The organism is Micromonospora sp. AMSO12t (assembly GCF_008806585.1).
Classification (GTDB): Bacteria; Actinomycetota; Actinomycetes; order Mycobacteriales; family Micromonosporaceae; genus Micromonospora; species Micromonospora reichwaldensis.
In genome coordinates this window covers 1-56,528 of record NZ_WAAS01000009.1, presented here as the reverse complement: position 1 = coordinate 56,528, position 56,528 = coordinate 1, and the positions used below count along the sequence as shown (strand labels likewise).

35 protein-coding genes and 1 riboswitch are annotated in these 56,528 nt (G+C 72.5%); of the genes, 10 read left to right on the top strand and 25 right to left on the bottom strand.

Annotation, left to right across the window (positions count from 1 at the left end):
- A partial coding sequence (locus tag F6X68_RS02675) for a chitinase (RefSeq protein ID WP_151452739.1) occupies positions 1-964 on the top strand: 964 nt, incomplete at its 5' end.
- 87 nt (positions 965-1,051) lie between these two features.
- Here F6X68_RS02675 and F6X68_RS02670 read toward each other — a convergent pair.
- The 11 genes from F6X68_RS02670 to F6X68_RS02620 form a co-directional block, all read right to left on the bottom strand.
- Complete coding sequence (locus F6X68_RS02670; RefSeq protein ID WP_151452738.1) at positions 1,052-1,735, bottom strand: response regulator; 684 nt, start codon at positions 1,733-1,735, stop codon at positions 1,052-1,054.
- Entirely contained in the window at positions 1,732-4,284 is a 2,553-nt protein-coding gene (locus F6X68_RS02665; RefSeq protein ID WP_151452737.1) for a DUF4118 domain-containing protein, read from the bottom strand. Before F6X68_RS02665 ends, F6X68_RS02670 begins: the two co-directional genes overlap by 4 nt.
- A gap of 91 nt (positions 4,285-4,375) precedes the next feature.
- Positions 4,376-5,257: a potassium-transporting ATPase subunit C gene (locus tag F6X68_RS02660; protein WP_151452736.1), complete on the bottom strand. Its 882-nt coding sequence runs from the start codon at positions 5,255-5,257 to the stop codon at positions 4,376-4,378.
- A complete protein-coding gene (gene kdpB / locus F6X68_RS02655; protein ID WP_151452735.1) occupies positions 5,257-7,443 on the bottom strand; it encodes a potassium-transporting ATPase subunit KdpB in 2,187 nt (728 codons plus the stop codon). The genes F6X68_RS02660 and kdpB overlap by 1 nt, the downstream gene beginning before the upstream one ends.
- Before the next feature lie 20 nt (positions 7,444-7,463).
- Entirely contained in the window at positions 7,464-9,119 is a 1,656-nt protein-coding gene (gene kdpA, locus F6X68_RS02650) for a potassium-transporting ATPase subunit KdpA (protein ID WP_151452734.1), read from the bottom strand.
- A complete protein-coding gene (kdpF, locus tag F6X68_RS02645; protein ID WP_151452733.1) occupies positions 9,119-9,208 on the bottom strand; it encodes a K(+)-transporting ATPase subunit F in 90 nt (29 codons plus the stop codon). Before kdpF ends, kdpA begins: the two co-directional genes overlap by 1 nt.
- 424 nt (positions 9,209-9,632) lie before the next feature.
- A complete protein-coding gene (locus tag F6X68_RS02640) occupies positions 9,633-10,769 on the bottom strand; it encodes a CaiB/BaiF CoA-transferase family protein (protein ID WP_151452732.1) in 1,137 nt (378 codons plus the stop codon).
- A 174-nt stretch (positions 10,770-10,943) separates the two neighbouring features.
- On the bottom strand, positions 10,944-12,542 hold the full coding sequence (locus F6X68_RS02635; protein WP_151452731.1) for a beta-1,3-glucanase family protein: 1,599 nt from the start codon (positions 12,540-12,542) through the stop codon (positions 10,944-10,946).
- 251 nt (positions 12,543-12,793) lie between these two features.
- A complete protein-coding gene (locus tag F6X68_RS02630; protein WP_192581253.1) occupies positions 12,794-13,783 on the bottom strand; it encodes a LacI family DNA-binding transcriptional regulator in 990 nt (329 codons plus the stop codon).
- Positions 13,784-14,043: 260 nt separating this feature from the next.
- Positions 14,044-14,820, bottom strand: coding sequence for an NAD-dependent deacylase (locus F6X68_RS02625; RefSeq protein WP_151452729.1), 777 nt, complete (start codon positions 14,818-14,820; stop codon positions 14,044-14,046).
- A 129-nt stretch (positions 14,821-14,949) separates the two neighbouring features.
- Positions 14,950-15,573, bottom strand: a complete 624-nt coding sequence (locus F6X68_RS02620; RefSeq protein WP_151452744.1) for an alpha/beta fold hydrolase — start codon at positions 15,571-15,573, stop codon at positions 14,950-14,952.
- Positions 15,574-16,007: 434 nt separating this feature from the next.
- Between F6X68_RS02620 and F6X68_RS02615 the strand changes: the two genes are divergently transcribed.
- Positions 16,008-16,736: a DUF899 domain-containing protein gene (locus F6X68_RS02615; protein ID WP_151452728.1), complete on the top strand. Its 729-nt coding sequence runs from the start codon at positions 16,008-16,010 to the stop codon at positions 16,734-16,736.
- 27 nt (positions 16,737-16,763) lie between these two features.
- Here the strand turns inward: F6X68_RS02615 and F6X68_RS02610 are convergent, their stop codons facing one another.
- Entirely contained in the window at positions 16,764-17,432 is a 669-nt protein-coding gene (locus tag F6X68_RS02610; protein WP_151452727.1) for a M23 family metallopeptidase, read from the bottom strand.
- 184 nt (positions 17,433-17,616) lie between these two features.
- On the opposite strand from F6X68_RS02610, the gene F6X68_RS02605 reads away from it, so the two are divergent.
- The gene (locus F6X68_RS02605; RefSeq protein WP_225851934.1) at positions 17,617-20,040 is read left to right on the top strand and encodes a low temperature requirement protein A; all 2,424 of its coding nucleotides are present in this window, start codon (positions 17,617-17,619) and stop codon (positions 20,038-20,040) included.
- Between the two features lie 80 nt (positions 20,041-20,120).
- Positions 20,121-23,471 (top strand): hypothetical protein, encoded by a 3,351-nt coding sequence (locus F6X68_RS02600; protein WP_151452725.1) that lies wholly within the window; start codon positions 20,121-20,123, stop codon positions 23,469-23,471.
- A gap of 46 nt (positions 23,472-23,517) precedes the next feature.
- On the opposite strand, the gene F6X68_RS02595 is transcribed toward F6X68_RS02600, so the two are convergent.
- The 10 genes from F6X68_RS02595 to F6X68_RS02550 all read right to left on the bottom strand — a co-directional run bounded on the left by F6X68_RS02595 (position 23,518) and on the right by F6X68_RS02550 (position 37,659).
- A complete protein-coding gene (locus F6X68_RS02595; protein WP_192581251.1) occupies positions 23,518-25,974 on the bottom strand; it encodes a right-handed parallel beta-helix repeat-containing protein in 2,457 nt (818 codons plus the stop codon).
- A 162-nt stretch (positions 25,975-26,136) separates the two neighbouring features.
- Positions 26,137-27,132, bottom strand: a complete 996-nt coding sequence (locus F6X68_RS02590) for a ribonucleotide-diphosphate reductase subunit beta (RefSeq protein WP_151452723.1) — start codon at positions 27,130-27,132, stop codon at positions 26,137-26,139.
- A gap of 35 nt (positions 27,133-27,167) precedes the next feature.
- Positions 27,168-29,513 carry a ribonucleoside-diphosphate reductase subunit alpha gene (locus F6X68_RS02585; RefSeq protein ID WP_151452743.1) on the bottom strand — a complete coding sequence of 782 codons (2,346 nt, stop codon included), beginning with the start codon at positions 29,511-29,513 and terminating at the stop codon, positions 27,168-27,170.
- Positions 29,514-29,717: 204 nt separating this feature from the next.
- Positions 29,718-29,934: riboswitch (cobalamin riboswitch) on the bottom strand.
- Positions 29,935-30,275: 341 nt separating this feature from the next.
- Positions 30,276-31,370, bottom strand: coding sequence for an N-acetylmuramoyl-L-alanine amidase (locus F6X68_RS02580; protein ID WP_225851933.1), 1,095 nt, complete (start codon positions 31,368-31,370; stop codon positions 30,276-30,278).
- 282 nt (positions 31,371-31,652) lie between these two features.
- A complete protein-coding gene (locus F6X68_RS02575) occupies positions 31,653-32,402 on the bottom strand; it encodes a sugar isomerase domain-containing protein (RefSeq protein ID WP_151452722.1) in 750 nt (249 codons plus the stop codon).
- The gene (locus F6X68_RS02570; RefSeq protein ID WP_151452721.1) at positions 32,395-33,588 is read right to left on the bottom strand and encodes a hypothetical protein; all 1,194 of its coding nucleotides are present in this window, start codon (positions 33,586-33,588) and stop codon (positions 32,395-32,397) included. The genes F6X68_RS02575 and F6X68_RS02570 overlap by 8 nt, the downstream gene beginning before the upstream one ends.
- Positions 33,589-33,635: 47 nt before the next feature.
- Positions 33,636-34,565 carry an N-acetylglucosamine kinase gene (locus F6X68_RS02565; protein WP_151452720.1) on the bottom strand — a complete coding sequence of 310 codons (930 nt, stop codon included), beginning with the start codon at positions 34,563-34,565 and terminating at the stop codon, positions 33,636-33,638.
- Entirely contained in the window at positions 34,562-35,458 is an 897-nt protein-coding gene (locus tag F6X68_RS02560; protein ID WP_151452719.1) for a carbohydrate ABC transporter permease, read from the bottom strand. The genes F6X68_RS02565 and F6X68_RS02560 overlap by 4 nt, the downstream gene beginning before the upstream one ends.
- A complete protein-coding gene (locus F6X68_RS02555) occupies positions 35,459-36,409 on the bottom strand; it encodes a carbohydrate ABC transporter permease (RefSeq protein WP_225851932.1) in 951 nt (316 codons plus the stop codon). It abuts the gene before it with no gap.
- Positions 36,388-37,659 (bottom strand): ABC transporter substrate-binding protein, encoded by a 1,272-nt coding sequence (locus F6X68_RS02550; protein ID WP_151452718.1) that lies wholly within the window; start codon positions 37,657-37,659, stop codon positions 36,388-36,390. Before F6X68_RS02550 ends, F6X68_RS02555 begins: the two co-directional genes overlap by 22 nt.
- 160 nt (positions 37,660-37,819) lie before the next feature.
- On the opposite strand from F6X68_RS02550, the gene F6X68_RS02545 reads away from it, so the two are divergent.
- The gene (locus F6X68_RS02545; protein ID WP_151452717.1) at positions 37,820-38,593 is read left to right on the top strand and encodes a GntR family transcriptional regulator; all 774 of its coding nucleotides are present in this window, start codon (positions 37,820-37,822) and stop codon (positions 38,591-38,593) included.
- A gap of 19 nt (positions 38,594-38,612) precedes the next feature.
- Here F6X68_RS02545 and F6X68_RS02540 read toward each other — a convergent pair whose 3' ends face one another.
- Entirely contained in the window at positions 38,613-41,936 is a 3,324-nt protein-coding gene (locus tag F6X68_RS02540) for a beta-N-acetylglucosaminidase domain-containing protein (protein ID WP_225851931.1), read from the bottom strand.
- A 425-nt stretch (positions 41,937-42,361) separates the two neighbouring features.
- Here F6X68_RS02540 and F6X68_RS02535 point away from each other — a divergent pair, with 425 nt between their 5' ends.
- Positions 42,362-43,987, top strand: coding sequence for a family 43 glycosylhydrolase (locus F6X68_RS02535; protein ID WP_151452715.1), 1,626 nt, complete (start codon positions 42,362-42,364; stop codon positions 43,985-43,987).
- An 859-nt stretch (positions 43,988-44,846) separates the two neighbouring features.
- Here the strand turns inward: F6X68_RS02535 and F6X68_RS02530 are convergent.
- On the bottom strand, positions 44,847-49,211 hold the full coding sequence (locus F6X68_RS02530) for a LamG domain-containing protein (RefSeq protein WP_151452714.1): 4,365 nt from the start codon (positions 49,209-49,211) through the stop codon (positions 44,847-44,849).
- Between the two features lie 397 nt (positions 49,212-49,608).
- On the opposite strand from F6X68_RS02530, the gene F6X68_RS02525 reads away from it, so the two are divergent.
- Positions 49,609-50,484 (top strand): IS5 family transposase, encoded by an 876-nt coding sequence (locus F6X68_RS02525; protein WP_151452713.1) that lies wholly within the window; start codon positions 49,609-49,611, stop codon positions 50,482-50,484.
- A gap of 135 nt (positions 50,485-50,619) precedes the next feature.
- A complete protein-coding gene (locus tag F6X68_RS02520; RefSeq protein WP_225851930.1) occupies positions 50,620-50,856 on the top strand; it encodes a hypothetical protein in 237 nt (78 codons plus the stop codon).
- A gap of 158 nt (positions 50,857-51,014) precedes the next feature.
- Here the strand turns inward: F6X68_RS02520 and metH are convergent, their stop codons facing one another.
- Positions 51,015-54,530 carry a methionine synthase gene (gene metH, locus F6X68_RS02515; protein WP_192581249.1) on the bottom strand — a complete coding sequence of 1,172 codons (3,516 nt, stop codon included), beginning with the start codon at positions 54,528-54,530 and terminating at the stop codon, positions 51,015-51,017.
- A 261-nt stretch (positions 54,531-54,791) separates the two neighbouring features.
- Between metH and F6X68_RS02510 the strand changes: the two genes are divergently transcribed.
- Both F6X68_RS02510 and F6X68_RS02505 read left to right on the top strand, forming a co-directional pair.
- Positions 54,792-55,661, top strand: coding sequence for a PAC2 family protein (locus F6X68_RS02510; RefSeq protein ID WP_101409578.1), 870 nt, complete (start codon positions 54,792-54,794; stop codon positions 55,659-55,661).
- Positions 55,662-55,788: 127 nt separating this feature from the next.
- A partial coding sequence (locus tag F6X68_RS02505) for a GntR family transcriptional regulator (protein WP_151452712.1) occupies positions 55,789-56,528 on the top strand: 740 nt, incomplete at its 3' end.

The following is a 56,528-nucleotide window of genomic DNA, read 5'->3' as shown; positions in this document are numbered from 1 at the left end:
CGGCCCGGGCACCTGCGCCGGCAAGCCGAAGCCGGCCGGCAAGGTGCTCCAGGGCTACTGGGAGAACTGGGACGGCGCGGCCAACGGCGTCCACCCGCCGCTGGGCTGGATCCCGATCACCGACGCCCGGATCCCCGCGCACGGGTACAACGTGATCAACGCGGCGTTCCCCGTCATCCGCGCCGACGGCACCGTGCTCTGGGAGGACGGCATGGACGCCACCGTCAAGGTGCCCACTCCCGCCGAGATGTGCCGCGCCAAGGCGGCCGGCCTGACCATCCTCCTGTCGATCGGTGGCGCGACCGCCGGAATCGACCTCAGCTCGGCCGCCGTCGCCGACCGGTTCGTCGCGACCGTCGTACCGATCCTCCAGCAGTACAACTTCGACGGCATCGACATCGACATCGAGACCGGGCTCACCGGCAGCGGGAACATCTCCCAGCTCTCCCCGTCGCAGGCGAACCTGATCCGCATCATCGACGGGGTGCTGGCGCGGATGCCCGCCGGCTTCGGCCTCACCATGGCGCCGGAGACCGCGTACGTCACCGGCGGCAGCGTCACCTACGGCTCCATCTGGGGCGCGTACCTGCCGATCATCAAGCGGTACGCCGACAACGGCCGGCTCTGGTGGCTGAACATGCAGTACTACAACGGCAGCATGTACGGCTGCTCCGGCGACTCCTACCCGGCCGGGACCGTGCAGGGCTTCACCGCCCAGACCGACTGCCTCAACGCCGGGCTGGTCGTGCAGGGCACCACCATCCGGGTCCCGTACGACAAGCAGGTCCCCGGACTGCCGGCGCAGCCCGGCGCCGGGGGCGGCCACATGGCCCCGGCGACGGTGGCCCAGGCGTGGAACACCTACCGGGGTGGCCTGAAGGGCCTGATGACCTGGTCGCTGAACTGGGACGGGTCGAAGGGCTGGACCTTCGGCGACAACGTGCGGACCCTCCAGGGCCGCTGAGCCGCCGCGCACCCCGCGCGTCAACCGCCGGCCGCACCCCCGCGGCCGGCGGTCGGCGCCCCGGAACGCGCGGCGCCTCCGTCGCGTTCAGGGCCGGAACCGGTAGCCCATGCCGGGCTCGGTGATGAGGTGGCGCGGGCGGGCCGGGTCGTCCTCCAGCTTGCGGCGCAGCTGGGCCATGTACTGGCGCAGGTAGTTGGTCTCGTTCTGGTACTCGGGACCCCAGACGTCGTGCAGGAGCTGGCGCTGGCTGACGAGCTTGCCCGGGTGACGCAGCAGCTGTTCGAGCACCCCCCACTGGGTTGGGGTGAGCCGGACGTCGGCGCCGTCGTCCCGGGTGACCGTACGGGCGGCGAGGTCGACGGTGTGCCGGCCGACGCGCAGCGTGGCGGTGGTCGCGTCGGCGCTGACGTGCAGTCGCCGGGTCACGGCGCGGATCCGGGCGAGGAGTTCGTCGATGCCGAAGGGCTTGGTGACGTAGTCGTCGGCGCCGGCGTCCAGGGCCGCGACCTTGTCCTGGCTGCCGGCGCGGCCGGAGAGCACGATGATCGGGACGTGCGTCCAGCCCCGCAGGCCCCGGATGACCTCCACCCCGTCGATGTCGGGCAGGCCGAGGTCGAGCACCACCAGGTCGGGCGGGTCGCTGGCGGCTGCCTTGAGCGCGGCCGTGCCGGTCGCGACGGCCTGCACCTCGTAGCCCCGGACCCGCAGGTTGATCCGCAGGGCACGGACGATCTGCGGCTCGTCGTCGACGACCAGGATACGGGTCATTCCTGCTGCCCCTCTGCGGCGCTCGAGGTGGCGGCGGGCAACCGCAGCACCATGGTGAGGCCGCCCCCGGGGGTGGTCTCGGGAGTGATGCTGCCACCCATCGCCTCGGCGAGGCCGCGGGAGAGGGCCAGGCCGAGGCCGACGCCGGTGGCGTTGTCCCGGTCGCCCAGGCGCTGGAACGGCAGGAAGACGTGCTCCCACTGGTCCTGCGGGATGCCGGGACCGACATCGATGACGCGCAGCTCCACCTGGCCGGCGTGGGCGCTGGCGGTGATGGCCGGGGGCCGCCCGGGCGGGCTGTGCCGCAGGGCGTTGGCGACGATGTTGACCAGCACCCGCTCCAGCAGCCCCGGGTCGGCGACGGCGGCGGGCAGGTCGGCGGGGATGTCGGTGCCGACGTCGGCGGCCTGCGGACCCAGCTCGTCCAGGGCCCTCGGCACCGCGTCCTCCAGCCCGATCGGCACGCGGGTCACGCCGAGGGCACCGGCCTGCAGGCGGCTCATGTCCAGCAGGTTCGCCACGAGCCGCCCGAGCCGGTCCAGGGACTCGTCGGCGGTGGCCAGCAGCTCGTCCCGGTCGTCCGCGTCGAACTCGATGTCGTGGCTGCGCAGGCTGCTCACCGCGGCCTTCGCCGAGGCCAGCGGCGTACGCAGGTCGTGGCTGACCGCGGCGAGCAGCGCCGTACGCATCCGGTCGGCCTCGGCGAGCGGCCGGGCGCTGGCCGCCTCCTCGGCGAGGCGTTCCTGCCGCAGCGCGACCGCTGCCTGCGCGGCGAACGCCTCCACGACGCGCCGGTCCGCCGCCTCCAGCCGCCGGCCGGAAAGCACCACGGTGAGCCCGTCGTCCACCGGCACGGCCGTCTCGCCCGCGCCCGGGTTGCCCGCCGGATCCTCGCCGACGCTGGCCACGATCCGCCACGCCCCGTCCTCGCTGGCGTGCCCGGGCCGTCCCCCGGCGTCGGCGACGAGTTCGAGGACGCTGACCGCGCGCAGCCCGAACGTCTCGCGCAGCCGGTCCAGCAGCGCCGGCAGCGGCCGCTCGCCGCGCAGGACGCCACCGGCCACCGTGGCCAGCGTCTGCGCGTCGGCGGAGGCGCGCGCCGCCTCCCTGGTGCGCCGCGCCGCGACGTCGACGACCCCGCTGACGGCTACGGCGACGGCGACGAAGACGCCCAGGGCGAGCAGGTTGTCGGCCTCGGCGATGGTCAGCGTGCGGAACGGGGGCGTGAAGAACCAGTTGAGCAGCAGGGAACCGCCCAGCGCGGCGACCAGCGCCGGCCACAGCCCGCCGACGAGCGCGACCCCGACGACGCCGGTGAGGAAGAGCAGGATGTCGTTGGTGAGGCTGAGGTCCGGCAGGGCCCGCAGCAGGACCGTCAGCAGCGGCATGCCGAGCCCGGCGAGGCCGAAGCCGAGCAGCCGGCGCCGCCGCGACAGCGCGGCCGGCACGCCCGCGCCGCGCCGCCCCCGGCCCATCTCCGGGTGGGTGACCAGGTGCACGTCGATCGGCCCGGACAGCGCCGTGGTGGTCACCCCCACGCCACGGGAGACGAGCTGCGCGAACCGGCCGCGCCGGCTCGCGCCGAGCACCAGCTGGGTGGCGTTCACGCCCCGGGCGAAGTCGAGCAGCGCCGCCGGGATGTCGGCGCCGAGCACCTGGTGGTACGTGCCGCCGAGGCTCTCCACCAGCACGCGCTGCCGGGCGAGCTGCGCCGGATCGGCGCCGGCCAGCCCGTCGCTGCGGGCGACGTGCACGGCCAGCAGGTCCGCGCCCTTGCTACGGGCCGCGACCCGCGCGGCGCGGCGGATGAGCGGCGCGCCCTCCGGCCCGCCCGTGAGCGCCACCACCACCCGCTCGCGGGCCTCCCAGGTCTCGGAGATGCCCTGCTGGGCGCGGTAGGCGCCGAGCTGCTCGTCGACCTTGTCGGCCAGCCACAGCAGGGCCAGCTCGCGCAGGGCCGTGAGGTTGCCGATGCGGAAGTAGTTGCCCAGGGCCGCGTCGATCCGGTCCGGCCGGTAGATGTTGCCGTGCGCCATCCGGCGGCGCAGCGCCTCCGGGGTCATGTCGACCAGCTCGACCTGTTCGGCGGCGCGGACCACCGCGTCGGGCACCGTCTCGCGCTGGGTGGTGCCGGTGATGCGCGCGACGACGTCGTTGACCGATTCGAGGTGCTGGACGTTGACGGTCGACAGGACGGTGATGCCGGCGTCGAGCAGCTCCCGCACGTCCTGCCAGCGCTTCTCGTGACGCGAGCCGGGCACGTTGGTGTGGGCCAGTTCGTCGACCACGGCGACCTCGGGCCGCCGGGCCAGCACCGCGTCGAGATCCATCTCGGTGAACGCGGCGCCGCGGTAGGTCACCACCCGACGCGGCAACACCTCCAGGTCGCCGACCATCGCGGCGGTCTGGGCGCGACCGTGGGTCTCGACCAGGCCGACCACCACGTCGGTGCCGCGCTCGGCGCGCCGCCGGGCCTCCTCCAGCATCGCGTACGTCTTGCCGACGCCGGGCGCGGCCCCGAGGTAGATGCGCAGTTCTCCCCTGGGCACGCAGCCATCCTCCCTGATCACCGGCACGGCCGGTCGTCGGACCACGGACCACGGGTGGGGCGGGGCACCCGGCCCCGCCCCACGCCGGCCATCACGCGACGGGCAGCGCCTCGTCGAGGGCGAGGTTGAGGGCGAGCACGTCGACGGCGGGGGCGCCCATGAACCCGAGCACCCGGCCCCGGGTGTGCGCGGCGACGAGGCGCCGGACCGCCGCCGGGTCCGCGCCCCGCTCACGGGCCACCCGCGCCACCTGGATGTCGGCGTACGCCGGACTGATGTGCGGGTCGAGGCCGCTGCCGCTGGCGGTGACCGCGTCGGCGGGCACGGCGGGGTTCTGTGGCGCGTCGCCCCGCACCGGCACGATCAGACCGCCGGCGGCCACGAGGTCCTCGCCGGGCCGGGCCAGCTCCACGGCCACCCCCTCGTGCGTGGCGAGGAACGGGGTGGCCGGCGCGCTCTGGTTGACGCTGACGACCCGGGTGACGGTGCCGGTCAGCCCGTCGGCGCGGAACACCGCCAGCACCGCCCCCACGCCGTCGGGGGTGCAGTAGGGACGCCGGCCGTCGACGCCGTCGAGTTCGCCGACGGCGCGACTGCGGGCGCAGACCTGGCTGAGCAGGCTCCGGCTCGACGCGCGCGGGTCCACGGCGAGCGTGTCGACCACGCTCTCCGGGCCGAGGTTGGACGCCGCGGTGGCCGTCGGGTCGTAGCCGTCGCCGGCGGCCGACGGCCGGGACTGGAAGTACCGGGGCACGGGCGCACCGTCGGCATCGGTGAACGCCTGGCCGATCAGGGCGCTGCCGACCGGCCGGCCGTCGGCGGCGAGCAGGGACCCGTTCGTCCTGTCGCGCAGGCCGGGCAGCCGACCGGCGCCGACCAGGGCGAGCGGGTAGGCCAGGCCGAGCAGCACCGTGAAGACCAGCAGCGCGCGCAGCGCGGCCACGTGTGCGGAGAGCCAGGTGGGCAGACGCATCAGGAGACCCCCGGGAGGAATTGCAGGAGCAGGTCGACGAGCTTGATGCCGACGAACGGCACGACGATGCCGCCGAGGCCGTAGACCAGCAGGTTGCGGCGCAGCAGCCGCGAGGCCGACGCCGGCCGGTAGCGCACACCGCGCAGGGCCAGCGGGATCAGGGCGACGATGACCACGGCGTTGAAGACGACGGCGGCGAGGATGGCCGACTCGGGACTGGCCAGCCGCATGACGTTCAACGCGTCGAGGCCCGGGTGGATGCCGGCGAACATGGCGGGGACGATCGCGAAGTACTTCGCCACGTCGTTGGCGATCGAGAAGGTGGTCAGCGCGCCCCGGGTGATCAGCAGTTGCTTGCCGATCTCCACGATCTCGATCAGCTTGGTCGGGTCGGAGTCCAGGTCGACCATGTTGCCGGCCTCCTTCGCGGCCGACGTGCCGGTGTTCATCGCGACGCCGACGTCGGCCTGGGCGAGGGCGGGGGCGTCGTTGGTGCCGTCGCCGGTCATCGCGACCAGCCGGCCGCCCTGCTGCTCCCGCCGGATCAGGGCGAGCTTGTCCTCGGGGGTGGCCTCGGCGAGGAAGTCGTCGACGCCCGCCTCGGCGGCGATCGCCGCGGCCGTACGCGGGTTGTCGCCGGTGACCATCACGGTGCGGATGCCCATCCGGCGCATCTCGTCGAAGCGCTCCCGCATGCCGGCCTTGACCACGTCCTTGAGGTGGATCACCCCCAGGGCCCGGGCCGGCTCGCCGTCGACGTGCTCGGCGACCACCAGCGGGGTGCCGCCCGCGCCGCTGATCTCGTCGACGATCCGCCCGAGCTGCCCGGCGGGTTCGCCGCCGTGCTCGCGGACCCACCCGGTGACGGCGGAGGCGGCGCCCTTGCGGATCCGCCGGGCCGGCCGGAGCGCGCTCCCGTCGGGGTCGAGGTCGACGCCGCTCATCCGGGTCTGCGCGGTGAACGGCACGAACGTGGTGTGCGGGAGCAGACCGGGCTCGCGCTCGCGCAGCCCGAACTCCTGCTTGGCCAGGACGACCACCGAGCGGCCCTCGGGGGTCTCGTCGGCGAGGCTGGCCAGCTGCGCCGCGTCGGCGACGAAACTCGCGTCGACGCCGTCGACGGGCAGGAACCCGGCGGCCTGCCGGTTGCCGAGGGTGATGGTGCCGGTCTTGTCCAGCAGGAGGGTGTCGACGTCGCCGGCCGCCTCCACGGCCCGGCCGCTCATGGCCAGGACGTTGCGCTGGACCAGGCGGTCCATGCCGGCGATGCCGATGGCCGACAGCAGCGCGCCGATGGTGGTGGGGATGAGGCAGACCAGCAGCGACACCAGCACCACGCCCGTCACGCCGGCGTCGGTGATCGCGCCGTTGTCGGGCGCCGCCGCCTGGTGGCCCTTGGCGAAGACGGCAAGCGGCTGGAGGGTCGCCACCACCAGCAGGAAGACGACGGTGAGCGCGGCGAGCAGGACGTTCAGCGCGATCTCGTTCGGCGTCTTCTGCCGGTTGGCGCCCTCGACCAGCGCGATCATCCGGTCGACGAAGCTCTCCCCCGGCCGCTGGGTGATCCGTACGACGATCCGGTCGGAGAGCACCCGGGTGCCGCCGGTGACCGCGCTGCGGTCGCCACCGGACTCCCTGATCACCGGGGCGGACTCGCCGGTGATGGCCGACTCGTCGACGCTGGCGATGCCCTCCACCACGTCGCCGTCGCCCGGGATCAGCTCCCCGGCCGCCACCAGGACGACGTCGCCCTGCCCGAGCTCCGGCGCGGGCACCGCCTCGTCGCGGTAGGTGCCGGCCGCGGCGCCCGGCGTCCAGCCGCGCAGGCGGGTGGCCACGGTGTCCTTCCTGGCGTGGCGCAGGCTGGCGGCCTGTGCCTTGCCGCGCCCCTCGGCCACGGCCTCGGCGAGGTTGGCGAAGAGCACGGTCAGCCACAGCCAGGCCGCGACGGCGAACGCGAACGCCGACGGGTCGGCCAGCGCGAGCACGGTGGTGCAGGCCGCGCCGATCTCGACGATCAGCATCACGGGGTTGCGCCACAGGGTGCGGGGGTCGAGCTTGCGCAGCGCGTCGGGCAGCGACCGCAGCAGCTGCCGCGCGTCCAGCAGGCCGCCGCCCCGGCCACCGCGTACGGCAGGGGTGCCCGCGTCGGCCCGGGCCTCGGGTGCCCGCGTGTCGACGGTCATGGTCTCTTTCCTCATCGGGGTCACAGCCCTTCGGCCAGCGGGCCGAGGGCGAGCGCGGGCAGGAAGGTCAGCGCCACGAGGATCACCGTGACGCCGGCGACCATCGCGACGAACAGGGGCCGGTGGGTCGGCAGGGTGCCCTCGGAGGCGGGTACGGGTCGCTGGCGGGCCAGCGACCCGGCCAGGGCGAGCACGAAGATGATCGGCAGGAACCGGCCGAGCAGCATGCACACGCCCAGCGCGGTGTTCCACCAGGGCGTGCTCACGGTGATGCCGGCGAAGGCCGAGCCGTTGTTGTTGCTGGCGGAGGTGAACGCGTACAGCACCTCGGTGAGGGCGTGCGGGCCGACGTTCAGCGCGGTCGCGTGGTTGCCGGTGGCGAAGGCGGTGGCCGTGCCGATCAGCACGAGGGCGGGGGTGACCAGGAAGTACAGCGAGGCGAAGCGGATCTCGCGGGAGCCGATCCGCTTGCCCACGTACTCGGGGCTGCGGCCGACCATCAGCCCGGCCACGAACACCGTGATCACGGCGAGCACCAGCATCCCGTAGAGGCCGGCGCCGACGCCGCCCGGCGCGACCTCGCCGAGCATCATGTTGCCCAGCGTCATCATGCCGCCCAGCGCGGTGTACGAGTCGTGGAACGAGTTCACCGCCCCGGTCGACGTCAGCGTCGTCGCGGCGGCGAAGGTGGCCGAGTTCGACACGTCGAAGCGCACCTCCTTGCCCTCCATGGCGGCGCCGACGGCCTGCGGGACGGTGCCGCCCGCCGCGAGCTCGAAGACGTTTGTCAGCGTGACGCTCGCGAGCGCGAGGACGGCCATGACCGCGACGATCGCGTGGCCCTGCCGGGTCTGGCCGACCATCCGGCCGAACACGCGCGGCAGGCTGAACGGGATCAGCAGGATCAGGAAGATCTCGATCCAGTTCGTCCAGGGGCTCGGGTTCTCGAAGGGGTGCGCGCTGTTGGCGTTGTAGAAGCCGCCGCCGTTGGTGCCGAGTTCCTTGATCACTTCCTGGCTGGCCACGGGCCCGCCGGTGACCGTCTGGGTCCCGCCGGTCAGGGTGGCGACCTCGGTGCCGCCGGAGAGGTTCTGCACCACCCCGCCGGCCATCAGCACCAGCGCGCCGAGGACCGCGACGGGCAGCAGGACCCGCAGCGTGATCCGGGTCAGGTCGACCCAGAAGTTGCCCAGCTCACCGGTGCGGCTGCGGGCGAAGCCGCGGACCAGGGCCACCGCCACGGCGATGCCGACGGCGGCGGAGACGAAGTTCTGCACCGCCAGGCCGGCCATCTGCACCAGGTGGCCCATCGTCGACTCGCCCGAGTACCACTGCCAGTTCGTGTTGGTCACGAACGACACCGCGGTGTTCCAGGCGCCGTGGGCGACGACCGGGTCGAGGCCGAGCGACAGCCACAGGTGGTCCTGCCAGCGCTGGAACGCGTACAGGAACAGGATCGACACGGCGGAGAAGGCGAGTACGGCGCGGGCGTACACGCCCCAGGTCTGGCCGGCGGCCGGGTCGACCCCGACCAGGCGGTAGATCCCCCGCTCGACGCGCGAGTGCCGGGTTCCGGCGACCACCCGGTGCAGGTGGTCGCCGAACGGGCGGTGGACGACGACCAGGGCCGCCACCAGGGACAGGACGAAGAGGGCGCCGGCTGTCGTGGCGGACATCAGAAGCGCTCGGGGAACAGCAGCGCGACCACCATGAACACACCCAGTCCCAGCGCCAGCACCAGGCCGACGGCATCGACGACGTTCACAGCTTCTCCACGCCCCTCACCACGAGGGCGAGTGCGGCGAACAGCCCCACCGTCACCAGGACGAACACCACGTCGGACACACTGACTCCTCTGCCGGAACCGCTCGTCACGACCGCCTTCCGGCCGTGCCGGGCAATCGAAACTCCGTGCCCGCGCGAGGGACAGGGGTCATCACGCGATCATGACGGCGGCGGCGCGTTTCTTGACGCGCTCTTCACGCGGCCGGGTTGCGGCGGTGACGCCGCTCACCGGCGCCCCCTCCGCCGGAGCACGCGGACGGGACGCGGCAGCCGGGCGAGGTCCGACAACCGGCCGGACGGGGACGGGCGTCAGCCAGGCGGGCGGACGTCAGCCAGGCGTGCAGGCGTGGGTCACTCGGGCGGGCGTCAGCCGGGCGTGCAGGCGTGGGTCACTCGGGCGGGCGTCAGCCGGCCAGCCAGTTCCGGATCTCGTCGCCGTGCTCGTCGAGGCCCGGCGGCGGCAGGTCGTAGCGCGCCGGGGTGGCGCTCAGGCCGATCGGGTGGCGGATGCCGGGCACGCCGCCGGTGGTGACGACCGGGTCCAGCCCGAGTTCCCGCGCCAGGTCGACGCCCCCGGCGACCGTGTTGATCGGGGCGCACGGCACGCCCGCCGCGCGCAGGTCCCGGAACCACTCGTCGCGGCTGCGCAGGACCAGTCGCGCGACCAGGAGGGGCCGCAGTGCCTCCCGGTTGACCGTGCGGTCCTGGTTGCGCCCGAAGCGGGGGTCGTCGGGCAGTTCGGGCAGGCCGAGGACCTGGCACAGCTTGCGGAACTGGCCGTCGTTGCCGGCGATGACGACGAGGTCGCCGTCGGCGGTGGGCAGCGGTTCGTACGGGAACAGGCTCGGGTGCCCGTTGCCCATCCGGAACGGCGTCGCGCCGCCGGCGACGTGGCCGCTGGTCTGGTTGACCAGGCCGGACAGCGCGGAGGAGAGCAGGTCCACCTCGACGTGCTGGCCGGTGCCGCAGCGGTCGCGTTGGTGCAGGGCGGCGAGGATGCCGACGGCAGCGTGCAGGCCCGCGATCACGTCGAACACGGCGACCCCGGCCTTGTAGGGCGGGCCGTCCGGCTCGCCGGTGAGGCTCATCAGGCCGGACGCGGCCTGGACCACGAGGTCGTAGCCGGGCAGGTTGGCGCCGGCACCGGCGCCGAACCCGCTGATCGAGGCGTAGACGATCCGCTCGTTGACGGCGGCGACGCTGTCGTAGTCGAGGCCGAAGCGCCGCAGTCCGCCGGGCCGGAAGTTCTGGATCATGACGTCGGCGCGGCGGGCCAGTTCCCGGGCGACGGCCAGGTCGTCGGGGTCGGCGAGGTCGAGGGCGATGGACCGCTTGTTGCGGTTGACACCGAGGTAGTAGGTGGAGGTGCCCTCCCGCACGGGCGGCAGCCAGGTCCGGGTGTCGTCCCCGCCGGGCCCCTCGACCTTGACCACCTCGGCGCCGAGGTCGGCGAGGAGCATGGTCGCGTACGGTCCGGCGAGGATCCGGGAGAAGTCGGCCACGAGGATGCCGCTGAGCGGCCCGGACCCTTGCTCCCCCATCGCCGCTCCCCCTCCCGTCGACGCCACGGCCGGCGCGGCGGCGTCGTGGCACCTGCCGGGGGCGCGTGGCGATGGCAGGACCACGATGGCACAGCGGGCAAGACGGACGTCGGTCGCCCCGACGGTCCGGGCCGGGGGCGGATGGCGACGGGTCGTCGCCATCCGCCGAGCGGGTCAGCCCTTGCGCCACTTCTGGTTGGCGGTGCCGGCGCAGTCCCAGAGCTGGAGCTTCGCGCCGTCGGCGCTGTTCCACTCCCGGATGTCGACGCACCTGCCGGCCTGGATGTTGACCAGGTCACCGGTCGCGGTCAGGGTGAACCGCTGTGCGCCCGTGCCGTTGCACGTGTAGAGCTGGACGACCGCGCCGTTGCCGGTGGCGCCGCCGTCGACGTCCATGCACTTGTTGTTCTGGCTGCGCAGGGTGTCGCCGGTGAACGTCCACTTCTGCGCGGCGGTGCCGTTGCAGTTCCACATCTGCAACTGCGCGCGGTCGACGAAGTTCGAGTTCGGCACGTCGATGCACTTGTTGTTCCAGTTGCTCAGCACGGGCACCGCGCTGCCGGGGTTCCCCGGTCCGCCGCTCCCGGCGCCGAACGGGCTCAGGACGAGTCCGGCCGCGCGGGGGTCGCCGTCGTGGACCAGCGACTCGAACGCGCCGACGTCGTCGAAGGCGAAGGCGTACGCCCTGCCGTCGGTCATGTTGGCGTGGATGACGCGGGCGTAGTGGTTCGTCGGGTTGTTGCGGTAGAACTGGGCGGCGTCGGTGCTGGGCTGGGTGTCGATGGTGCCGAGCGTGCCCCGGTTCAGCGCGGCGCAGAGCGTCCGGGAGATCGGGCCGACGACCGGGTCGTTGGGTGCGGGCAGGTCCCCGTCGCAGCCCCAGACGCTCGCCGAGGAGGGCCGGTTGAAGGAGGCGACCCGCTGGCCGGCGCTGTTGGTGAAGGTCATGACGTTGCCCGAGGTCCGCCCGAAGTAGCGGGTGTTCGGCTGGTCGGCGAACGGCACCACGGTCAGCGTCCTGGTCGTGTACGCGTTCCAGGCCGACGCGATGTAGGAGTCCAGGTAGGTGGCGCTGAACAGGCCGGCGCCGGCCGCCTTGCCGGGCGCGAGGACCCGCAACACGGTCCCGTCGGAGCGGGTGTGGACCGTGTTGGCCCAGCCCGACTGGGACCGGATGCCCTCGATGATCGCGTTGCGGCCCCCGGCGACGACGTCGCCGGTGCGCTTGGTGACGCCGTTGGCTCCGGTCACCGTGACCGCGTGCGGCACCGCGAACATGTCGACCTGTGAGCTGTTGAGCCACAGCCCGGCGTCGTTGTAGGTGAACTCGCTCCAGTCGAACAGGATGTCGCGGTTGGCGTCGCCGGCCGCCCACGGGGCGGGTTGCACGAGGCCGTCCGGGGTGAGGAAGAACTTGAGCTTCTCGCCGAAGGAGAAGTAGACGCGGCCGGAGAACCCGCGCGGGAACCGGATGGTCGTGCTGCCGCCGTTTCCGGGCCCGGGGATGGACGCGTCCGGCGCGGGCGACGGCGGGAGCTGCCCGCCCGACCACGGGACGAAGGTGCCGCCCTGGTTGACGTAGCCGAGGCGGCCGCTGGAGAGCTGCACGCCGATCACGTAGAGGTGGACGGCCTCGCCCCGGCCGGTGCTGTTGGTGACCGTGACGGGCAGCAGCGCGGGGCCGACGGCGTGGGCGGGGGCTGCGGCGAGGGTCACCGGGACGGCGGCGACCAGCGCGGACACGGCGGCGAGCAGCCTTCTTCGAAGCTTCACGAAAGGTCCTCCTCGGGGTGGTGGGCCGCGCGAGAGAGCGCTCTCTCAGCGTCGGGCCGAGGCGGCTCTCCTGTCAATAGACACAAACCAATGCGACCCCCGCACCGGGCTCGCGGACCGTCTACTCCGGGTGGAAGGTGGCGGAGGCGCGGTCGGCGTCGCCGCGGAAGAGCGTCGAGCCGTCGTCGCGCTCGACGCACAGGGCGACGTCGCGGTGGCGCAGGTGGTGATGAAGTGGATCTCCGGCGGGATCAGCGCCGTGGCGGGGCGGCGACGCTGCGACGGGAGACCAGGGAGGGCGCGACCGTCTGCCGCAGCGGGCCGGCGATGTCGGATTCCATCTGCGCCAGCAGCAGGTCCAGGCTCGCCCGGGCGACCGCGGCGAAGTCGGGCCGCACGGTGGTCAGCGGCGGGATGAAGTACGCCGCCTCGGGCACGTCGTCGAAGCCCACCAGGCTGATGTCGTCCGGCACCCGCCGGCCGTGCTCGTGCAACGCCCGCAGCACGCCGAGCGCCAGATGGTCGTTGGCGGTGAAGACCGCGGTGACCTCGGGCATCCGGGCCAGCATCTGTCCGCACCGGTACCCCGCTGCCGCCGACCAGTCCGCCGGCAGCAGCGGCGGCAACTCGGCGCCCGCCGCCTGCAACGTCTCCCGCCATCCGTCGATCCGGCCGGCGCTGTCGAACCAGTCCGCCGGCCCGGAGACATGCCAGACCGTCCGGTGCCCGGCGTCGAGGAGATGCTGCGTGGCGGCGCGGGCACCGGCGACCTGGTCGACCGTGACCAGGGGCACCGGACGGCGCGGGTCGCCGTCGACGGTGACCAGCGGAACGTCCTTGGGGAGCCGTTCGAGGGCCTCCCCCGCCGACTCGACCGGCGCGATCACCACGATGCCGGCGACCCGGTGCGCGAGGTGCCGCTCCACCGCCGCCGAGATGGACTGGTCGTCGAGGTCGCTCACGCTGCCGACGCTGACCGCGAACCCCGCCTCGGCGGCCGCCTGGTCCAGGGCCGCCAGCAGCGAGGCCGGGCCGTAGAGGGTGGTGTTCTGCGCGACCACCCCGATCACCTGGGACCGGCCGGTGACCAGCGCCCGCGCCGCGCGGTTGGGCCGGTAGCCGAGTTCCGCGATGGCCGCCTGGACCCGCAGCCGGGTCTGCTCGCGTACGTTCGGGTGCCCGTTGAGGACCCGGGACACCGTCTGGTGCGAGACGCCGGCGAGGCGAGCCACGTCCGTCATCGCAGGACCGCGCACGGCCACCTCACCTCTCCCGCCCGCCTCGTCCGGCGACTGCGCCACGTCCGACCTCGACGGAGCGCCTCAGTGACACGGAAACACCCTCGCCGCCGCCAGCCGGCGCGTGTCGGACGGCCGGGGCTGGACCGCCGACAGTCTACGTCAGCGGTACGCCGGCCCTGGTGGGGCTGAGCCGGCAACCGGGGCGCCTGCCCACGACATGGCCCGGCCGGCCGTCCCGCACCGGATGCTCCCGCGCGTCGTCACGCCGGATCGGCACCCCAGGCGGCGTGCACGAGGGCGGGAAGCACCTGGGCGGCCGGACCGCGCAGGTTCACGTCGGACACGGCGTCCAGGGGCGTCTCCTGCGGGTTGACCTGCAGCACGGTGGCGCCGAAGCGGGCAGCCACCTGGGGGATCTCGGCGGCGGGATACACCAGGCCCGAGGTGCCCACGGTCACCAGCAGGTCGCACGTGGACGCCGCCTCCACGGCGGCCTCCAACGCGGCGGTCGGCAACGCCTCACCGAACCACACCACCCCGGGCCGGACGGGGCCCGCGCAGTGCGCGCACCGGGGCGGAGGCACGCGCCGGCCGTCGTCCGGTTCCTCAACAGCCTCGTCCGGCATCGGCGCCGGAAGGGCGCAGGCCGAGCAGCGCGGCGCGAAGAGGCTGCCGTGCAGGTGGATCGGCGCGACCGAGCCGGCGCGCTCGTGCAGGTCGTCGACGTTCTGCGTGACGACGACCGCGCCGGGTACGCGTGCCTCGATCGCGGCCACGGCCACGTGACCGGCGTTCGGGCGGGCCCGCCGCACTGTGGCGCGTCGCCACTCGTACCAGCCCCAGACCAGCGCGGGATCCTCGCGGAACGCCTCCGGCGTGGCGAGCCGCTGCGCGTCGAAGCTGCGCCACAGGCCGGTGAGGGCGTCGCGGAAGGTCGGCACACCACTCTCCGCGGAGACGCCCGCGCCGGTGAAGATCACGACGCGCCGCGCCTGCGCCAACAGCGCTGCGGCCTCCCGCATCGACTGCTCCCCCATCTGACCTGCTCCCTTCGACCCGGTCCCGCTGGGCAAGACTAGTGCGGTCTCCGTGCCGGTCCAGCGGGGCAGCGCCGGACCGCTCGCCGGCTGCGGGCCCCGGCGGGCGGACGCCACGGGTCGGGCGGTTCAGTGCTGGGCGCGGGCGGCGAGGAAGCCGTCGACCGCGGCCAGGAACTCCGCCGGCCGGCTGGCGTGCACGTCGTGCCCGGCCGGGATCGTGACGAGGGTGGCGTCGGGCATCCGGTCGACCATCTCGGCGAGCAGCTGCTGCGGGATGGGGCTGTCCGGGCCGCCGCCGACCACCAGGGTCGGCACGTCGACGGCGTCGGTACGGTCCCACCAGGCCGGGTCGGGGTCGTTGAGCTGGGCGCGGATGGCGTTGACGGCGGCGAAGTCGAACGGCGTGGGCGCGTCCGGCGGGGGCAGGGGCGGCCGTTCGAGAGCGCCCGGTCGGGGTGCTGCCACGTCCTCCAGGATCAGGTGGGTGAGTCGGTGCGGGGCGGCCTCGGCGAGCAGGATCGCCACGGCCCCACCCATGGAGTGGCCGATCACCACGCACCGCTCGACCCCCACCGCGTCGAGGAACCCGACGAGGTCGTCGCGCATCGACTCGAGCGAGTACCGGCCGGGGTGGTCGCTGCGGCCGTGGCCGCGCAGGTCCAGCGCGTACACCCGGTGCCTGGCGGCGAGCGCGGCCAGGACGCCGTGCCAGTCGCGTTCGTCCTCGCCGAGGCCGTGCAGCAGCACCATGGGTGGGTCGGTCGAGTCGCCGGCGACGCGATAGGCCAGGGCCACTCCGTCGACCGTGACGGCCCGCAACGCCCCGATGTTCGACTCGTCCACGCGCCACACCGTATCGCCTGGGCCGGCGAGGCGTCGCCCCCGACCGCTGGAGGGCCGGGTGCGGGCGGCTCCCCGTCGTCGAGCGTGGGCGACGAACGCGACGCGCGGCCTTATTCGATAGTGCGCACTTCACCGGCTCACGCCGGTGCCGTTTTCCGGCACGCGGACCGGCCGGGCGTCGAGGGCGAACAAGCCGACCTGCGAATTTGCTCCACCGGCCGGCGCGAATCGCCGGAACGGTATCCGGAAATGGGAATCCCACGACACCGGGTGAGGCTGGTGTGATCGCGTACGGCCCGACAAGAATGGGCCAGGCGCTCCAGCGGAAAGGCGTGTCGTCCATGATTGCACCGAAGGTCGTGTCCCGGGACGAGTGGGTCGACGCCCGAAAGGAACTGCTCGACCGCGAAAAGGAGATCACCCGCCTGCGGGACAGGGTCACCGCACTCCGGCGCGAACTGCCGGCGGTCGCCGTCGAGAAGGACTACTCCTTCACCGGTCCCGCCGGCGCCGTCCGGCTGGCCGACATGTTCGAGGGACGACGACAGTTGATCGTCTACCACTTCATGTTCGATCCGGCATGGGCCGAGGGATGCACGAGCTGCTCCCTGCTGGTCGACAACTTCGGGCACCTCACGCACCTGCACGCCAGTGACACGACACTCGCCGTGGTCTCCCGCGCGCCGTTCACGACCCTCGCGGCCTTCAGGAGCCGGATGGGCTGGCGCTTTCCCTGGTATTCCTCGCACGGCAGCGACTTCAACTACGACTTCCACGTCACCATGGACCCGGCCGTCGCCCCGGTGGAATACAACTACAAGGACGCCGAGACCCTGGCGGCCCAGGGCCTCACCCACCACCTGCAGGGCGAAGCCCACGGCCTGAGCGTCTTCGTCCGCGACGGCGAACGGATCCTGCACACCTACTCCGTGTACGGCCGCGGCCTCGACCCGCTGCTGAACACGTACAACTATCTCGACCTCACGCCGCTGGGCCGGCAGCGTTACGTCAACGAGTTCCCCCACCACGACACCTACGACACGGACGCGGCCGGCAGCCACAGCCACTGACCACCCGCCGCCGACCGGCGGCGTCGGTCATTCGGGCACGCAGTTGTTGCTCTTGCGCCTGACCGTGTACTCGGTGTCGTCGTGGGTGATGCCCGACGGCGCCCCGTCGAAGTAGGCCTCGACCTTCTCCCAGCCCCGGCGCTGCTCGTAGTGCAGGTGCGGCGCCCCGGAGTTGCCGGTGCTGCCGACCCGCCCGATCTGCTCACCCTGGGCGACCCGCTGACCGACCCGGACCAGCGGCGGTTCGAGCAGGTGCAGGTACTGCGTCTCCCACTTGCCGCCGTGGTCGATCTTCACCCAGTAGCCGCCGCCGCGGCCACGCGGCCCGTCCGGGTCGTCGGGCGTACGGCCACCGAGCGATCCGTTGATCCCCGCCACGGTGACCTCCCCCGCGTAGGACGCGAGCACCGGCCGCCCCCACGCCCTGCCCTCGGTCGGGAACAGGTCCACGTCGTAGTCGTCGTGACCGGGATAGGTGCCCAGTTGCCACGTCTCCCCGCACGCGACGGGAAGCTGGAACAGCGGGCGCGGGCCCGCCGGCCGCACCAGCGGCACCACCACCGCGACGACGAGGACGGCGACGGCGAGGACCACCGCGACCGCGCCGGAGACGAGCACGATCCGGATGCGGCGGCTGCGGACGCGGCGGTGGGTGCGGGGGGTGGTGGGGCGACCGGTCGTCACCGGCCCGAGCATGGCAGACGCCGGCAAGGCGCCCCTCCCCGGGCGGCCGGCGTCACCCGCAGGCCCTTCGACGGTACGGCGGACCAACGCGGCGGTCGACGACCTGCACGCCCGACGGCTCCCCGGACGCACCAGGCGCGGCTTCGGCGATCCCGCGTGGCGCCCGCCCGCCGGTTGGCAGAGTGGGCGGGTGGCGATGAGCGCGTCGGCGGCCGGGCGGATCCGCGCCGCGGTGTCCGGGCGGATCCAGCCCGGCCCGGGCGGGGTGACACGCCTGGAACTGTTCCTCGACCTGGTCTTCGTCTACGCGTTCATCAACGTCACCGCGCTGATGTCGGCGAACTTCCACCCCGTCGGGCTGTTCGAGGGGTTCCTGGTGGTCGCGCTGCTGTGGCGGTGCTGGGCGTCGTACGCCTGGTTCGGCAACACCGTGCGTTTCGACCGGGGCGTCATGCCGCTGGTCGTCTTCGGGGCGGCGGCCGGCATCTTCGTGGTCGCTGTCACCCTGCCGGTGGCCTTCGCGGACCGGCCGGGTGGCCGGTGGGATCCCCTCGTCTTCGCCGTCGCGTTCGTCCTGGTGCGCCTCGTGCCGTTGGTGGTCACCACCCTCGCCGGGTTGAACGCCGGCGACCGGCCCCTGTTCACCCGACGCGCGTGGTTGCCGCTGTGCGTCACCTCGCCGCTGCTGCTGGTCGCCGCGTCCCTGCCGGCGCTGCTGCCGGACCGGCCGCCGGTGCGCCTCGCGCAGGTGGTGCTGTTCACCGTGGCCACCGCCGTCGACTACGCCGGCCTGGCGGGGCTCGGCTCGCGCGACTGGCGGCTCGGGTCCGTCGGGCACTGGGCGGAACGGCACAGCCTGATCGTGCTCGTCGCCCTCGGCGAGACGATCATCTCGATCGGCACCAGCCGGGGACTGGTCGGCGACCCGCCGATCACCTGGTCGGTGCTCGGCGGCTCGGCCCTCGGCGTCGTCGTGGTGATCATGCTGTGGTGGACCTACTTCGACCTCGCCCGGTTCGCCGCCGAACAGTCGCTGCGGCGTCTGCCCGGCGGCGCCACGTCGCTGGTGGGCCGCGACGCCTACGCGCTGCTGCACCTGCCGATGGTCGGCGGCCTGATCCTGCTCGCGCTCGGCCTCAAACACGCCCTGAGCGCGACGGAGGTGAGCACCGCCGGCCGCTGGGGCACGGGCAGCGTGCTCGCCCTGTACGGCGGGGCGCTGCTCTACCTGCTCGGGCTGCTGGCCTTCGAGAAGCGCGGGTTCGACCTGGTGGGGCGCAGCGTCGCGCTCGGCATCGGGCTGCTGCTGGCCGCCACACCGGTGGCCCTGAACACGCCGGCGCTGGGATCGCTGGGGATCCTCGCCGCCTGCCTGGGCACCGCCGTGATCGCCGACCGTACCGTCTTCGCGAGGCGGCACCGCCGGCTGCACGAGGCGGTCGCCGGCACGGTGCGGCGGGTGACGGCGGTCCGCCCCCACCAGCTCTTCCTCGACCTGATCGTCGTGTACGCGTTCATCCAGATCACCGTCCTGGTGACCCGTCAGCCGTCCCCGGCGGGGCTGGCGCAGGGCCTCGGTGTCCTGGCCCTGCTCTGGTGGTCCTGGTGCATGTACGCCTGGCTGGAGAGCGTGGCGCCCCGCGTCAGCACCCTGGTGCGGGCGACGGTGCTGGCGGCGGGCGCGTTGACCTTCGTGCTCGGCGTCGCCATCCCGCAGGCGTTCAGCCGCGTTCCCGGTGGGCTTCCCGGCCCGCTGATCGTGGTGGCCTGCTACGTGGCGCTGCGGGCGCTGCACCTCGCCGCGCTCTTCCGGGTCGCGAGGGGCGATCCGGTGCTGCGTGCCCAGGCGGCCCGGGCCGCCGTACCCACCGCGGCGGCGCTGGCGCTGCTGGTGGGCGCGACGCTGACCTTTCCCCCGCTCGGTCGGCCGATCCCCCCGGTCACCGCCGTGTGCTGGACGGCCGCGGTGGTGGTGGACCTGGCGGGCGGCTACCTGACCAGTGCCCGCGACCAGGGGATCCGCTCCATCGGGCAGTGGCCGCACCGGTACAACCTCGTCGTGCTCGTCGCCCTCGGGGAGGGGTTCATCTCCACCGGCGTCGCACTGGCCGACACGTCGATCTCAGCGGCTTCCCTGGTCACCGTCGCGTTGATCGTCACCCTGCTCGCCGCCCTGTGGTGGACGTACGTCGGCACCGACCGTGTCCTCGACCGGCGGCTGTCGCAGGTGTCGACCGGCCCTCGCGGCGCGGCCCTGGCCCGGGACGTCTACACCTACCTGCACCTGCTGACCGTCGCCGGTCTGATCCTGGTCGCCCTCGGCCTGACGACGGCGCTGGCCCAGGCGGCCCAGCGGCCGGGCGCGCCGCTGGCGTCGCTGGGACACGCCGCCCTGCACGGCGGCGTGCTCGTCTTCCTCGCCGCCGACCAGCTGATCTGGCGACGCGCGACGGGCCGGTTCTGCCGGCGACGGATGCTCGGGCTGCTGGTGGTGGCGCTCGCGGCTCCGGCGACCGCCGCGCTGCCCAGCCTCGCGTCGCTGATGCTGCTCGCGGCGGTCGGCGTCGCGGTCGCCACCACCACCTCGCTGCCCGCCGTCGCGCCGCCCGGCGGCCCTTGACCGGTGGACCGGCAGGACGGTGGTCGTCGGCAGGCGCCGGGCGGATAACGGGTCGGCGGGGCGGCCCCCCGACCGCCACAATGGTCGGCGTGCGGAGATCGACACGACGGCTGCTCGGCGAACTGGACGCGCTGGCCCACCCGGAGCGGATGGCGACGCTCGCCCGTCGCGCCCGCGAGGCGGCCGCCACGGGGGAGCTGCCGGAGATCCTGGCGGACCTGCGCGCCGAGGCGTCGTCGTACCACCGGTTCCTGGCCGTCACCGCCGCCGAGATCGTCGGCGACCACGCGGCGGTGCGGGCGGCGCTGGGCGACCGGCACGGCACGATCCGCGCGGTCGCCGTGAAGGCGGGCCTGCGCGCCGGCTGGCTCGCCGGCGACGACCTGCGCGCACTCGTCCGGGACGCGCCGGCCGACCTGCGTCACCTGGTCTACCGGTCGCTGCGGCACCTGCACCGGCCGGCGGTCGCCGACGACCTGGTCGACGGCGTGCTGGGGCGCTTCGGGGCCGTCGAGGCGGTCGCCCTGCTGCCCGCCTGTGGGGCGGACACCGTCCGCCGGCTGCTGCCGGTCGTCGAACACGCGTTGCCGGGCTCGGTCTGCCTGGCCCGTCGCCACGGCGACGTGGTGCTCGACCACGCCGAGTCGACGCTGCCCCACCTCCAACCCGACGAACGGGACCGCTGGTGGACGGCGCACGGCAAGAGGGTCCTGGTCGCCGGCCGGCGCCGACCGGAACGCGCGCTGACGCTGCTCGAACGGTACGCGCCCACCGGACACCTCCCCGGCGACCTCGCGCATTACGGCCCGCTCGCCGCGTCCGCGCCACGACGGGTGCTGGCCCTGCTGACCGCGCCGTCCCGCGCGGACTGGGTGGCTTACCAGTGGCTGCCCCCGGCGCTGCTGCGCCGGATCGCCCGGCTGCCGCAGGCGGACCTGGTCGCGCTGGGCCGGCGGGTACGCGGCCACAACAACGCCCTGGACCGGCTGTTGGGGGCGCTACCCCCGGCGCGCCGGGGCGACCTGTACGACGCCGTGTCCGCCGACGTCGAGACGGCCACCCGGATCCCCGACGCGTCGCTGATGGAGGTGCTGCCGCACGACTGGCGGGAGCGGGAGGCACGTCGGGTGCTCGCCCTCGACGACGTCCGCCACGACGAGGCGCAGGTGCGGTCGTGGAGCGCCCTGCTGCCCTGGCCGGCGGCGTCGGCGGCGCTCACCCCCGCCCTGCGCGCCGCCGACGCGCACGACCGGGCCGTCGCGTACCAGCTGCTCCTGGCCGCCGCCCGGCGCAGCCGCCACCCCGCGGCGGCGGCCGAGGCCCTGACCAGGCTGGATCGGCTGCGCAACGAGCAGGACCCGGTCCGGGCCGCGGCGCTGACGGAGCTGGCGGACCTGGCCCCGTTGCTGCGCGCGGACGCCGTCGAGGCGCTGGCCCGGATCACCGTCGACGCCACGACCACCCGCGACGCGTCGACACGCACCCTCGCCGCGCTCGGCACCCTCGCCGCCCGGGTGCTGGGTCGGCACGTCGACGAGCCGGCCCTGCTGCGGTGGGCGCTGGACACCCTCGACCGGCTCTTCGGCGGGCACCGGCTGCCGCCGCTCGGGCGGTTCGACGAGACGCTGCGCCGCGGCCAGGAGGTGCTGGTCTTCGCCCGGCTCCGCGGATGGGTCGAGGCCGGTATGGCCCGGGGGCAGTTCACCGCGTTGTTCGCGGTGACCCGGGCCCTGGGGCGGCGGGCCTGGCAGCTGCCCGAACTCCAGGAGCTGCTGCGCCGCGCGACGACCCCCGGCACCGTGGCCGCCGTCGTGCGGGAGGCCGTCGAGCTGTGGCTGGCCGACCCGAGGACCCGGGCGCAGCGCGTGGCGTACGTGCTGGACTCCGACAGCTCCACCGTCACCCTCCCCACGGTGTGGCGGACCGTCAGCGCCCGACGTACCGACCTGCTCGACCGGGTGCTGCGTCACCCGCCGAAGGGGGCCTTCCTCACCGCCGGCACCCGCTGGATTCCGGGCCGGCCGGTGCGCGTCGAGCGGTGGCTGCCCCGCCAACAGGAGGCGTTCGTGCGGCTGCAGGCGCGCCTCGCCGCCGACGCCGGCACCCCGCTGCACCACCGGGCCGCCGCCGTACGGGCCGCCGCGCGGGTGCCCGACGCCGGGCGGGAGCTGGTGCTGCGTCACGTCGGCTCGCCGAACGTGACCCTGGCCGAGGCGGCCCTGGAGGCGCTGCCGTGGACCGACCGGCCCGCCGAGGCGCTGCCGCTGCTGCTGTCGCACGCCGACGACGATCGGGCCAGGGTCGCCCTGTACGCCGCCACCCGCGCCGTCCGCTTCACCCGCCCGGCCGACCTGGTGGCCCCGCTGTCCGGCGTCGCCCTGGGGCGGGGCAAGGTGACCAGCCGCAAGCAGGCGGTCCGGCTGCTCGGCCGCTTCGGTCCCCCGGAGGCGATGGCGGTACTGGTGTCGGCGTGGCGCCAGCCCGGCCAGCACCGCGACGTACGGGCCGCGATCGTCGACGCCGCCCGGCAGCGGCTGCACGCGCCGGAGAGCTGGCCGATCCTCGAGGAGGCGATCGTCGGGAGCCGGGAGGAGTCGCTGGCCGTGCTGGCGACCCCGCCCGGCGGAATCGCCGCACCGGATCGCCCCCGCTACGCCGCCCTCGTCGCCCGGGCCTGCGCGAGCCCCGACCGGGAGTTCAGCCGGCTGGCCTGGCCCCGGCTCGTGCACTGGCTGCCCTGGGCGCCCGACCTCACCGGCCTGCTCACGGCGGCGCTTACCGACCTGGGCGGGCAGTACGACTGGCAGTCGGTGCGCCCGATGCTGACCGCGGTGCTCCGTCACCCGGACCGCGCCGAACGGGAGGTGCCCGTCGCCGCGCTGGACGCCCTCGTCCGGATCGACGGCGCCGACGCGGACCTCGGTGGCCCCGCCGGGGACCGCCTCGCCCGTCGGCGGATCGACGACATCGTGGCCACGGCGTCCTGGACGCTCGGGCCACTGGCCGACCCGGCGCCGGTCCGGCGGGCGGCGGCGGAGTTGGGCCGGCACCGCGCATACGTGGCCCAGGCGGGCACCCTGCTGACCAGCGCGCTGCCGTTGAGGGACACGACGTCGGCGCGGCTCACCGCCGAGATCCTCACGATCGCGGAGCTGGTGGCGGGTCGGCCGGCGCTCGCCGCCCGGCTCGCCCAGCTCCTCGCCCAGCGCACCGCCTCCCCGACGGCCCTGGACGCCGAGCCGATACTCGACACGGCTCGTACGCTCGCCGCCCGGGGTGAGGCCGCCACCGGCCTGTTCGCGGTGGCACTGGCCGCCGGCGGCAGGGCGTTCGGTTGGTCCGCTCCCTGGCGCGACGTGCTCCACCTGCTGCGCGGGCACCCGGTCGCCGATGTCCGCGACGCCGCCTTCGACATCTCGATGCAGGCGTGATGCTCGCCGGACCGCACCGATGGCACGGGTCAGCGGCGGTTCGCGGTCAGTCGTCGGCGGCGGGGATGTCCTGCGGCAGCAGCGTCCGCAGCTGCTCGGCGGTCGGCGCCGGTACGTCCCCGAGCCGTCCCGCCTGCCGTTCGATCATCGCGTTGAACAGCTTCCGCGCGCCCCGGCCGTTGCCGAACACCGGGTCGCGGACGGCCTCGACGAGCCGGTCCAGCAGGGCGTCGGCGGTCGGCCCGGTCAGGTCGTAGCCGTGCTGCCCGGCCAGCGCGGAGATGATGGCGAGCAGCTCGTCGGGGGCGTAGTCGACGAACTCGATGGTCTTGGTGAACCGGGACGCGAGGCCGGGGTTGGTGGCCAGGAACTGCACCATCTCGTCGGAGTAGCCGGCGACAATGACGACCGTCTCGTCCCGGTGGTCCTCCATCAGCTTCACCAGCGTGTCGATGGCCTCCAGCCCGAAGTCCGAGTTGGTGCCGAACGTGCGGGCCAGCGCGTACGCCTCGTCGACGAAGAGCACCCCGCCGATGGCCCGCGCGAAGGCCGCGGCGGTCTTCAGCGAGGTGCTGCCCAGGTACTCGCCCACCAGGTCGACCCGCGCCACCTCGACGACCTGCCCCTTGGTGAGGACGCCGAGCTGCGCGAGCAGCCGCCCGTAGATCCGCGCGACGGTCGTCTTCCCGGTGCCCGGTGAGCCGGCGAAGACGAGGTGCCGGCTCACCGGCGGCACCGGCAGGTTGGCCCTGCGGCGCTGTTCGCCGACCCGGATGAGCTGGACCAGCGTCCGCACGTCCCGCTTGACCGCGGCCAGGCCGATCATGCCGTCCAACTCCGCCAGCACGGCGTCGACGTCGACGTTGGCCGACGTCGGACGGGCGGGCACGCCTGCCTCGTCGGCGGAGCCGGCCCGGTCCCCGGGAGCCGGTACGACCGGGGCGGCCGGCTGTTCCGGGGCGGTCACCGACACCCGCGCACGGTCGGCGCCCCGGACGGACTCGCCGGCCACGTCGACGAACTCGCACCGGTCGACCAGCACCGGGGCGTCGGTCTCCACCTGCACGCCGTCGCCGCCGCAGGCGCGCAGCGTGCTGGCCCGCAGGGTCAGCCGGGACTGCTCCCGCAGCAGCATCCCGGAACCGGTGGTCCCGGTTACCGTGCTGGCGGTGAGGTGCAGGGCGGCCTCGCCCGCCCCGGTCACACCGACGGTGCCGCCGGAGAACACCGCGTCGGTGAGGGTGATCGCGATCGCGTCGGTGCCGACCAGCCCCACCGGGGCGTTCTCCACCCGGACGTTCGTACCGGTGAGCCGGCCCGCTCCTCCGGCGGCGATCCCGCTGCTCGTCGCGCCCCGGATGGTGGCGCCGTCGAGGCGGACGTCGGCCTCGACGGCGCCGTCGAGCACCACTCCCGCCTCGCCACCGTCGACCGTCAGGTCCGTCAGGGTGGGGTCGCCGCCCTGCACGATCACCCCGTAGCGGCCCGGAGCCTCGATCCGCACGCCGGTGTACCGGCCGGCGGCGGCCCGGACCAGCAGGGCGTCCTCCCGCGCCCGGCGCAGGACGCCGCCGCGCACCAGCGGCGCCGCCCCGTCGACCACGGCGATCGCGGGCAGCCGGCTGGCCGTCACGTCGCAGTCGGTGAACGTGCCCCGCGCACCGCTGACGTAGATGCCGTTGCGGCCGACGCCCTCGATCCGGCAGCGGCGCACGTCGGGCTCAGCGCCGCCGGAGACCTCGACGCCGCAGCCCTCCAGGTCCGTCAGCTCGCACTCCTCGACCAGCCCGCCGGCGGACCCGCTGAACACCAGCCCGCTGCCGCGTCCGCCGGAGACCCGGCACCGCCGCACCGTCGGCCGGGAGCGCCCGCCTGCCGTGACGGCCCCGATGCGTACGCCCGTGAAGTGGCAGTCCTCGACGGTGCCGCCACCGCCCTCGAAGGCATCGAAGCCCCGGTCGGTGTCCCGGACATGGCAGTGCCGCACGGTGGGCTGACTGTCCCGTTTGGACAGCACGGCGTACTCGTCGAGGTCCCACAGCCGGCAGTTCTCGACGACCCCGCTGCCGTCGACGAACGCCACGCCCCGACGCATCCCGCTGACGTCGCACATCCGCACGTGCGCGGTGCTCCGCTCGCAGAGCACGGCGTTGAAGGCCTGCCCGGTGACGACGCAGGACTCGATCGTCAGGCTGGCGCGGAGCGCCGACACCGTCGCCGGCGCGTCCGCGCTCCACGTGCGCAGGGTCAGCCCCTGGAGGACGACCTGAGCGTCCTCGCAGTACACGGCGGGGGCGGCGGCGCCGCTCTCCACCAGCACCGGTGGCCCGCCCGGTACGGCCGCGCGGATCGTGACCGCCTTGGCCCGTACGACGACCTGCCCGTCGTAGCGGCCCGGCTCCACGACGACGACCGCGCCGTGCGGTGCCGCCGCCACCGCCGCCCCGATGTCCCGGTAGGCGTTCGCCCTGCTCAGCGAGACCAGCAGCGTCGGCACACCCACTTGACCCGTCCCCCCGCCCAGGCCGCGCCACCGACGGCGGCGAGGCACCAGGAGCATAGATCGGGCCTGCCCCCGTTCGCGGCCACGGGGGCCGCGAACGGGGGGCGCCCACGCCCGTCCGGTCCCGGCGCGACGGCCGCACGGCCTGCGCGGCCCCCGTGCTCAGAAGTCGTCGTCGAAGGCCACCGTGCCGCTCACCCCGACCTGGTACGCCGACACGCGTCGCTCGAAGAAGTTCGACAGCTCCTGGACGTCCTGCAACTCCATGAACGCGAACGGGTTGGTCGACCCGTAGTGGGCGGGGATGCCGAGCTGCGCGAGCCGCCGGTCGGCGACGTGTTGCAGGTACTCGCGCATGTCGACCAGGGACAGCCCGGGCACGCCCTGGCCGAGCAGGTCCTCGGCGAACTGGACCTCGCACTCGACGGCCTCGGCGAGCATCTGCCGCACCTGAGCGGCCAGCTCGTCGTCGAACAGGTCCGGCTCCTCCCCCCGTACCGTCTCCACCACGTCGAAGGCGAAGGCCATGTGCATGGACTCGTCGCGGAACACCCAGTTGGTGCCGGACGCCAGGCCGTGCAGCAGCCCCCGCGAGCGCAGGAAGTAGACGTAGGCGAAGGCGCCGTAGAAGAACAGCCCCTCGATGCAGGCGGCGAAGCAGATCAGGTTGAGCAGGAAGGCCCGCCGGTCCTCCCGGGTACGCAGCTGGCGCAGTTCGCCCAGCGAGTCGATCCAGCGGAAGCAGAACTCGGCCTTGCGCCGGATCGACGGGATGTTCTCGATGGCCGCGAACGCGGCGAAGCGTTCGGCCTCGTCGGGCACGTAGGTGTCGAGCAGGTTCAGGTAGAACTGGACGTGCACGGCCTCCTCGAACAGCTGCCGCGACAGGTAGAGCCGGCCCTCCGGCGAGTTGACGTGCTGGTACAGGTTGAGCACGAGGTTGTTGGCGACGATGGTGTCGCCGGTGGCGAAGAACGCGACGAGGCGGCTGACCAGGTGCCGCTCGGCCGGGGAGAGCCGGTCGAGGTCGGCGAGGTCGGCGTGCAGGTCGACCTCCTCCACCGTCCACGTGTTGCGGATGGCGTCGCGGAAGCGGTCGAAGAAGTGCGGGTAGCGCATCGGGCGCAGGGTGAGATCCATCCCCGGGTCGAGCAGCATGTGTGTGGTCCTCGGTTCGCTGGTGGTCGGGGTGGTCACTGGCAGGCCTCGCACGACTCGGGGTTCTCCAGGGAGCAGGCCAGCGCCTCGTCCACGGTCGTCACCGGCGCGACGACACCGGCGGCACGGGCCGGTCCGACCGGCGCGACGGTGGCCTGCTGGATCCGGGTGGCCGGCCGCGACCGCAGGTAGTACGTCGTCTTCAGCCCGGCCTTCCAGGCGTACAGGTACATCGAGGAGAGCTTGCCGATCGTCGGCGCGGCCAGGAACAGGTTCAGCGACTGCGACTGGTCGATGTACGGGGCGCGGGCCGCGGCCAGGTCGATCAACGCCCGCTGTGGCAGCTCCCACGCGGTACGGAACAGCTCCCGCACCTCGGCCGGCAGTTCCGCGACGTCCTGCACGGAGCCCTCGGCGCGCTTGATCGCCGAACGGATCCGCTCCGTCCACAGGCCACGCGCCTTCAACTCCCGCACGAGGGCGGTGTTGACCTGGAGGAACTCCCCCGACAGGGTCTCGCGCTTGAACAGGTTGGACACCTGCGGCTCGATGCACTCGTAACAGCCGGCGATCGAGGCGATGGTGGCGGTCGGCGCGATCGCCACCAGCAGCGAGTTGCGCAGCCCGTACGCGGCGACGCGCTCCCGCAGCGCGCTCCACCGCGCCGTCTGGGTGCCCGTGACGCCCCACAGGTCGGGTTGCAGCTGCCCGCGCGCCGCCCGGGTCTGCCCGTACGCCGGGTGGGCGCCCGAGCGTCGCGCCAGGTCGGCGGAGGTCTCCAGGGCCGTCAGGTACAGCTCCTCGCTGATCCGGGTGGACAGCTCCCGGGCGGCCGGCGAGTCGAACGGCAGCCGCAGCGCGAAGAACACGTCCTGAAGGCCCATCAGCCCGAGCCCGACAGGTCGCCAGCGGGGGTTGCTCGCCGCCGCCTGCGCCGTCGGGTAGTAGTTGATGTCGATGACCCGGTCGAGGTACGTCACGGCGGTCCGGACGGTGGCGCGCAGCCGCTCCCAGTCGATGCCGCCCGCGCCCAGGTGGGCGGCGAGGTTGACCGAACCGAGGTTGCACACGGCGGTCTCGGCGTCGCTGGAGACCTCGACGATCTCGGTGCACAGGTTGGACAGGTGCACCACGTTGCCCGCCTCGGCGGTCTGGTTGCACAGCCGGTTCGCGGCATCCTTGAACGTCATCCACCCGTTGCCGGTCTGGGCGAGGGTACGCATCATCCGCCCGTACAGCTCCCGCGCCGGGACCTGCCGCACGTAGCGGCCCTGCTCCTCGGCGGCCCGGTACGCCGCGTCGAACTCCTCGCCCCACAGGTCCGGCAGCTCCGGCACCACGTCGGGGTCGAACAGCGACCACACCCCGTCGGACTCCACCCGCCGCATGAACTCGTCCGGGATCCAGTTGGCCAGGTTCAGGTTGTGGGTGCGCCGGGCGTCCTCGCCGGTGTTGTCGCGCAGTTGGAGGAACTCCTCGACGTCCGGGTGCCACGGCTCCAGGTAGACGCAGGCCGCGCCCTTGCGCCGGCCGCCCTGGTTGACCGCCGCCACCGAGGCGTCGAGCGTCCGCAGCCACGGCACGATCCCGTTGGACTGCCCGTTGGTGCCCCTGATCAGCGCGCCCCGGGAGCGGACCCGGGAGAACGCGATGCCGATGCCACCGGCGAACTTCGACAGGTTCGCCACCTGCGCGTACCGCTGGTAGATCGAGTCCAGTTCGTCGCGCGGGGAGTCGACCAGGTAGCAGGAGGACATCTGGGTGTGCCGGGTGCCGGAGTTGAACAGCGTCGGCGAACTCGGCAGGTACGCCAGGCTCGACATCAACCGGTAGAACCCGATCGCCTCGTCCGGTGCCTGCGACAGGCCGCAGGACACGCGCAGCAGCCAGTACTGCGGGGTCTCCAGCACCAGCCGGCTCGTCGGGTGGCGCAGCAGGTACCGGTCGTAGACCGTACGCAGCCCGAAGTACTCGAAGCGCAGGTCGCCGCGCGGGTCGACGGCGGCGTCGAGGGCGCCGGCGTGGGCGGCGACGAAGGCCGCGGTGTCGTCGCCGATCAGGCCCTCGGCGTGGCCGTGCCGGATCGCCTCGCTGAAGGAGCCGATGCCCTGCCGGCGGACCTCCTTGTCGACGTACCCGGCCAGCAGGCGGGCGGCCAGCCGCGAGTACTGCGGCTCCTCACCGATCATCTCCGCGGCGGTCTGGATGGACAGCCGGTCCAGTTCGGCAGTCGTCGCCCCGTCGTACAGGCCGCTGATCGTCCGGGTCGCCACCCGCAGCGGGTCGACGTCGGCGAGGTCGTCGGCCCACCGCTCGACCGCGCGGACGATCCGGTTGACGTCGACCGCCTCGGTGCCGCCGTCGCGCTTGCGGACCCGCATCTGCGGCCGCCGCTGGCCCACCACGACCGCATCGTCGGCCGGAAAAACCTCGGTGACTGTCACCACTCACTCCTCGCGAGCCTTGATCCCAGACGGATTTCCTGGGCACGCGGGGAGCGGACACCGACGACGACGCGCCGCAGGGCAACGCGTCGGGATGGCGTCGGCCGTCCCACGCGGCCTCGGACCGCCACACACCCGGAAGCGGGCGTACGGCGCACTGGCAGGTCTTCGGACTCGCGGGCGCGACCGGACTCGCCGGTCTCCTACTGGCCGTCGCTTCCCAGGCCGCTGGCGGCCCAGTGCTGATGACGGCGGTCGTTCCCACTCACCGCTGCGGGGCAGTCCCGGATTCCCACCGGGTTCCCTCTTGCCTCGACCACTCCGGATGAGCGGCCGAACCAGCTGCGCCGACACCATATATAGGGTTGGCGCCGTTGTCACACCCCACATGTCGGTCCCGGGCGTGTCGTCGGCGGCGCGGGTCACGCCCGTCGATCGCCGGCCAGAAGCCCGCGTCGATGCACCGACCCGCGCACCGGCGCACCGCGACGCGGTGCCGCTCTCTGCCGCAGCTCTCTGCCGGCCGCGCCCCGCAAACGGTGATCAGGACGCCATGGACCCTAAAGCCGCCGGGTCACGTCCATGGCGTCCTGATCACGTTCGGGTGGGTCTGTCGGCGCGCTGGTGGCGGTGGAGGAGGGCCGCAAGGCGTGGCGCGGCGACGCCTGCCGAACGCCCGGCCTCAGCCCGGCAGCGTTCCTAGACCCGGGTGACCCGGACGGCGTCGGCCACCACGTAGCCGGTGCTGCTGGTCCAGCGGCTGACCGCGACCAGGTTACGGTCGCCGGCGGCCAGCCCGAAGGTGCCCAGCGAGCGCCAGACGCCGCCGCTGGAGCGCTGGTCCACGTTGACGGTGCGGTTGCCCGAGGCGGTGACGACGACGTGCGGGGCCGAGCTGTTGTAGCCGGGGTCGGCCGGGTGCCGCACCTCGACGCGGTAGTTGCCGGCCGCCGGGATGTTCACCTTGAACCAGGCGGAGTCGCTGGCCAGCGTGGGGTTGGCGAAGCGGTAGTCGGCGCCGTAGCGCTGGGCGGAGTACGAGGAGGTCCCCCAGTTGGTGCTCGCCGTGAACCGTCCCGCCGTGGTGTTGTCCACGATGGTGCTGAACGTGGGCGGGTTGGGGGCGCTCAGGCCGAGGTAGGCGGCGATGCCCTCGGCGTGGCCACGGGCGGTGGCGGTGATGAAGTCGGCGCGCCTGAGCAGGTTCGAGTCGGCGACGGAGTCGATGAAGAGGTTCTCGGTCAGCACCGCGGGCATGGCCGACTCGCGCAGCATGTGGAAGTTCGCGGTCTTCAGCCCCCGATCGGTGACCCCACCGATCGTCCGCATGCCGCCGATCACCCTCGGGTGCAGGGCGTTGTGCAGATTGACGGTGGCGGCGTCCGACGTCGGGTAACGGTAGCTCTCGAAGCCGGTGCCACCGCCGGAGTTGATGTGCACGCTCACCAGCAGGTTCGCGCCCCACGCGTTGGCGTCGTCGGTGCGGTACGCCAGGCTGCGGGTGATGTCGGTCGTGCGGGACATCCGGACGTCCACGGCCCAGTTGGCCAGCAGGATGTTGCGCAGTTGCAGGGAGATGTCGAGCGTCAGGGCCTTCTCCTGCAGCCCGTTGCCGACCGCGCCGGGGTCGGTGCCGCCGTGGCCCGGGTCGATGTAGACCTTCGGCAACGCCGCCCACGCGGGGCCGGCGATGATGGGGACGGCCGCGGCGCCAGCGACGGCCGCCAACAGGGTACGCCGCCGAAGCGTCGGGTTGTCGAACATGTGCACCTCGTCATCGGGAGAGATCGACACTGCTCGGCAATATAGCGGGACATCGATACAACATGAAAGATGTCTACGTCCCTTGATCTGAGATCTGAAGGTTTCCTCCTACGGCCCGCCGGACCGCCGAGCCCGACCGCTGGCCGGCTGAGCGTGGGTGCGATCGCACGGCCGTCGTGCCGCGACCGCATCCCACGCCCAGGCGAGCACCCACTCACACCGATCCGCCGGCCCACCGAGCCGGTCGACGGCCCGCTTGAAGGGCCAACTCGACCGGGAGGCTCACGCCCCCGGAGCCTTCGTCCCGGCCGATCAGGGTTCGATCGGGCGGACCTGATCGCGGTACCGCTCGTAGAGGACGCGGTTGTGCGCGTCGCCCTGCGCGAGATTCGCGGATACGTGCACGGGCGGGTCGATGTCGCGGCCCAGCAACCGGCGGCAGACCAGTTCGGTGAGTAGCTGCGCGATGAGGACTCCGGTGAACGACGAGACCGCCCCGATCCGAACTCCTGGGGTGATCTCCAGCGCCGCGTCCCCCGCCGGCGCCTGGTTGTCGATCACCACATCCGCCAGGTCGGCGAGATGCGGTCCCTGGGTCGCACGGGCACCGGCCGAGCGAGTGTGTGCCAGTGAGGTGACCGCCACGATCGGATGGGAGCGCTCGCGGGCCAGCACCGCCATCTCGGTGACGGCGGCGTTGATTCCGGAGTTCGAGACGATCAGGAAGGCATCGTGCGCGGAGGGTGCGGCGAGCTGGTAGATCCGCTCGGCGAGGCCGGGCTCGCGCTCGTACGTCGGATCGAGGATCGGCCCCGGCTCGGCGCCACCGAACATCACGAGATCCTTGACCGCCAGCATGCTGACGGCGGCGAGCCCGCCGGCACGCCCCGCGAGTTCGAGGTTGACGATCCGCGAGTGGCCGGTCCCGAACGCCTGCAGGACACCACCGGCGGCGATGGCGTCGGCGACGAGCCCGGCCGCTGCCTCGATGGCGTCGAGCTGCGTTGACAGGACCTGTTCGAGTGCGGTCCGGGCGATGTTGGCGTAGGCAGGCTCAGGCATTGATCCTCCTGGAGTGGTCCCGGTTGCCGACGGCCGCCGCGACGGCCGCCACTGCGGCCTCGACGACGATCTCGCTGCTGCCCGAGGTGACCGGACTGGCATAGGTTTCGTAGCAGGGCTGCGTGTCACGGGCGGGTAGGTAGCCGAGGTAGCCGTTCGCGTAGCCGAGGACCACGACGTCCCGTGCCTGGTCCGGCGCCGCGGCCCGGATCGTCTCGCCCAGTTCCAGGAACAGTTCGCCGGGAACGGCCACGACCGTGACGCCGTCGAGGTCCACCGCCTCCACGTCGATCACGTACGGTTCCGTGCGTTGCCGGGCGGCCTGTTCCGCCGCGATCCGCAGCCCCTGCTGCATGACCCGGTGGATGCGTTCGTTCCCGCCCCCCGGCGGCGGGGTCTGACGCACGGCGACGTCGAGTTCCGCCGGCTGCTTCGGCGCGAGCGTCACCGTCCGCACGACCGGCGGGCGTACCGGCGGCGCCGCACCCTCGCCGACGCGCGGCGACACCGGTTCGACCCGGTCGGCCAGCCAGGCGCCGAGCCGGTCCGCCTCGTCGAGCCCCCGCCCCTGACGGGTGTGCCGGGTGCTGATGTCGCCGGCCGCACCGGTGGCGACGACCACCCACCGGTCCGGCGTGGCCAGCGCCCGGCGGATGCCGCCGTTGAGGTCCGCGCTCACATGGTTGTTGTCGGCGGGAAGGATGGTCGGGTGGACCGGTGAGACCACGACCAGCCCCACCACTTCGGTGCCCGCGGTGACCACGATGGTGTCGACGGGAATGTCCAGGGGAGCCGGATCAGCGACGTTACGGTGACCGGCCAGTTGGGGAACCAGCGTGCGGGCGGAGCCGAGTCGGGCGGCACGCTCGGACGCCACGGCAGACCGCGCGGCCACGAGGGACGCGGCTTCGAGCCGGTCGGCGACGTGCCGTGGCGTGGCGTCGCCGCCAGGGCTGCAGCCCGCCTCGGGGCTCGCGTGGGTGTGGGTGGCGGCGACCCAGCAGGACTGCACGCCGACGTCTCGCATGGCGGCCCGGATCCGGTCGACGACGTCGACGTTGACGCAGATCAGGTCCGCGACCACCAGGGCGAAGCGGTGGCCCTCGTCGGCGAAGGTCACGACATGGACCTCCAGCGGGTCGAGCACGTTCCGCACGCCGTCCGAGCGGTCGGCGTACCCACCCATGGGTTCCCCCGGCACGACCTCGAGTCGCGCCACCCCGTGCCCGGCCCTCACGCGTCGCCGCCCTGGCGCGCCAGCAGGCGCGCGTAGGGGGCGGCACCGCTCAGGAGCGCCGGACCGCCGTCGAGCGGCTCCGCTCTGGGCGTCACCAGGGGCAGCCCTCTGGCCTCGAGTTCGGCCGACAGCGCCTGGTGAAGAGGGTTACCCGGCGTCAGCAGCCGTCCGCTGAAGGACACCCGGCGGGCTGGCCCGCCGAGACCGAGCCGTTCGGTTGCCGCCTGTGCCGCGTCGGCGAGGTCGGCCGCGGCCCCGGCGCAGATCCGGCCCGCCACCGGGTCGGCCCCGGCGGCCGCGTCGAGCACCTCGCGGGCGAAGGCCGCCGTACGCGAGATCATGGCCGGGTCCCGGTAGTACCGCTGCAGCGCGGCCAGGTCCACGCCGCCGAGCGCCGCGACGAGGCGGTCGGCCAGCCCGGTGGCCGGCCCCACCCGGTCGTACGACGCGGTCGCGGCGCGCATTCCGGCCAGCCCGATGGCGTGCGCGCTGCCCCGGTCACCGAGGTGGGGACCCCATCCGTCGAGCCGGGCGTGGTCGCCGTCAGCGTCCACGGCGAGCACGGTCGTTCCGGTCCCGACACACAGCAGTACGCCGGGGCCGCCGAGAGCGCCGGCGTGCGCGAGGATGCTGTCCTCCACGACCACGGCCGGACCGCCGAACTGCCGTTCGAGGGCGAGGGCGAGGCGCCGGCGTTCCGCCGACTCCCCCGGCACGCCGGTCAGGCCGGCCACCACGCCCGCCACCTGTTCGGGAAGGGAGATCGTCGCCGCGGCGCCACGAACCGCGGCCAGGATCCGGTCGACGCCGTCCTCGTGGGGCTGGTAGGAGAAGCCCGGGCCGACGCCGAGCTGGCGGCCCGCCGCCGCGCGTAGCAGCAGCCGGAGCTCCGACTTGCCGCCGTCGATGGTGATCGTCGTCGTCAACGTGACATCCCTGCGGTCAGGCCCGCGACGATCTGCTTGGTCGCGAGGGCGAACACCACCGCCAGCGGCACCAGGGCGATCACGAGTCCGGCGAAGAGGGTGCCGCGGTCGGCGGCGAACTCGCCGAAGAACCGGGTCAGCCCGACCGGGACGGTGTACTTGTCCCCGCTGCGCAGCAGCACCAACGGATAGAAGAAGTCGTTCCAGGTCGGCGCGAACTGGAAGACCGTGGCGACCGCGAGCGCCGGCCGCATCAGGGGCAGGACGACCGACACGAACAGCCGGCCCTCGTGTGCCCCGTCGATGCGCGCGGCCTCCTCCAGCTCACCGGGTAGTCCCCGCATGAAGCCCATGATCACGAAGATCGAGAACGGGATTCCGCTCGCCGCGTAGAGCAGCACCAACCCGATCCGGCTGTCGATCAGACCCATCGACTGGAACATGTAGAACACCGGCAGCAGGCCGAGCTTCGCGGGGATCATCAACCCGGACAGGAAGAACGCCGCCAGCAGGGCGCGGCCCCGGAACTTCCACCTGGACAGGGCGTAGGCGGCCATCGCCGACACGCTGACGCACAGCGCCACCGAGGCGCAGGTGACGGTCAGGGAGTTGACGAAGTACGTCGAGATCGACGCGGTCTGCCAGGCCCGGGTGTAGTTGCTCAGGTCGAACGAGCTGGGCAGCCCGACCGGTGCCTGGAGGATCTCCGCGTTGCTCCGCAGCGATCCGATCAGCACCAGCAGCAGCGGGCCGAAGGCGATCGCGGCGTAGGCCCACAGGACGAACTGGCCGCCGGCGGTGCGCAGCAGCGAACGCTGGCGGGTGCCACGCGGAGGTTCAATATCGCCCCTGGCTTTTTGTGCCGTGCGGGGGGCGGCGCGCAGGGTCGTCATCTAGTGGACCTCCCGGCGGCGCAGCACCCGCTCCAGGCCCAGGGAGACCCCGAAGATGAACACGAAGATGAGCATGGCCAACGCCGAGGACTCTCCGATCGCGTTGCTGCCGCCCTGGAAGGCGGTCCGGTAGTAGAGCAGGCCGAGTACGTCCATCGCGCCGCCGGGTCCGCCGTCGGAGCCGCCCAGCGCGTAGACGAGGTCGAAGATGTTGAAGCACCCGATGAACGTCAGCACGGTGATGACGCCGACCGCCGGCATCAGGAGCGGGAACCGGATGCTCCAGAACGCCCGGGTCGCGGACGCGCCGTCCATCGCGGCCGCCTCCTCCAGCTCCTGGGGGATGCCGCCCAGGGCGGCGCCGAAGATGAGCATCGGTCCGCCGATCCACTGCCAGGCGTTGACGAGGATCAGTACGGGCAGGGCGAGGTCCGGCTCACCGAGCCACGGACGCGCCCACGCGTCCAGGCCGACCGCGCGGAGCGCGAAGTTGATCGGGCCGAAGGTGGGGCTCAGCAGGAGCGACCAGATGTACCCGACGATCAGCGGGCTGATCAGGTAGGGAAGCGAGAAGAGCGTCTGGAACAGCCGCTTGCCCCAGGGATTGCGGTGCAGGAGCACCGCCAGGCCCAGTCCGACGGTGTTCTGGATCGCCATGGTGCCGACGAAGAAGAGGACGTTGTGCCCCAGCGCGGCGGGGATCTCGTCGCGTAACGGATAGCGGGCGAGAACCTCCTGGTAGTTACCGATCCCGACGAACTCCCCCTGCCGGGTGCCGTCCCAGTGGAACAGCCCGTAGTAGAAGGCGGTGACGAGCGGCACCACGACGAAGAGGCCGTAGAGCGCGAGGGCCGGCAGGCAGAAGGTCGTGATCCACCCTGCCGAGACCCGTCCCGCCCGGCGGCGTGACCGCCGGGCAGGACGGACCGTCAGTTCTTGGGCCGGAACCACTGATCGACCCCTCGTTGGACGTGGGCGGCCGTGTCAGCGGCGCTGCGTCGACCGAGGACGTAGTCGGAGAACGCCTCGGAGGCGAGGTCCCAGCCGGTGGGTGTGCCGCCGGAGAAGTACGCGTAGGTGACGTACGGACTCGGGTTCGCCTGGTATTCCCGGAGTGCCTGGGCCAGCAGTTCGTCCTGCGGCTGGACGCCCGGCACCGCGGAGATCTGGTGGAGCTCGGTGGCCAGGGCGCGGCCGAACTCCTCGGTCGCCATCCACCGCACGAGTTCCAGAGCCGCGTCCCGCCGGGGCGACTTCGCCGAGACGCCGAACGACCCGTCGACGTAGCCGGGGACCAGCGTCTTGTCGACCGCCGCGCCGGGCGCGGGCGGCACGTTGAAGATGCCCAGGTCCAGCTGCGGGTTGGCCTTCTTGAACCCGGCGATCTCCCACACGCCGCCGGGGAACGCGGCGGCCCGGCCGGAGGTGAAGAGTGCCTGCGCGTCCGCGTAGCTCACCCCGGACGCCTGCGCCGGCCAGTACTTCTGGGTGCTCTTCCACGCCTCGAGGGAGTTCACCCAGGGCGTGCCGGTGAACTTCGCCGAGCCGTCGAGCATCCTGGTCAGGTAGTCGGGGCCGCCGTACGTCGTGGCGCCGAAGATCTCCTGCTCGATCGGGAGCATCCACTTGTCGGTGACGGTGTTCGCCAGCGGGGTGACGCCGGCCTTCTTGAGCTTGTCGAAGCCCGCGATCATGTCCGCCCACGTGGTGGGGGCGGCGATGCCGTTGTCGGCGAAGATCTTCTTGTTGTAGATGACGTGCAGGGTCTGGAGCGCGAACGGAACGCCGTAGACGCGCCCGTCCTTCTCGCCCTTCGCGCCGTCGAGGACCGGCTTCGGGAAGCCGCCGAGCTTGTCGACCTGGTCGTCGAGGGGCACCAGGCTGCCGGCGGCGACCAGCGGCTGGAGCAGCCCGTAGGAGCGCAGCTGCGCGACGTCGGGGCCGCTGGAGTCGGTGAGGCCGGTCTTGAGGATCGTGTCGTACTCGGTGTTCTTGTAGGGCAGGTACTCCACCGTCACGCCCGGGTGGGCCTTCTCGTAGATCTGGAAGATCTTGTTGTATGCCGCGACATCCTCCTGCCGCCAGCCCCAGACCTTCAGGTTGACGGCGTCGTCGCCGCCGCCCCCGCTACCTGGCGCGCACGCAGTAAGGGTGATGGCGAGCAGCGCTGCCGCCCCCAGCACACCGCGTCTTCTGGGCATCGCATCTCCGATCGTCGTGGCCGCCACCCCGCTGGACGTGGCGGACCAGCCGAGGCTAATACTGGTATAGACCGGAGGTCAACGGTTACGCCGACCTCACCAGCCGTCCGGGCGTTTGCCCGTACGATGGCTTGAATTGCGTAGGAAGGAGAACTGGTTCGTGCCAAGGACGCGACATGAGCCGAGCGACGGGGCCCTTGAGTCCCTGCCGGCGGAGCGCAACGGCGGCAAGGGCGAGCACATCAGGGACGTCCTCACCGCCATGGTCCTGAACTCGCGGGACGGTGCGCTGCTCCCCTCGGAGCGGGTCCTCGCCGAACGGTTCGGAGTCGCCCGGATGACCGTCCGGGGCTCCATCGACGCGCTGGAGTCGAAGGGAATGGTCCGCCGCGTGCCCGGGCGTGGGACCTTCGTGCAGCACCCCACGCTGACCCACTCGGAGATCTTCCGCTCGTTCAGCGAGGACATGCGGATGCGCGGCATGACACCGGGTGCCAAGTCGTACCGCGCCCGCACCCGCCCGGCCGCCCGCCAGGTCGCCGCCAACCTCGACATCGCCCCGGGCGACCCGACCCACTACATCGAGCGGATCCGCACGGCGGACGGCATCCCGATGGCGTTGGAGCGGACGAACCTCGCCGCGGCACGGTTCCCCAGCCTGCTGAAGGTGATGGAGCGCGACGACTCGCTGTACGAGGTTCTGGGCCGTGTCTTCGGGGTGCGGCTCGAATCGGCCCGGCAGACCGTCACCATCGCCCGGCTGACCGGCACCGAGGCGAAACGGCTCGAAGTCGGCGAGGACACCCCGGCGTTCCTGATAGAGCGCATCTCGGTCGACAACATGGGCAAGGTCGTGGAGTACGGCCGCTCGCTCTACCGCGGCGACCGGTACGCCATCCAGATGCACGTCAGCCCCCCGTCCCAGGGCGGCTGACGCGCATCCGCAGGGCCGGTCAGCGCAGACCGGTGAGATGGTGCGCCTCGATTTCGGCTGCCGTCAGGGCGCGGTCGTAGATCGCCGCCTCGTCGAGGTCACCCTGCAACCGCTGGGACGTGTCGTCCCCACGGCCACCGAGCTTGACGCTCGCCGTACCGCTGCCGGGCGGCACCGACGTCGCGACGCTGTTGTCCGCGACGCCGTCGAGGTACACGGTCAGTCGCGATCCGTCGAAGACGGCGGCGACGTGGTGCCACTCGTCGACCGTCAGCCGGGTACGGCCGGTCACGAGGCCGTGCCCCTTCCCGGCGGCGCCGAGCGACCACGCCTGCAGGACGCCGTCGGTCACCCGCAGGGCGTAACCGTTGACCGCCGGCCCGGAGTAGCTCTCGATGACCGCCTGCCCCGGCGCCGGGGCGAGCCTGTCGAGCTTCACCCACGCCTCCAACGTGAAGGCGCCCTGAAGGTCGGTCCGCGGGCCTCGCGGCGCCTCGATGTAGCCGGCGGAGAGGTCCGCCGCCCGGTCACCGGTGATCGCGCCCTCGGCGACCGGCTGGGCGCCGGCGAGGTAGGTCCCGTTCCGTCCGCTGGCGGAGCTGTCCACGGCGGTGCTTGAGCCGGCCGGGTCGCCGAGGCGCCAGTAGCCGGCCGGGTCCGCCCCGGTCACGAGGTTCGGGTAGCTCTGCTGCCCGACCAGGATCGGCAGCGACACCTTCACCGGGGGCGCGCCGTCCTCGTTGAAGGCCACCGTGACCTGGTGGCGCCCCGGCTCCGCGCCGGCCGGTACGCTCACCTTCACCGGCACGCTCGCGACGATGGTCCGGCCATCCGGCCGGGCACGGAACACCTGCGTCGCCGGGTCGACGGTCCAGCCGTCCGGGCCGGTGGCGGTCACCCGTCCACTGAGCCGGTGATCCGCGAACACCTCGACGGCGACCTGGAACCGCTTCGTCTTCCCTGGCGCGATCAGCGACCCGGGCGGATCGACCGAGACGGCACCGCTGAACACGTCGGAGTAGTGCGGGACGATCTCGTAGACGCGCGGGGTCGCGCTGCCCGACGCCCAACGGATCCGCACCGCGCCGGCCGAGAGGTCCGCCGCCGGCACCTTGGTGAACCCGTCAGCGAGCGGTCCGAGATCCACCCAGGCGCCGTCGACCAGCGCCTGGATCACGCCGTCGGCGGGAGCCGTCGCGTCCTGCACCACGGTCACCGCCGACAGCCGGTGCGGCTTGGTGATCGCAACCGTGATCGCGTCGCCGTCCTGCGGCTTGCCGGCCGCGACGTAGGCCGTGTCGTCGCGCCGGTCGGTCAGGTTGCCCAGCGCGGACCCCTGGGCGGCAGCCGGTAGGCCCGTGGGGGCCCCGAGGTCGCCGTACCAGCGGTCGCCGATGTAGCCGTCGCTCTGCGCGGCCGCGAAGCTGAGCAGTTCGTCGACCGGGCCGGGGCTGATCTGGTGCGATGTCCTGTCGAGGATGCCGCGGGCACGCGCCTGCTCCCGCCGGGCCAGCCAGGCGGCTTCGCCGTTCCCCCGGTCCTGCGCCCGCAGGATCGCCAGCGCCGCCCGGCCCGCCTGGCCGGTCGTGCCGACCCGGTCCAGCCAGGGCTCGATCTGCTTGAGCAGCAGAGGGTTGTCGAGCTGCGCCCGCAGCGTGGTGGGGAGTTCCTCCAGACGGCGCAGCTCGCGGTCGAGCTGGTCGAGCTGGGCGTCCACCGCTCGGCCCGCCGAGTAGTCGGCGATGAGCCGGTTGACGAGCGCGGCGAACTGGGGCCGCGCGGTGTTGTCCAGGGCGCTGGCCTTGTTGTTCTCCGCGAAGAGTCGCAGCTGCGCGTACGCGTCGCCGCCGATGATCTCGAGAGTCCGCGTCCATGAGCGCTCGGCGTCGTAGGCCCCGGGGTTCCAGGCGTAGTCGGCCTGCGTGCCGAGTGGGATCTGCGAGGCCTCCTGGTGCTGGACGAGTCCGTTGAACGAGATGCCCAGGACGTCGTCCGCCATGCCGGCGTCGCGGTTCACCAGTGGGCCCAGCAGGAGTCGGTTGGGGCTGTAGTCGTTGACCGGGTAGTTGTCCCAGATCATGAGCCGGTGCCGCGGCCAGACGCCCTGAGCGGCCCGCAGGTCGTCCTCGGTGATGCGCGGCGAGACCACCTCCGAGCCCGTCCAGTAGAGGTCGACCTCGGTGCTGAGCAACTCGTCGAACCGGTTCTTGTACGGCGTGGGCGTCATGCCCCAGTACTCCGTCGGCACCGTCACCATGCGGCTGGCGCCGGGGCGCTTCTCGATGAACTCGCGTTGGACCAGGTTGGTGACCCCGGCCTGGGCCGCCGCGAGCGGCGACGGATCGCCCTGGTAGGCGTCCCGGTCCTCCTGGCACGCGAAGTTTCCGGACACGTCGTCCCAGGCGATGACGTAGCTGCGGACCCCGATCTCCCACAACTGCGCCAGACGCGCCAGCAACTTGGCCCGATCGGTGTCGCGTACGTGGCAGATCCCCCTGCCCGGAGCCAGGGGCGCCTCCGGCGAGATCCGGTACACGAAATCGACATGACGGGACGTCGCCAGGTCGAGGATCTCCTTCAACCGGCCCAGCTCCGCCTCGTCGTACAGGGAGTCCCAGTGCGATCCGGTACGCAGGTCGTCCGCCGGCCCGTAGAAGAACTGGTTCATCTTGTGCCGGGCCAGGAACTCGATCTGCGAGCGCCGGTCCTCCTGCGACCACACGGGTCCGTAGAACGACTCCATGCCCCCACGGATCCGGTAACCCGGCCAGTCGCGCACCGCCACGCCGTCGACGGCCACCCGGGCGCCTCGCGACACGAGCAGCTGACGCAACGACTGGACCGCGTAGAAGGTGCCCGCGCCGTCCACCCCCGCGAGGACGATCCGCGGTCGCCCGAGCCGATCGTGCCCGGCCGCCAGCACGTACCCCTCACCGGGCAGTCCCGCTGGCCCCTGCACCCCGAGAGCACTCAGCGCGGCGACGCTCGCCGACGTCTCGTTCGGGCCGCCGAGGAGGATCACCGGACGCGATGTCGACATGTCCGCGCTTCCGACGACCCTGGCGGTGACCCCGCGCGCGCCGAGCACGTCCACGAGAGACTGCCGGGCGGCCGGATCGGCGGCCGCACCCGCGACGACGTCGACGTGGTCGGGCAGGACGACCGATCCCGCACGCGCCTGCACGCGCTGCGGCGTCGGAAGGACGCGCGCCACGCCCACCCGATCAGGGGCCTGGGCCTCCCCCCGAGCCGGCACGGGGTTCACCAGGCCAACGGCGAGCACGACCGATCCGGCCAACACGCCGGTGCGGCGACAGCCGCGAAACGAGCGCAACAGAAACATCGAACCTCCACTCATGCGATATGGGCCAGCCGTGGTTCCGTAAAGGGTCCGGCGTGGCGTGCGGTGAGCGGACCACCGCGAGGACCGGCCGACATGGCAACCGCCGGTCTGGTCGAGTCAGCAGGGACGAGGCCGGCCGTCGGGGTCGGAGCCGACGGCCGCGCGAAAGGGGCTCCCGGAGGATCGTCCGGGCCGGGCTGGCATCCGCGCGTGGGATCGGTTGTGGCCGACCGGTCTATACCGATGACGAGGATCCATGCCACACCCGGTCACGTCAACCCCCTACCGGCGTACGACAGCGCTGGTCCGGGTCGCTGCGCGTAGCGAGCCATTGACATCAACTCGGTCGGACTTCACGATACTGGCCTAGGCCGGTATCTGGTCGTGCCGTGGACATCGACGGCCGACCCCGAAGGGAGATCGCCATGCGTATCCCGCCCATCCGCCGCGGCCAGGCCCACGCGGCCATGCTCGCAGCGCTTGCCTCCGTCGCCCTCGTCGTGCCGGCCGCGCCGGTCGCGGCGGGCCCGAGTGCCGTCACCGCGGTAGCCGAAGGTCCCAGAAAGCTCATCGCACAAGGGTTCGCAGACCCGGACGTGGTCCGCATCGGCCAGACCTGGTACGCCTACGCCACCAACGACTTCAGGCACCTCCCGGTGGCCAGCGCGCCCACCATCGACGGGCCGTGGCAGGTCCTCGGTGACGCGATGCCGGGCGGACCCGGCAGCTGGGCCGTCGCCGGCAGGACCTGGGCACCCGACGTGCACCCCAACCCTGACGGCAGTCTGACCCTCACCTACACGGCCCAGGACGCCGCCTCTGGCCGTCAGTGCATCGGTGTGGCGCTCGCGTCCTCGCCGCTCGGTGGGTTCGTGCCCTACGGATCGGGGCCGCTCATCTGCCCCCTCAGCCAGGGCGGCGCGATCGACGCGAACACCTTCGTCGCGCGGAACGGAACGCGCTACCTCACCTGGAAGAACGACGGCAACGCCATCAACCGGCCGTCCACGCTCTGGGTCAGCCAGGTCACCAACAACGGCACCGCCCTGGTCGGTCCGACGACGGCAATGCTGACCGTCGCGGCAGGCCAGATCATCGAGGCGCCGGACCTGGTCCAGCGTGACGACAAGATGGTGCTCTTTTACTCCGGTGGGTCCTTCGCCAGCTGCGGCTACTACACGTCGTACGCCACGGCGCCGACGGTCATCGGCCCCTGGACGCCGGCGCCGAACGCCTTCATGACCCAGGCCAACACGGGACTCTGCGGTCCGGGTGGCGCGGACGTCGTGACGGCCCAGGACGGGCTGGGCGGCGGCGACAAGGTCGTGATGCACGCGGCGGTCGCCGACGGCAGCAGGCACATGTACTCGATCAACCTCCGCTGGGTCAACGGCCTCCCGGTGCAGGGCGGCAGCCGCAAGTCCTCGCTCGACGGCAACGGCCGCGCCGAGATCGCCCTGGTCCAGGCCGACGGGCAGATCAAGGCCTGGCACAACTACAAGGGCTTCGACAACATGCCGTACGGCGCCGCCGCGGTCATCGGGACCTCCTTCACCGACCCGACCCGGGTACGCTTCGCCGACCTGGACAACGACGGGAGGTCCGAGCTGATCCAGATCCAGGCCGACGGCCAGATCAGGGCCTGGCACAACGACCTCGGCTTCGCCGCCTCGCCGTACGGGAACTCCGTCGTCATCGCGACCGGATTCACCGACCCGACCCGGACCGTATTCGCCGACCTGGACAACGACGGGAGGTCCGAGCTGATCCAGATCCAGGCCGACGGCCAGATCAGGGCCTGGCACAACGACCTCGGCTTCGCCGCCTCGCCGTACGGCTACACCGTCGTCATCGCGGCCGGGTTCACCGACCCCGCGAGGGTGCGGTTCATGGATCTCAACGACGACGGCCGCTCCGAGATCGCGCTGATCCAGACCGACGGGCAGATCAAGGCCTGGCACAACTACAGGGGCTTCGACACCATGCCGTACGGCGCCGCCCAGGTCATCGCGACCGACTTCCTCGACCCGGCCCGCACGATCTTCATCTGATCCGGGCTCGGACACCAGCACCACGAGCAGGGCGCTGCTCGGCGCGGCTACGTCGGTCCGGTGAGCTCGGGGCCGGTCCTTTCGCGCCGCCGGGTCCGCAGCCGCGCGGCCACCCTCAGCGGTGAGCCGGCGTGGTCGTCGACTCGCACGGAGGCCGCCGCCGCCCAGTCGATCTTCGTACGGCGCGGTGCGGCCGGCGTCGACGGTACGACGCCGGCCGCAGCCGACCGCACGGAGCCGACCCGGGCCGCGACGCTCCTGCTCGGCCCGGAGCCCAGCCCCGGCGCCGTGGACGTCGTCGCCGGTCATCCCCTGTGCGGCGACACCGCAGGCCAGCGCCGCAGTGATATCGCCAGGCCGGTTCCCTGGCCGCGGTCGCCCCGTCGTGGACGCCGGCCGCTCCGCGGCTCGGGGCCGGCCGGGCGCACCAGGTCGTCTCGGGTAGGTGGAGCCGGCGGTCGGCCGTCCGCGGTCCAGGGGCCCAGGAACGGCCTGGCCTGGGCGTTCTCGATGCGCCCGGCAGTGCCGGTGTGCTGCCGCCGCATCGCCTGCGGATCGCGGTGCCTCCGCGACGCGTGCGCCCGCCGGGGTCGCCGGGCCCGCGGTCGGCCAGGGACCAACACGTCGTGCGTTCCACCCGTCGACAGCAGCCTCCGCACGGACGCCGTCGCGGTGCGGCCCGGCTCCACACGCACGCACGAGACGGCCGGTGACACGCCACCTTGTTGCGGATGACGTGCCACCGGCCAGGGTCTACGCCGCGGCCACCGCACGATCTCCGGTGGTCCTCACGGACCGTCGACGATCGTGCGGTGGCCGCCCTCATGCCCTCGCCACGCCTCACACGTGGCGTCCGGGGTCAGCCCGTCGTGCCGGCCGAGTGGTGTCGCGCGACCTCGTCGGCGGTGAGGGCATGGTCGTAGACGGCAACCTCGTCGAGCAGCCCGGCGAGCCTGGCACCGGCATCGTCACCACGGGCCCCCAGCTTGAGGCTTCCGGCCCCGTCGGTCGGGCTCACCTTCGTGGCGGCCGAGCCGTCGGGTCGTCCGTCGAGGTAGACCGTCAGGGTCGACCCGTCGTAGACCACGGCCACGTGATGCCACTTGTCCGGCGTGACCACCGTCTGCCCTTCGACCGACGCCAGTTGCCCGGCTGCGCCCAACGTGAGGGCGCTGATCCTGCCTCCGGGCAGGACGCGCAGCGCGTAGCCGTTGTAGGCGGGCGCGTCGTACTTCTCGACCACGCCGTACTGACCGCAGACGTCGTTGAGATTCACCCACGCCTCGAGGGTGAACGAGCCACTGACGCTCACCGAGGCCGAGTCCGGTACGGCGACGTAGCCGCCGGTCAGCTCGGCGGCGGTATCCGGATCGCCCGTCAGCGCGCCCGGGCGGCCCAGTGCCACCGCGTCCGCGTACGCGCCACGGTTGCCGGTGCCGGAGGAGTCCTCGGCGCTCGTGCCGGATCGCTCACCCAGCCGCCAGTAGCCGACCGGCTTGTCGGCCAGCACCTGCGCCGCGTAGGAGGACTGGGCGATGGCCGCCGGCTGCCTGCTCGTCGGCGTCTGCCCGGCTGCCGAAACCGCCGGAGCCGGCGCTGAGCTGCCCTGCACGGCACTCCCACCCGAGCGCTGCGCACTGGGCGAGGGGCCGGGGTTGCCGAGCACACCCTTGACGTAGTGCGAGTCGATCTGCCCCGGAGTCAGGGCCTTGTGGTAGATCGCGACCTCGTCGAGGTCGCCGAAGAAGCGGTCCGCCGCGTCGTCTCCACGGGCGCCAAGCTTGAGGCTGCTCCTGCCGTCGGTAGGCGCCTTGGCCACCGGGGTGGACGTCTGCAGCTGCCCGTCGAGGTAGGTCCGCAGCGTCGTCCCGTCATACGCTGCCACCACGTGGTGCCATCGCACCTGCTGCACGCTGCGCGGGCTGGACGCGCCGGACTGCGCCTCGTCGGCGATCGTGAGCGCCTGCAGCTTGTTGCCGTTGACCAGGCGCAGGGCGTAGCCGTTGCGCGACGGCAGGCAGTCGCCGCCGTCGTACTTCTCGACGATGCCCTGCGGTCCACCCGCCGCGTCCTTGACCCACGCCTCCAGCGTGTAGGCCCCGGTGACACTGAGCGAGGCGCTGTCCGGAATCTCGGCGTAGCCGTCGTCCAGCCGGACCGCGGTGTCGGCGGAGTCGGCGATCGCCCCTGGCTGGGACCGACCGACGCTGCCACGGTAGGCACCAGCGTTTCCGTTGCCGGAGGCATCGACCACCGGCTGGCCCTGGGCGTCGCCGAGCCGCCAGTAGCCCACCGGCGCGTCCCGCTTCACCAGCGCGGCGTAGTCAGCCGGATCCGGTCGGGCGACCCGGACCGACAACGAGGTGGTCCGCGCCGTACCACCGGACGGACGGGTGACCACGTCGATCCGGTAGCTCCCGGGCGCCGCATCGGTGGGGATCCGGACCGAGGTCGCGAGCTCGGACCAGGCCAGTCTCTGGTTGCTGCTCACGCGGAACGGCAGCTTCGGGTCGCGCACCGTCCACCCGGTCGGAACACCGACACCGACGGTGCCGCCGACCGTGCCCTGCCCGAGCGCCTCGACCTCCAGGTCCAGCGCAAACGTCTCACCCGGCTCCAGCAACATACGCGGGGTCGTCACCTTCGTAGCCTCCGCGCTCGGCGCGGTGGCCACCTTCACCGCCCGGTAGGTCGCCCGGACCGTGACCGCCGTCGTCGGCCGGCCGAGGTCGACCAGCTCGCGCTCGGCGTCAAACGTCACCGAACGGCCGTCGACGGTGACCCCGGTCAGCCGGTGACCGCGCGGCGCACGCAGGTGCAGCACCACGTCCGTCAGCGGCGCCCGTCCGGTGGCCGCGCGCGGTGGGTCGACCCGCACGGTCAGCCGGCCGTCCGTCAGCTCCGACGAGGAGGCGAACCCCACGGGGCCGAAGGACGTCGGCAGGTCGGCGACCTCGATCCGCTCCCCGTCCGCGAGCCAGGGCCGCGGCGTGGCCGGCGCCAGGTGCAGCCGGGTCGGCACGCCGTCGGCGTTCAGGTCCTCGCTGACCAGCAGGCCGCGCACCGCCTCCAGATAGGTGGCGTTGTTCGGCGACAGCGGCGGCCAGTACTGCGACCGGTAGTACTCACCGAACTGCGGGCACGGCGAGATCGTGGCGCCCTCGCCGCCGACGTAGGTGTGCGGCGTGAAGCTGTGCGCGAGCATCCCGTAGAAGCTCAGGTCGAGGCGATCGGACTCGGCATTGTCGGCCAGGAACCGCATCAGCGAGTAGCCGTACTGCTGGTCGATGCCGCTGGACTTGTATCCAGGCACCGCCGGCCACTGGTTGTGCCGGATGTTCTGGCAGACGCCGGGATCGGCGGTCGAAAGGTTGAACCTGGTCAGGCCAAGGAACAGCGACCCGTGCTTGTAGAGGTAGTCCCGTAGTCCGGTCGCCGTCGCGCTGCCCGGCTCGAACAGCCCGGTCGCGAGTGCGTACGGCATGATCAGGTTCCAGTAGCTGCCGAGGAAGTCGGTGGTGACCTTGTCGTACGGCTTCGACGACGCCGGATCCAGCAGCGCGATCGGCACGAACACCGAACCGTCCGGCAGCACCGTCTTCGACTTCTCCACCGCGCCCAGCAGTGACGCGCGCAGGCCGGCCGCCTCGTCGAGGAACGGCTTCGCCTCGTCGGCACGGCCCATCAGCCGCAACGCGACACCGACGTCGCGCAGTCCGCGCCAGACCTCCGACTGGTGGTGCAGGCCGTAGACCGGCTCCGGAATGTCGGAGGCGTAGCGGGTCTTGGCCAGCAGACCGTTCGGGTCCGCGACGCGTTGCCGCTTGAAGTCGGCGAGCCAGTCACGGAACGTCGGCAGGTTCTCCAGCAGCAACGACCCGTCGTTGCTCTGCAGGTAGTACGTCGCCACCGTCTGCAGCTTGATCCCGCGCTCCCAGGACACGAAGAAGCTGCCCTGGCCGCGTCGCAGCATCTCGGTGAGGTTCGCGCGCGCCTTGTCCTGGTAGCCGAAGTCCCCGAGCGAGGTGACCGTCGCCGCGATCTCCGGCACCCAGGCGAAGGACTTGTCCAGCGACTCGTAGCCGTTCCCGACGGTGAGGTTGAAGCCCATCACCAGGTTGTTCAGCAGCGTGCTGCGCATGGCGTCCGCGGCGTACCGCTCCGGAAGCCGGACCTTGGCGCCGGCGTTGAGCTGCGCCGTCCAGTAGGCGCCGGTGCGGGACTTCGCGGCGTCGTAGAGCTTGGCCGACGGACGGTCGGCGGGCAGTTCGGCCGGCTCGTTCGGCACGACCAGATAGAACTCGGCCTTCCCGCGGCTCAGGTCGGGCGTGAAGCTCAGGTCGGGCGCGGACCAGGTCGCCGCACCGCTGTACGCGACCACGGTCTTCCCATCGAGGGTCAGCCGTCCGGGCGTGGCGACGACGTCCGCCACCTTGTCACGGCTCACGTTCAGCCGCAGCCGCGGGTGCGCTTTCGCCGGCCCGCTGACGACGAACCGGAGCATGCTGACTGCCGGGCCACCCGGGGTGAGCTCGGTGACGAACGACTCGCGCTCGTAGCGGACCCCGGCGGCGTCACGATAGGTGTTGGCGAGGATCGGCAGGTATCCGCCGGTCAGGCGGGGGGCACCCGACCTCGCCTCGGCCTGGCCGTAGCGCTCGGCCCCGTCTGCACCGACGAAGAAGCGGACGCGCTGGGTCGCCCGCGAGTCCGACCATTGCGACATCAGCTCGCTGCCGTCGGCGACGTGCAGCGAGAAGTCCCGCTCCTCGGCCCACCGGGTGGGGTCCGGTGCCGGGTAGGTGAAGGGCAGGTAGTACCAGGGCGAGGCGGCGTCTGTCGTGCCACCGTGGTTGGCCGGCACCAGCAGCGGCTTGACGTTGGTCAGGGTCGGACCGTCGGGCAGGCCGAGCAACTTCTCGCCCCAGTGGTCGGATCCCTGCTCCAGCGCGTGGTTCACTCGATCGGCGTAGCCGTCGGGCAGTTTCAGGTCATCGCGGGGGCCGGACTGGCCGTGAGCCTTCTGCTCGCCGGCCGCCCGCTCGCCGGCCGCCTGGACGCCGGCCGCCTGGACGTCCTCGGATTCCTGCGCCAGCAGGCCGGCCGCCAACGTCACCACCGTCAGCAGCGACAGCGCGGCCCTCGATCTCGATCTTGTGGCCATTCGATCCACCTTCGTGTGGAGTACTGCGAATACTGGACTAGTCCAGTAACTCTGGAGCACCCTCCTCGCCGGTGTCAACACTCCGACTGCCCACCCCTTTCACGAGGGCGCGTCACGACGATCGACCCGAGCGCGGGCTGTCTGCTGTGTACCGTCCCGGCTCCTGGAGAGACTTCCCGGATTCGGAGGAACCGCCAGACGGCAGAAACGGAATCGAATCCTCAGTGCTGCGGGAGCGAGCGGTGCGGATGGTCGAGGAGGTGTGCAGATGTTCGCCGAACAGGGCGTCGAGGGAACTGCGCGTGCGCTCCACCCCTCCGGCCCGCACGCGCGTTCAACCCCGATGAGCAGGATCGCCGGTCAGGAAGATGTCCCCACTCACGGCAGTACCGGGGTGACGGGCTAGGGCCTGTTTCAGAAGTTGATCCACGGGCTCGTCTCCGTCGATGATCTTGTGGTGGGTCGTGGTGATCTGACCGACGAGCAGTGGACGATGTTGGAGCCGCTACTGCCCGCGTCGGTGGGGCGTGGGCAGCCAGCGGTGTGGTCGCGTCGACTATTGATCAACGGGATCAGGTGGCGGGTGCGGACGGGGTGTCCGTGGCGTGATCTGCCGCCGGAGTACGGACCGTGGCAGACGGTGTATGGGCTGTTCCGGCGGTGGCAGCGCTCGGGGATGTGGGCGCGGATCCTCACCGCGTTGCAGGCCAGGGCGGACGCGGCCGGCTTGATCTGCTGGGAGGTCAACGTCGACTCGACGATCTGCCGGGCTCATCAGCACGCCGCCGGCGCCCGACGCGACGTTGACGCGCAGCGGGAGCCAGCCGGTGGGGTGGTGTCTGAGCCTGCCAATCACGGACTCGGCCGGTCCCGCGGTGGCCTGACCACGAAGATCCACCTGGCGTGTGAGCAGGGCCAGAAGCCGCTGTCGATCCTGGTCACGGCCGGGCAGCGCGGGGACTCGCCGCAGATCGTGCCGGTGCTGCGGGGTATCCGGGTGCCCCGGCTGGGACCAGGCCGACCACGGCAGCGGCCGGTTCGGGTGCGCGGCGACAAGGCGTACTCGTCGCGGGCCAACCGTGAATATCTGCGCCGCCACGGGATCAAGGCCACCATCGCCGAGCCCGCCGACCAGGCCCGCAACCGTAAGAAGCGCGGCGCAGCCGGTGGCAGGCCACCAGTGTTCGACGTCGAGGACTACAAGGCCCGTCACGCCGTGGAGTGCGGCATCAACCGGCTCAAACGCCACCGGGCCGTGGCCACCCGCTACGACAAACTCACCGTCCGCTTCGAAGCTGCCGTGCACGTCGCCGCGATCAACGAGTGGCTCTGACCACCGAGCATCACCTCATGCGAAGCTGAGCCCGCTGACCAGCAGAGCAGGGAGACACCGGATGGCCGCCGACTACTACTACGCCGACACCGAGAACGGCGACCACATCGACGACCCTCCGAAGACGCCCTGTTCATGCTCATCGACGAGCTGAACCGCGCTGACAACACCTTCGTCACGATCAACCCCGCCGACGACGACCCAGCCTGGTACGCCTCGATCTCACTGCTCGACGACGACACCTACGAAGTCGAACGCCGTGACACCCACCAGCACATCCACGACCTCACCATCGAGACCGACCCTGGCCACATCGCCAGGGACCTCACCATCTGGCTAGCCGGCCGCCACTACCCCAACCGACCAGCCTGAACCTCAGTCCGTACTTCTGAAACAGGCCCTAGGTCAGCACGCCGGCAGCGACGACCGCACCGCCGCAATCGATGCGGCCTTTCGGCCACAGCCTGGGCGCCTTCGACGCCCGGCAGGACCCGAGGGGATGTTCGCGCAGCTCGGACAGGGTGACGGCGTCACTTGGCGTTGAAGTAGCTCGCCTCCGGGTGGTGCACCACGATCGCGTCCGTCGCCTGCTCCGGCATCAGTTGGAACTCCTCCGACAACTGCACACCGATCCGCTCCGCGCCCAGCAGCTCCACGATCTTCGCCCGGTCCTCCAGGTCCGGGCAGGCTGGGTAGCCGAACGCGTACCGGCAGCCCCGGTAGTCGGTGCGCAGCAGACCCGCCAGATCCGCCGGGTCGTCGTCGGCCACCGTACGGCCGCCCGGCAGGGCCAGCTCGGCGCGGATCCGCCGGTGCCAGTACTCCGCGAGGGCCTCGGTGAGCTGTACGGACAGCCCGTGCACCTCCAGGTAGTCGCGGTACTCGTTGCGGGCGAACATCTTCGCCGTGTACTCGCTGATCGGCTGCCCCACGGTGACCAACTGCAACGCCACCACGTCCAGCTCGTCGCCGCGCGGGCGGAAGAAGTCGGCCAGGCAGAGCCGCCGCTCCTGCCGCTGCCGGGGGAAGGAGAACCGCGCCCGCTCGGAGTGCCCGTTCTCGTCCAGCACCACCAGGTCGTTGCCCTCGGCGTACGCCGGGAAGTAGCCGTACACCACGGCCGCCTCCAGCACCTGGTCGGCGATCAGCCGGTCCAGCCAGTAGCGCAGCCGGGGCCGGCCCTCGGTCTCCACCAGTTCCTCGTAGGACGGTCCCTGCCCGCTGCGGGCGCCCCGCAGGCCCCACTGCCCGAGGAAGGTGGCCCGCTCGTCGAGCAGCGCCGCGTAGTCGGCCAGCGGCACGCCCTTGACCACCCGGGTGCCCAGGAACGGCGCGGCGGGCACCTCCACGTCGGTGGCCACGTCGGAGCGCACCGAGGCGTCGTCCAGCTCCGGCAACGACTCGCTGACGATGGCGCGCTGCCGCTCGCGGCGCGCCCGCCGGGCCGCCAGGGCCGCCTCCCGCTCCGCGTCGATCACGGGCGCCCCGCCGCGCTTGGCCGTCATCACCCGGTCCATCAGCGACAGTCCCTCGAACGCGTCCCGGGCGTAGTGCACCTGGCCGGGGAACATCGCCCGCAGGTCGTCCTCGACGTACGCCCGGGTCAGCGCCGCCCCGCCCAGCAGCACCGGCCAGCGCTCCGCGACCCCGCGCGACGCCATCTCGGCGAGGTTCTCCTTCATGATCACCGTGCTCTTCACCAGCAGGCCGGACATGCCTATCGCGTCGGCCCGGTGCTGCTCGGCGGCCTCCAGGATCGCGTTGATCGGCTGCTTGATGCCGATGTTGACGACCTCGTAGCCGTTGTTGGACAGGATGATGTCCACCAGGTTCTTGCCGATGTCGTGCACGTCACCACGCACCGTGGCCAGCACGATGCGGCCCTTGCCGCCGTCCTCGGCGGTCTCCATGTGCGGCTCCAGGTACGCCACGGCGGTCTTCATCACCTCGGCGGACTGGAGCACGAACGGCAGCTGCATCTGACCGGAGCCGAACAGCTCGCCGACGACCTTCATGCCGTCGAGCAGGATGTCGTTGATGATGGACAGCGGGGTGCGCCCCTGCGCCATCGCCGCGTCCAGGTCGGCCTCCAGGCCGTTGCGCTCGCCGTCGATGATCCGCCGCTTGAGCCGCTCCTCCAGCGGCAGCGCGGCCAACTCCTCCGCCCGCCCGGCCCGCGCCGACGCGGCGTCCACGCCCTCGAAGATCTCGATGAACCTCTGCACCGGGTCGTAGCCCTCGCGGCGGCGGTCGTAGACGAGGTCCAGCGCCGCCTCCCGCTGCTCGTCGGGGATCTTGTTGAACGGCAGGATCTTGCTGGCGTGCACGATGGCGCTGGTCAGGCCGGCCTCGCGGCACTCGTGCAGGAAGACCGAGTTGAGCACCTGCCGGGCCGCCGGGTTGAGCCCGAACGAGACGTTGGAGATGCCGAGGGTGAAGTTGACCCCCGGATAGCGGCGGGCGATCTCCCGGATCGCCTCGATGGTCTCGATGCCGTCGCGCCGGGTCTCCTCCTGGCCGGTCGCGATCGGGAACGTCAGCGCGTCGATCAGGATGTCCGAGCGGTCCATCCCCCACCGCCCGGTGAGGTCGTCGATGAGCCGCCCCGCGACCCGCACCTTCCAGTCAGCGGTCCGCGCCTGCCCCTCCTCGTCGATGAGCAGCGCCACCACGGCGGCGCCGTGCTCCTTGACGATGGGCATCACCCGGGCGTAGCGGGACTCCGGCCCGTCGCCGTCCTCGAAGTTGACCGAGTTGACCACGCACCGGCCGCCGAGCATCTCCAGGCCCGCCTCGACCACCTGCGGCTCGGTCGAGTCGAGCATGATCGGCAGGGTGGAGGCGGTGGCGAAGCGGCCGGCGAGTTCCCGCATGTCCTGGGTGCCGTCGCGGCCGACGTAGTCGACGCACAGGTCCAGCAGGTGCGAGCCGTCGCGGGCCTGGCTGCGGGCGATCTCCACACAGGCCCGCCAGTCGCCGGCGAGCATGGCCTCGCGGAACGCCTTGGAGCCGTTGGCGTTGGTGCGCTCCCCCACCATCAGCAGGGAGGCGTCCTGGGCGAACGGCACCGGGTGGTAGACCGACGAGACACCGGCCTCGTGCCGCGGCTCGCGGGATGCCGGGCGCGTGCCGTGCAGGCGCTCCGAGAGGACCCGGATGTGCTCGGGGGTGGTGCCGCAGCAGCCGCCCACCAGCGAGACGCCGTACTCGGTGACGAACCGCTCCAGCGCGTCGGCCAGCTCCACGGGGGTCAGCGGGAAGTACGCCCCGTCGGCGGTCAGCACCGGCAGGCCCGCGTTCGGCATCACCGACAGCGGAATCCGGGAGTGCCGGGACAGGTAGCGCAGATGCTCGCCCATCTCGGCCGGCCCGGTCGAGCAGTTCAGCCCGATCAGGTCGACGCCCAGCGGCTCGATGGCCGCCAGCGCCGCCCCGATCTCGCTGCCCACCAGCATGGTGCCGGTGGTCTCCACGGCGACGTGGCAGATGATCGGCACCGTCCGGCCGAGCCGGGCCATGGCCCGCTTCGAGCCGACGACGGCGGCCTTGACCTGGAGCAGGTCCTGGCAGGTCTCCACGATCAGCGCGTCCGACCCGCCCTCGATCAGGCCCTCGGCGTTCTCCTGGTACGCGTCGCGCAGGGTCGCGTAGTCGGCGTGCCCCAGGGTGGGCAGCTTGGTGCCCGGGCCGATCGAGCCCAGCACGAAGCGGGGCCGCTCGGGGGTCGCGTACGCGTCGGCGGCCTCCCGGGCGAGGCGGGCCCCGGCCTCGGAGAGCTCGCGGATGCGGTGCTGGATGTCGTACTCACCCAGGTTGGCCAGGTTGGCCCCGAAGGTGTTGGTCTCGACGCAGTCCGCGCCGGCGGCCAGGTACGCCTCGTGCACCCCGCGCACGACGTCCGGTCGGGTGGCGTTGAGGACCTCGTTGCAGCCCTCGTAGCCCTCGAAGTCGTCCAGGGTGAGATCGGCCGCCTGCAGCATCGTGCCCATCGCGCCGTCGGCGATGAGAATCCGGTCTGCCAGTACGTCGAGCAATGAGGTCCGCACAGGATCAGGTTAGTGCCGTCGCCGGCCGATGGATTCCCCCGCACGTGCCTTCCCACATTGTGTCAGCGGGATCACGCTGTCCGGTTCATCGTGGTATGGCCGACCGTCGCTGGGCTCGACCGGCGCGGCCGGCGGGCCGCATCCCGCCCCGACACGTAGGCTGACGGACGTGAAGGACTACAGCGACAGCACCACGCCCGGCGGGCGGACGACCGGGTCCGGTCCCGGCGCCGGCCCCGACGAGCAGGGTGAGGTGACGGCGTGACCGAGTTCGACGGACTGCCGGTGCTGCGGTCCCCCGTGGCGATCGCCGCGTTCGAGGGCTGGAACGACGCCGCCGATGCCTCCACCGCCGCCGTCGAGCACCTGGAGCAGGTGTGGCAGGCCCGGCAGGTCACGGAGCTGGACCCGGAGGACTTCTACGACTTCCAGGTCAGCCGCCCCACGATCACCATGGCCGAGGGCGAGACCCGCCGGGTGGAGTGGCCGACGACGCGCTTCATGGTGGCCAGCCCCGAGGGCACCGAACGGGACGTCGTGCTGATCCGCGGCATCGAGCCGAGCATGCGGTGGCGCACCTTCTGCGAGCAGGTGCTGGAGATCTGCCACAGCCTGGAGGTCGAGCGGGTCGTCGTGCTCGGCGCGCTGCTGGCCGACGTGCCGTACACCCGGCCGCTGCCCATCAGCGGCAGCGCCTCCGACGCGGAGGCCGCCCAGCGCTACCAGCTCACCCCCACCCGCTACGACGGGCCGACCGGGATCGTCGGCGTGCTGCACGACGCCTGCAACAAGGCCGAGGTCGACGCCGTCTCGTTCTGGGTGCACGTGCCGCACTACGCCAACAACCCGCCCTGCCCGAAGGCCACCCTCGCCCTGCTGCACCGGGTCGAGGAGGTGCTCGACCTGCCGGTGCCCATGGCCGACCTGGCCGAGGAGGCCGCCGAGTGGGAGCAGCGGGTGCGCAGCGCCGCCGAGCAGGACGCCGAGCTCGGCGAATACGTGCGCGAGCTGGAGGAACGCGTCGGCGACGCGGGCATCACCCCGCTGACGGGTGACGAGATCGCCCAGGAGTTCGAGAAGTACCTGCGCCGTCGCGGCGGCTCCGCCGGCCCCACGGCCGGCTCCTGGTAGCACCCATCCCCTGCCGCACCGGCCCCGGACGCGTGTCGTCCGGGGCCGGTCTTTTGGCGTGTCCGGGGTGGCGCGGTCACCACCCCTAAGGCATCCTAGGAACCTAGCTGTCATCGAGGAGGCGGGCATGCAGATCAATCCGGGGGCGGCCGAGTTCCCGCACCGGCAGATCGCCGCGCAGCTCAAGGCCCAGATCCGCCGCGGCGACTGGGCACCGGGCGAGCGGCTGCCGTCCATCCCGGCCATCGCCGAGATGTTCGGCGTGGCGAAGCAGACCGTGCAGCGCGCCGTCGACCAGCTGCGGGTCGAGGGCATCCTGATCACCAAGCCCGGCTCCGGGACGTACGTCCGAGGCACCCGGCGGCGGCTCAACCGGCTCTCCCGGGGCCGCTACGGCGGCTTCCGCGGCTACCACACCGACCTGGCCGCGCGGTACCGGCAGCAGCTCGTCTCCGTCGGCAGGGCCCCCGCCCCGCCGGAGGTGGCCGACGCGTTCGGGGTCGCCGACGGCACCGACCTGCTCTGCCGCCGCCACCTCGTGCGCACCGAGGACTCCCCCGTCGAGGTGGGCGCCTCGTGGTTCCTGCCCGCCGACACCGCCGGCACCTCGCTGGAGCGCGCCGAGGCGTTCGGCCGGCCGCTCTACCAGGAGGCCGAGGAGGCAACCGGCCGGCGGTACGTCTCCGCCACCGACACCATCAGCGCCCGCCAGCCCAGCCGGGAGGAGGCCGAGATCCTCCAGATCCGCCCCGACACCCCCGTGCTGCACCTGCTGCACGTGGCCTACGACGGCCACCGCAAGCCGATCGAGGTCGCCCAGGCCACCTGGCCCGGCCCGGTCACCACGCTGACCGAGGAGTACAAGAT

Bases quoted from the DNA above. Each gene is read 5' to 3' on its own strand.
- F6X68_RS02610 (WP_151452727.1), bottom strand. From the start codon at position 17,432: ATGCTCGGGCCGGTGACGACCGGTCGCCCCACCACCCCCCGCACCCAC.
- kdpB (WP_151452735.1), bottom strand. From the start codon at position 7,443: ATGACCGTCGACACGCGGGCACCCGAGGCCCGGGCCGACGCGGGCACC.
- F6X68_RS02585 (WP_151452743.1), bottom strand. From the start codon at position 29,513: ATGCGGGTCCGCAAGCGCGACGGCGGCACCGAGGCGGTCGACGTCAAC.
- F6X68_RS02660 (WP_151452736.1), bottom strand. From the start codon at position 5,257: ATGCGTCTGCCCACCTGGCTCTCCGCACACGTGGCCGCGCTGCGCGCG.
- F6X68_RS02615 (WP_151452728.1), top strand. From the start codon at position 16,008: ATGATTGCACCGAAGGTCGTGTCCCGGGACGAGTGGGTCGACGCCCGA.
- F6X68_RS02590 (WP_151452723.1), bottom strand. From the start codon at position 27,132: ATGCTGCTCGACCCGGGGATGGATCTCACCCTGCGCCCGATGCGCTAC.
- F6X68_RS02570 (WP_151452721.1), bottom strand. From the start codon at position 33,588: ATGGGTGGGTACGCCGACCGCTCGGACGGCGTGCGGAACGTGCTCGAC.
- F6X68_RS02640 (WP_151452732.1), bottom strand. From the start codon at position 10,769: ATGGGGGAGCAAGGGTCCGGGCCGCTCAGCGGCATCCTCGTGGCCGAC.
- F6X68_RS02550 (WP_151452718.1), bottom strand. From the start codon at position 37,659: ATGCCCAGAAGACGCGGTGTGCTGGGGGCGGCAGCGCTGCTCGCCATC.
- F6X68_RS02600 (WP_151452725.1), top strand. From the start codon at position 20,121: ATGGTCGGCGTGCGGAGATCGACACGACGGCTGCTCGGCGAACTGGAC.
- F6X68_RS02630 (WP_192581253.1), bottom strand. From the start codon at position 13,783: ATGACGGACGTGGCTCGCCTCGCCGGCGTCTCGCACCAGACGGTGTCC.
- F6X68_RS02670 (WP_151452738.1), bottom strand. From the start codon at position 1,735: ATGACCCGTATCCTGGTCGTCGACGACGAGCCGCAGATCGTCCGTGCC.
- F6X68_RS02535 (WP_151452715.1), top strand. From the start codon at position 42,362: ATGCGTATCCCGCCCATCCGCCGCGGCCAGGCCCACGCGGCCATGCTC.
- F6X68_RS02540 (WP_225851931.1), bottom strand. From the start codon at position 41,936: ATGTTTCTGTTGCGCTCGTTTCGCGGCTGTCGCCGCACCGGCGTGTTG.
- F6X68_RS02560 (WP_151452719.1), bottom strand. From the start codon at position 35,458: ATGACGACCCTGCGCGCCGCCCCCCGCACGGCACAAAAAGCCAGGGGC.
- kdpA (WP_151452734.1), bottom strand. From the start codon at position 9,119: ATGTCCGCCACGACAGCCGGCGCCCTCTTCGTCCTGTCCCTGGTGGCG.
- F6X68_RS02575 (WP_151452722.1), bottom strand. From the start codon at position 32,402: ATGCCTGAGCCTGCCTACGCCAACATCGCCCGGACCGCACTCGAACAG.
- F6X68_RS02625 (WP_151452729.1), bottom strand. From the start codon at position 14,820: ATGGGGGAGCAGTCGATGCGGGAGGCCGCAGCGCTGTTGGCGCAGGCG.
- F6X68_RS02620 (WP_151452744.1), bottom strand. From the start codon at position 15,573: ATGGTGCTGCTGCACGGCCTCGGCGAGGACGAACGCGACTGGCACGGC.
- F6X68_RS02520 (WP_225851930.1), top strand. From the start codon at position 50,620: ATGCTCATCGACGAGCTGAACCGCGCTGACAACACCTTCGTCACGATC.
- F6X68_RS02605 (WP_225851934.1), top strand. From the start codon at position 17,617: ATGAGCGCGTCGGCGGCCGGGCGGATCCGCGCCGCGGTGTCCGGGCGG.